This window comes from Corynebacterium sp. KPL4072 (assembly GCF_037908395.1).
Lineage (GTDB): Bacteria > Actinomycetota > Actinomycetes > Mycobacteriales > Mycobacteriaceae > Corynebacterium > Corynebacterium kefirresidentii.
This window is the reverse complement of record NZ_JBBMGE010000001.1, coordinates 230,686-287,872: the sequence shown is the minus strand read 5'-3', so window position 1 is coordinate 287,872 and position 57,187 is coordinate 230,686. Positions and strand designations below refer to the sequence as shown.

Below are 57,187 nucleotides of genomic sequence, written 5' to 3'. Positions count from 1 at the left end.
TCTTGCGCAGCGTGCGCAGGCCCAACGGCAGCCAGGTATAAACGCCCGGCGCAACGCGGCGGACATAGCCGGCGCGCACGAGCAGCTTATGGCTGGGGACCTCAGCATCAGCCGGGTCCTCACGAAGGGTACGGAGAAATAGTTCAGAAAGGCGGGTAATCATGCACAAAAATATACCTCGCTACCCTGTATATATGCTCATTATCCTCCCTCCTTCAGAAACTAAGGACCACGGCGGCACAGGCCACGCGCTTGATTTCGCGCAGCTTTCCTTTCCGGGACTAAACGAAACCCGGCGCGAAATTGCAGCTGAGCTGCAGTCTCTTTCGGTAGATGAGGCAATGAAGGTGCTGAAACTCTCAGAAAAGCTGCGCGGTGAAGCCGAGTCCAACCAGGGGCTTTTTACCACCCCCACCATGCCGGCCGTGTTGCGTTATACTGGCGTGCTTTTTGATGCCCTAGACGCTCCCACCCTCCCCACATGGGATCGCCTTGCCATTGGCGACGCCCTTTTTGGCATCCTCCGCGCCAGCGATCCCATCCCTCATTACCGGCTTTCGGGCGGGACAAAACTTAGCGGCCGCACCATGAAATCGCACTGGGGCAAGCAGATTACGCAGGCTCTCGAGGGGGTAGACGAGCTTATTGTTGATCTGCGCTCGGGTACGTACCAACAATTGGGCCGGGTGAAAGACGCGGTAACGGTGCGGGTAGAAAGCGTGCAAGAAGATGGCTCGCGCAAGGTAGTCAGCCACTTTAATAAGCACTACAAGGGCCTCCTCGCCCGCGAGCTAGCGCTCTCTCCTGCCGATGCCTATAGCGCCGCCGACGTTGCTGCTATCGCGCGCGCCGCAGGTATGACCGTTGAAGAACCGCGGCCGGGTTCGTGCGAGCTCACGCTCCTGGTCAGGCGCTGAGCCGACCACCGTTTGCCCAGCGCGGTCTGTTTAGCGCAACTGCGGGTTATATAGCAGGCTATTGCGTTGCACCGAGCACTCCGTCGCCACGCGTATTGAGCCGGAAACATGTCCGGATTCGCGCAGGGGGTAAAGCTGGCCTACTACCCTATCGCGCAGGTCCCAGGGCGAAATGGTGTTGAGGTAGATCTTGGTACCGCCTTCGAATCCAGCGAGCGTAGAAATACGTAACTTGATAAGAATGCGCCATGGTTGGGCAACATCGACGTCTGCGGGCTTGTGGTGCCATTCCTCATTGCAGGGCACCTCGCGGCCTACTGCGGCGTGGGCAGCGTGGACTAGATCGCTCATGGCACGAATTTCTTCTTCCGACTGCAGCCACGGCTCGCAGGTTGCGGACTTGGAGTACACCTCCAATGTGGGATAACGGTGTCCGAAGCCGGCGAAGAGGACAGCACGGTCGTTTTCCGCGATGACGAGATTGCGGCTAGCGGCATAATCCACCGCCCACTCGTTGTACATGTTCATATTGCTGCGCAGCATCTGGACCTCTCGGTGAGAAGCCATACCGCGATCATCAATAGCAACGAGCTGCTTGTGCAGGTGCTCGAAGGAAGCACCGGCTGGCTGCAACCAGTTTTGGAATGCCACCACGTACGGGGCGTAGCGGTTGCGCTCGTAGAGATCCCGCATGGCGTCGATAGTCAGCTGCATAAAGAGCAGGTGTTCTTCAGCGCTTAGCGTGCCCGAAGATGCCAACTGCGAATCATCCTGTGCGCCGCGCTCAAAATGGCGGCCAGCCACGATGACGTCGTGACCGCCGGCGAAGAATCCAGCAGCCTGGTCCACCAGTTCTTCTTCGCTTGTCTCAGGCAAGTGCGCTGCTTTGCGCTTCGTGCGCACTATCTTGAGCACATGTTCCCGGCCGACCGGATCGCTAAGGTAGTTCTCCATGCGCTGGCGGGTTTCGGCATCCATCTCAAAGCCGTAATTGGCATGCCAATAGTCATAAGAGACGATTTCAAACAGATTGGGGATGCGCCGAAAGGCCGGCACTGTGTGATCGTATTCCTGCAAGGGCAATCCACGCACAATCCCGCCGGAAGGCAGAATGCGTGCCTTTTCCGGCGGGGTATCGGTCAAGCGCCCAGAGCAAAAGGCGCAGCGATGGCTAAAGTCTTCCTCTTGCAGTGGCTGCGGGTTAGCTACTGGTACAGACAGCGGGCGGTTGCCGCGGCCTGGCACGGTCCATACCTCGGTTCCCGAGAACGGGTTGACCTGTTTGACCGTGCCATCCCGCATGGTTTGGATGGGCTCAATGCGGGCAAAAAGTGCATCACTCATGCCCACTAGGGTAGTAACGTCTAGTACCTATTTCGCAACAGAGCGACGACGCGCCACCGCACAGGACCCACCAACGGTGAGCACGATCATCACGATTAGAACGACAGCGGCGACAGCTCGAGATTGCTCATCACCACTGCGGTTGGCGCCCATTACTAGCCCCCAAGCGTTGGCATCAGGTAGCACGCGGAGGATAGCCTTAGCCCAAGGAGCGCTAACGGCATCGAGGGCGGTTTCAATGACGAAATACTCTGCCACGAGAATCATCGCTGCGAATGCACCACTGCGCAAAAGGTAGGCCAAGCTGGTAGCTAACAGGATAAAGACAGTCCACTCAACGTAGGCAAGGATGAACCCATTGTTATCCGGCCAATGCATAAAGCTGTCAAAATTGAAATCACCTCCGAAGGCAGTAATCAACAGCGTGGCTACCACCATGCCCAGTGTGGCCGCGAGCAGTAGCGAAAAGGTGATGATGAAAAATTGGCTCAGCACTATACCTACGCGGCGATTTGATGAGAGGTATGACCATGAAACTGTTCCTTTACTTTGGTCGCCGCCTACCATCATGGCGGCAGCAAACACCATCACGACAATGGCGAGTGAACCGGAAATAGACACATCGACAGCCTCGAACTTGCCGTCGACCGTACCATTGAAGTCATTCGCCCAAGCCAACAAGACAGCGCCGGCAGCCATGCCAGCTGAAACTACGGCGAGGTATATCCAAGTAGAGCGGAGCGAAAATAGTTTCCGGGATTCAGAAATCAGAGCGTTCATGTGAATCTATCCTTTGCAGATGGAGCGTGTTGTGCAGGTGAAAAACTATGCAGAGCGGTAGGCCACGTGGTCGGCTGTCGCGCCGAGGTAGGCCTCTTCCAGGGAGGGCTGCTTGCGTTCCAAGCTGGAGATGAGAATGCGGTTATCCAGACAGATGCGGCCGATGTCGGAGCCTTCGAGGCCGCGCACGCGCAGGACCTCACCGTCAAAGGAGGTCTCCGCATCGGTGCCGTGCAACAGCCGCAGGAGTGCATCGGGCTGGTCCACAATCACTTCGAGGCTTGCGCCTCCCGTGCCATTGACAAACTCCTCCACGGTGCCCTCGCCCAGCAACTTGCCCTTGCCGATGACCACGAGGCGGTCTGCGGTGAGCTGCATCTCCGAAAGAAGGTGGGAGGAAACCAACACGGAGCAGCCGGCCTCGGCGAATTCGCGGATGCGGGCACGCATCCAGTGCACGCCTTCGGGGTCGAGGCCGTTGACGGGTTCGTCAAGAAGCAAGTGCTTCGGCTCGCCGATGAGCGCACAAGCAAGGCCCAGGCGCTGCTTCATGCCTAGCGAATAGCCGCCCACGCGCTTGGTGGCTACCTGGGTCAGGCCGACGCGGTCCAGGGTGTCATCCACGTGGTTCATGGACACGCCCTGCAACGCGGCCATGTAGCCCAGGTGAGCACGGGCGCTGCGGCCTGGGTGGAACCAGGTGGCGTCCAACAAGGTGCCCACCGTGGTAGCGGGATTGGACAGCCCGCGGAAGGGCGTGCCATCAAAAGTCGCGGTGCCGGAAGTCGGATTCTCCAACCCCACGCACATGCGCATGGTGGTGGATTTGCCAGAACCATTCGGTCCGAGGAAGCCGGTGACTTGACCGTCTGGGACCTCAAAGGAGAGGTCATCTACTGCTTTAAAGGAACGGAAATTCTTGGAAAGGTGTGAAACTTTGAGCATGGTTTCCATCGTGCCGCCTGACCAGCACGAAGTAACCATCCTCGGGAGTGATTTAGCGGGTCATACCTAGGGATGAGACAGCAGCTCCTCCACCGAGACCACGCCATGAGTTAGGGCATACAGCACGGCATGCACACGGTCGCGCGAGCTGGTCTTAGTAAGAATATGGCGCACGTGGGTCTTGACCGTGGCCATGGACACGAACTCGCACTCCGCGATTTCGGTATTCGAATACCCCAGTGCCATCAGCTTGAGGACGTCCAGCTCGCGTGGCGTGAGATCTTCGGCCGGAGGGGCGGTAGCTGCTGCCGCAACAGGGGTGGCATGTAAATCGGGCTGTGCTGCAGACTGTTCGCTGCGCAGTTGCTGCAGCACCTGGGCGGTAATGCGCGGTGAAAGGACGGCCTCGCCGGAATGTACGGTACGAATAGCGGCGAGGAGTTCCTCCGGTTCGACGTCTTTGAGCAGGAATCCAGAGGCCCCAGCGGAAATTGCTCCGTGGACAAAATTCTGGTCATCGAAGGTGGTTAACATAATGACCTGGGTGTCCGGGAATTCCGGCAGCAGCCTTTCTGTGGCGGCGATGCCATTGACGCGGGCCATCTGGACATCCATAAGCACAATATCGGCAGGTTGCGCGCGGGCGAGGTCGAGGACTTCATCGCCATCGGAGGCCTGCCAGGCAACGTCCAAATCCTCTTGGGAGCCAAGGAGCATGGCGAACCCGGCGCGCACGAGGGGCTGATCATCGACTAGGCCGATACGGATGGGGCCAGCGGGCGCACCTGTTGGCTGCTCAGGGTTAGTCATTGGGTACCTCCACGGTAATAAAGAAGTGTCCATCCTCGGTGCGGGTAGCAACGCTGCCGCCATAGGCCTTGACACGCTCGCTCATTCCAATAAGTCCGTAGCCGGGCTTGTGATTATCCGGCATGCGTGCGGCCGGATTTTCGGCACTCAATACTAGGCCGTTTCCAGTAGAGCGGAAACGCAGTACTCCCCTTTTATCACGCGAATGCTTGATCATATTGGTCAAAAGTTCTTGCACCACGCGGTAGACGGTGAATTGGTAGAGTTCGTCGCTTTCGGTCGGCAGGTCCTCCAGCCCGTGCACGGTGATATCGAAACCGGTCCGGCGCGCTTCCGAGATGAGACCGGCAATATCGCTCGCGCCGGGCGCCTTGGTATCGGCGCGGGAATCACCATCTCGCAGCACGGAGAGCAAACCGCGCATCTGTTTGAGGGAATCGCGGGAGGTAGAGGCGATGGTCTCCAAGGCTTCTGTGGCCGCTGCGGGATTTTTGGCGGCGGCGAACCGGGCGCCGTCGGCAAGGGCAATAACGCCCGCTAAATTATGCGCCACGATGTCATGCATCTCGCGGGCAATGCGGTTGCGCTCTACCGCGCCGGCCATCTCCGCACGTTCAATCAGCAGCTGCTGGTCGTCGCGCTTTTTGCGGTCATTGGTGCCCAGCAAGAAGAAAAATCCCATGACCGGCCACGCGATGATAACGACGAAGCCGAAAGCAGGCAGAGGGCCGATGCTGTTGGCATCTTCCAGACCAAAGTCGATGCCATCCATGAGTCTCCGCCCATAAAGGTCCGCTGCAGTGGCCGCCAAGGTGCCTAAGGCAATCCACCCTATCCAGAACCGTTGTAAGCGCTTGGGTGAATGTGCACCTATAAGAAATACGCAGTATGCAACTGGGAAGAAGTGAGCGTTACCCATGGCAGCCAGCGGGGTAAAGATACACACCGTTAGTATTACTGCGATGAAGCCAATGGCGTACTCCTTGAGCTTGGGGTGCAGCCATAATGCTAGTGGAATACCGACTGCATAAAGCACGAGGACCAACATTTGGAAAGGCGAGGATCCATCAATAACACCTTCTGCCACCCGCACCGAAGAAGTCCAGAAAAACAGCGGAATGAGAATTCTCCACGGTGGGCCTACCCACGCGCGAAGTGCATCGGGCCATAGCTTCTTCATGACCTTATAGGCTAGCGCAGGCTTTAGGCTATAGTCCTCATCCCTGGGGCTGACTAGACTGGCGGGCATGCAGCACGAGTTCTTTGAGGTTGATGTTTTTGCCACGGGTGCCTTTAGCGGCAACGCCCTAGCGGTGATAGCCGGCGCCGATGGGCTTAGCGCCCAGCAGATGCAAGCAATCGCGAACTGGACCAACTTTTCTGAGACCACCTTCTTGCTCGAACCTCACGACGCCCGCGCGGACTACCGCGTGCGCATTTTCACCCCGTACGAAGAGTTTGATTTTGCCGGCCACCCCACGCTGGGTAGCGCTGCCGCGTGGCGGGCGCTGGGCAATAGCCCGCAGTCGGAGGGAACTATCGTCCAAGAATGCGGCGTGGGCTTGGTAACCGTCCGCCAAGAGGGCGAAGTCTTTTCCTTTGCTACCCCGCCGCTGCGCCGCGAAGAACCGCTGAGCTCGGCGGAGCTAGAGGAGGCCTGCGCTGGGTTGGGGCTAGATAGCGCGGATATTGTGGACCATGGCTGGGTGGACAATGGCCCGGGCTGGCGCCTGCTTCAATTGCGCGATGCCGCGGCGGTGCGCGCGGTGAAGCCCCAGGTTGAGCGCCCCAAGGTCGGTGTTGTGGGCCTTAATCCCAACGCCGCAAAGGGCGAGTCGGCCTATGAGGTTCGGGCCTTTACCACGCAATTCGAAGACCCAGTCACCGGTTCTTTCAATGGCGGCGCCGCGCAGTTTATGCGCTCGCGAAACCTGGTGCCAACGCGTTATACCGCAACACAAGGCAGCCAGATAGGCCGAGCGGGCGAAGTATTTATCAACGATGACGGCACGGATATCTGGGTAGGCGGGCGCGCCCATATTCGCGTGCGCGGAACACTGGAGGTTTAAATGCAGCTACACCACGATTTTGCCCAACGCCTTCCCCACTTGGTTCGCCCTACCGAGGGCGAAGAGCAGCCGAACCCAGAGATGGTCATCCTAAACGAGGAACTGGCCAGGCAGTTGGGCTTTGACCCGGACTGGCTGCGCTCCTCCGAGGGAATCGAGTTCCTCACGGGTCGCGCGGGCGGACACGCCATGGCCTATTCTGGCTTCCAATTCGGTGCGTTTAATCCGCAGATGGGAGACGGCCGCGCCATGCTTTTAGGCGAGGTGGAAAATGACGGCCAGCTGTGGGATCTCCATGCCAAGGGAACTGGGCTGACCCCCTTTTCCCGCCCAGGCTCTGATGGCCGCGGAACGCTTTCTTCCATGCTGCGCGAATACCTAGTTTCCGAAGCCATGCATGCCTTGGGCGTGCCCACCACCCGAGCACTAGCGGTAATCTCCACCGGCCGGCCCATCCAGCGCGGCCACGTACAGCCCGCCGGAATTGTGGTGCGCGTGGCTGCGAGCCATATCCGGGTGGGCACCTTCCACCTAGCCGCGCAGACGGATTACACACGTCAGCTGGCCGACTACGCCATCGCCCGCCATTATCCCGGTTGCGACTACCGGGACTTTTTCCTCCAGCTGATGGATGCACAAATTCGCACTGTATCCCAGTGGATGCGCTTAGGCTTCATCCATGGCGTGATGAATACGGATAACACCACCATCTCCGGCGAGACGATTGACTATGGACCGTGTGCCTTCATGGAGTCCTATTCCCCGAGCACGGTATTTTCCAGCATCGATACCCAAGGCCGCTATGCCTTTGGCAATCAACCCTCCATCCTGGGATGGAATCTAGCGCGCTTGGCGGAGTCCCTCCTGCCGCTCTTTGACTTGGATTTGAATAAGGCCATGGATTTTGCTCAAGAGACAATAAATGGCTTTGCAGATCGCTTCGAGGCCCAGCGCAAGGCAGACATGGTAGCAGCATTGGATGCCTCTCCAGACATCCTCTCTGCTTATTCCGCTGCTATGCAGCTCAACGGCCCAGATATTACGCTGGCCCACCGCGCTCTTGCCGACGCCGCCGCGGGCCACCCCACCCCCGCCCGTGAGCTTTTGCCCGAGGGAGACTTTTTGGATGAGTACCTAGCGTCCTCGCCCGATCCCTCCCGCGTCAATAGCGCGATGCCGCGGGTTATCCCGCGCAACCTCGCGGTGGAAGCTGCCCTTAACGCTGCAGAACGCGGGGACATGAGCCCCTATCAAGAACTCCTCCACGCGGTAACCCACCCGTGGGAGCCCAACCCCTCATTCGAATCGCCGGACCCCAATGGCTTGGAGGGATACCTCACCTACTGTGGCACCTAGCTGCTGTTCACCGAGCCCAGACCGAATAACCCCCTGTACCGTCTCGGTGCGGTACAGGGGGTTATCTAGGAAGAAGCTGGTTCTAGCGGTCTAGCTTCAAGGTCTTCTGGGTGTACTCCCACATCTCGTCATAGAGCTTTTCATCGTTGCGCAGCTTGATGCCATAAGACGGAACCATCTCGCGGATCTTATCCGCCCAATCGATCATGTGCTCGCCGAAGCAACGCTCCAGCAGCTCCAACATGACGGCAGGGGTAATGGATGCGCCCGGGGATGCACCGAGCAGGCCGGCGATATTGCCCTCCTGGTTATTGACCAGGGTGGTACCGAACTCGAGGGAGCCGAACTGCGGGGCACCTGCAGGCTTGATCACCTGGACGCGCTGGCCGGCGATGACGGTCTCCCAGTCGCTTTCCTTTGCCTCCGGGACGTACTCGCGCAGGGTCTCAACGCGGTCGGAGAAGTTCTTGCGTACCTCGTCTACCAAGTACTTGGTCAGGCCGAACTCCTGGACGGCAACGCCAAGGTAAGAAGTGATGTTATCCGGGCGGATGGACTTAAATAGGTCCAGGTAGCTGCCCTTCTTCAGGAACTTCGGGCTCCAGCCGCCGTAGGGGCCGAATAGCAGGCCCTTCTCGCCGTCGATAACGCGGGTATCCAGGTGAGGCACGGACATTGGCGGGGCGCCCACAGCAGCCTTACCGTAGACCTTCGCCTGGTGCTGCTCGATAAGCTCCGGGTTCTTGGAACGCAGCCACAGACCGGATACTGGGAAGCCTGCGTAACCGGCAACTTCCTTCACCTTGGCCTTGCGCAGCAGATCCAAGGCATAACCGCCAGCACCCACGAAGACGAACTTAGCCTTGACTACCGTGATGTCACCGGTGTGCTTGTTCTTGGAATAGACCTTCCAGGAAGAGCCATCGCGCTTGATGTCGATGACCTCATGTCCGTAGCGGATCTCGGTGCCGGAGGCCTTAGCCGCGGTCAGGAACTGCTTGGTCAGCGCGCCGAAGTTAACGTCAGTGCCGGCATCGGTCCAGGAGATGGCTACCTTATTGGAGAAATCACGGCCCTGCGCCATCAGGGGCAGCTTCTCCGCAAAGACAGAATCATCAGCGGAGAACTGCATGCCTGGGAACATGTGCTTCTCGCTCAAAACGTCATAGCGACGCTTAAGGTAGTCAACCTGGATTTCGCCCTGTGCGAAGGACACGTGCGGAACTGGGTTAATAAATTCGCTCGGGTCGGTCAGAATACCGTTGTTGAGCTGGTGAGACCAGAACTGGCGAGACTTCTGGAACTTCTCATTAATCCCCAGAGCCTTGGAGATATCAATGCGACCATTCTTCTCCGGGGTGTAGTTCAGCTCGCACAGTGCGGAGTGGCCGGTACCGGCGTTATTCCACGGGGAGGAGGACTCCAATGCGGGGCCGTCGAGACGCTCAAAGACCATCTGGGTCCAGCTAGGCTCCAGCTCGCGGATCATTGCGCCCAAGGTGGCGCTCATGATGCCGGCACCAATAAGTGCTACGTCGACCTCGTCTACAACCTGTGCTGTCTTCTTAGCGGAGGACACTCTGTTATTACCTCTTCAAATAGAAAATAGATATCCATCGGCGCGGTCTACGCCTTGACTTATAGCGCTTAGCGCCCCGCGCCACCATCGTTGCACTAAGACAACCTGGCAGTGCGTCACGCATTAAGGCCTTACTCTACGCTTTTCTTATCCAATTTGGGGTTTCTCCCCCAGACCAGTGGCAAAAATGTGGGAATTTCCGCCCCCACTATCTACACCCCAGCACCAGCACCATAAATCCTTTATTACACCTAGAATCGAGGCATGGTTACACACTCCCCGGTATGGGGCCCAGACAAACTCGGCCCCGACTATGAAGCTGCCACCATTGACTTGGGCGCAGACCCCGACGGCGAGGGCAACGTGGTCACCACGCTGGTGCACTACGCGCCCCAGCAGGCGGGCGATGCGGCACGCGAACCATCCGCTGCCTCATCGCGCCCGGCATTGGTGTGGCTACACGGTATGACCGACTATTTCTTCCACACCCACGTAGCCGAGCACTTTGCCGCCCAAGGTTATGACTTTTACGCTGTCGATCTGCACAAGTGTGGTCGCTCGCGCCGCTCCGGCCAGTCATGGCACTATGTATCGGACTTGGCGTTCTACTTTGCTGACCTCACCGCTGCACTCGATGCCATCCCTAATGATGAGGTTATCTTCATCGCTCACTCCACCGGTGGCCTCATCGCCCCGCTATGGATGGATCATCTGCGCCGAACCGACTACGAACGCCACCAGCGCTTGAAGGGGCTCATCCTCAATAGCCCGTGGCTCGACATGATGGGCGTACCCGGCCAGGTTCTTACCCCGCTCAAACCGCTGTTGTACGCACTTGGCCGCATCGTCCCCAGGACTCCCCTGCCCGGTGGCAACTTCACCGCCTACGGCGAGTCTGTTCACCAAGATTTCTACGGCGAGTGGGAATTTGACCTCCGCTTTAAGCCACTGGCTGGCCATAAGAAGTATGTTGGCTGGCTAGCCGCAGTATTCCATGGCTTTGATGCCATCCATAGCGGTCGTATCGATGCCGGCGTACCAATTTTGACGCTGCAGTCCACTCGCACTCAACTGGGCCGGCCTTATTCCGATAGCGCGAACCACGCGGATGTCATCATCGACGTTGCCCAAACGCGCCGCTGGGCAAAGGAACTAAGCGCTCACTACACCTTGCACCCCATCAAGGGCGCTAGGCACGATGTTTTTCTATCCCTTCCGGATCCGCTGCAAGAGGCCTTCAACGCCTGCGATGAGTGGTTGCCCACCGTCTTAGATTCCGCTAAACCCGTCCAGTAATTTACTCCCTATATATAAGGAATAAACGTGACTTCTTCACACCAGAACCGTACGCCCGCGGCCGAGGAACATTTTGACCTCATCATCATCGGCACCGGCTCCGGAAACTCCATCCCTAGCCCGGAGTTTGATGACCAAAAGATCGCCATCATTGAAAAGGGTACTTTTGGCGGTACCTGCCTCAACGTGGGCTGCATTCCCACTAAAATGTATGTCTATGCCGCCGATATCGCCTTGGCCGCGCGCGAGGCCGGCCGTCTAGGCCTAGATGCTCAGGTCAATAGCGTGGATTGGGATTCCATCGTGGACCGCGTCTTCACCAACCGCATCGACCAGATTGCCAAGGGCGGCGAGCAGTACCGCCGCGGGGAGGAAACCCCAAATATCACCGTATTTGACGAGCACGCCCGCTTTATTGGCCCGAAGACTATTCAGACCGGCGAACATGTTATCACTGGCGAGCAAATCGTCATCGCGGCCGGCTCCCGCCCGGTCATTCCAGAGGTCTATGCCAAGTCTGGCGTGAAGTACTACACCAATGAAGACATCATGCGCATGGACCATCAGCCACAAAGCCTCATTGTGGTGGGCGGTGGCTATATCGCCATGGAGTTTGCCCATGTCTTTGACGGGCTCGGCACGGAGGTCACCGTGGTCAATCGCTCCGAGACTTTGCTGCGCCACCTTGATGATGATCTATCTAGTCGCTTCAATCAGATTGCTCGCGACCGCTTCGACGTCCGCATTGCCAATGGCACCCAGCTCGAGAAGACCGACAAGGGAGTGCGGTTGGAGCTAGATGATGGCACCTCTATTGAGGCAGAGGCCATTCTGGTTGCCACTGGGCGCACCCCCAATGGCGATCAGATGGATGTGGATAAGGCAGGCATTGAGCTGCTTGCCGACGGCCGCGTAAAAACCGATGAGTTCGGCCGCACCACTGCCGAGGGCGTATGGGCGCTTGGCGACGTCTCTTCGCCGTACATGCTCAAGCACGTAGCCAATGCCGAGATGCGCTCCGTACAGCACAACCTGCTGCACCCAGAAGACCTCCGCCCGCTCCCCCATGACAATGTCCCTGCCGCCGTCTTTACCCACCCGCAGATCGCAACGGTGGGCCGGACCGAAAAGCAGGCTCGCGAGGAAGGCTTCGATGTCACCGTCAAGGTGCAGAACTTTGGCGATGTTGCCTACGGCTGGGCCATGGAAGATAAAACCGGTATATGCAAGCTAGTGGCAGACCGCGCTACCGGGCAGCTTCTCGGAGCTCACTTGATGGGACCGCAGGCTTCTACCCTCATCCAGCAATTGATTACCGCGATGGCCTACTCGTTGGACATGCGGGAGTTCACCCGCAACCAATATTGGATTCACCCCGCGCTACCAGAAGTAGTGGAAAACGCCCTTTTGGGACTGGAGTGGCAAAAGTAAATTGTTACGTGACCTTTCTCACACATACCCAGATTTTTCCCAGCTTCCAGGGCATATTCCCATTTCACGCCAAGGAAGTCACATTCGTGACTGCAGGAAATTCACCACCTTTTAGGGACACACATTAATTTAATGGATGAAATTCCGGTCTTTGACGCGCAAAAGGACAAGGGTTTTACTAGATTCACTGGGGGCACCGGCTCGAGCCAATACGAACACGGCTACCGCGTGTTTCTGTATGTTCCCTGCACATTCAATAACACTTTGGTTTCCCAGTGTGGAAGCCTTGCAAGTACGACTTTTAAGGAATTTTGATATGCGTATCCGCAATGCAGCTATCGCTGGCGCAACCGCTCTCGCCGTTGCTTTCGGCGGCACCACCGTTGCCGTAGCAGCAGAGGGCCCCTCCTCCGCTGAGGCTACCCAGACCACCACCGCTAACGAGGGCTCCTCCCATCAGGCTTCCTCTAACGAGAGCCAGAGCTTCCCTAACAAGGTTGACCAGGACCTCCAGCTTGAAGGCGAGAAGCCAGCTGACGGCACCAAGATCTTCGGCTCTTCCAAGGACTTCTCCGAGCAGCCGGTATGGGCTAAGGTTCTGTACTCCCTGACCATCCTGGGTGGCATCGGTGCAGTTCTGGGCGGCGTCATCGGACCAGTCGTCAACTTCATCAACCACGGCCCTTCCTTCTAAGCAACAGCCCTACGGCTTCATCACAACTTCCGAAAGGTAAATTTCACAATGCGTAACTTCCGCACTGCAGCCGTTGCTGCTGCTACCGCTGCTACCGTCGCTTTCGGCGGCGTCGCTGTCGCTTCCGCTGAGGACACCACCAACGATCGTGCTTCCTTGGGCGAGAACCTGTCCTCCGTCATCAAGGACACCAAGGATGACAACGGCGAGTACGAGACCTTGTCCTCCAAGATCGGTGCTAACGCTGACAAGGATCAGCAGGTAACCGGCCACGCCCTCCTCGGCGAAGAGAAGGACAAGGACAACCCTCGCTGGGGCGAGATCTGGCGCGACGGCACCGTTGCTCTGGGCATCACCTCCATTGTCGGCGCAATCATCGGCGCTTACAACTACGCCGTTTACACCGGCATCGTCCCGCAGCACATCTTGGACCCAATCTTCCGCCGCTAATTATTAGCCGCAGATTGGCTCTAGATAGCTAGGGCTTGCAGGGGCCCCGTTTTAAGAACGGGGCCCCTTTGCTATGTGCAGCTACGTGCTGAGTGCTGATGCCTTGCGCGGGACGTCGGCAAGCAAAGTACGCAAAAGGCCGCCTCCACTTCCCCGCTTGGGGTCGTGGAGGCGGCCTTCGTTAGCGAAGCTTAGTCCTCATCGGGGATGGTAAGGATTTCGTTGCCGTCCTCAGTAATGACGAGGGTGTGCTCAAACTGGGCGGTGAACTTGCCGTCCGTGTTTTGGACGGTCCAGTCATCATCCCAGATCTCGTAATCCAGCGAGCCAAGATTAATCATCGGCTCGACGGTAAGCGTCATACCCGGCTCGAGGATATCGCGGTAGACGGTCGAGTCATGGTGCAAGACAACTAGGCCGTTGTGGAAAGTCGGGCCGACGCCGTGGCCGGTAAAGTCGCGCACGACGTTATAGCCAAATCGCTTGGCATAAGACTCGATAACTCGACCGATGACGTTAATCTCACGGCCAGGCTTTGCAGCCTTAATGCCGCGCATCGTGGCCTCTTTCGTGCGCTCTACCAGCAGGCGGTGCTCCTCGGAGACATCGCCGGCAAGGAAGGTAGCGTTATTATCGCCGTGCACCCCGTTCTTATAAGCGGTGATATCGATATTGACGATGTCGCCATCTTCAATCACGGTGGTGTCTGGGATGCCGTGGCAGACAATCTCATTAAGGGATACGCAGCTGGACTTAGGGAAGCCACGGTACCCCAGCGTAGAAGGGTAAGCGCCGTGGTCACACATGTATTCGTGTGCCACGCGGTCTACATAATCAGTAGTTACCCCCGGCTTAACGGCCTTTCCAGCCTCCTTGAGGGCGTTGGCCGCAATCTTGCAGGCCTCGCGCATCTTCTCAATGACCTCTGGGGACTGGACATAGGGCTCGCCAATGCCCTCTTGTACCTCATCCTTCCACACGTACTCTGGGCGCTCAATGCTTTCCGGAACGGTGAGGATCGGAGTGGGCTTGCCTGGCTTTAGCTTTCCTCGATTACTCATGGTTTCCCATGGTAGTCCTCTCCACCGCGAACGCGGGAGCCGGGGTCCTGCGGCGGGGTTGCAGACGCAGCGCGGCGACTATCCCTCGGCCGGCGGCGCTGCCCCTTCGTGCGGACCGGAGCGGTAGGCATCGACCTTCTGCAAGAAATTGCTGGTGATATTGACCGAGGCATCGGAGCCGCCACCCAAAACCACGAGGGTGGCAAAGGCAATATCATCTTCTTCCCGGTAGCCGGTAAACCAGGCGTGCGAGCCTTCATTGATTTCCGCCTCACCGGTCTTGCCATAAATGGTGCCGTCAGCAGCCATGCTGCGCGCGGTACCGCTGGTGACCACTTGGCGCATCATGGCACGGACATTGTCCAGCACGAGCTTGGGAATCTGCTGCGGTTTATCGGATGCTTTGGTCTTGTGCCCCTCGATAAGCGTCGGTGTAGGCGTTTTGCCGTTGGCAACCGTGGCAGAAACAAGGGCCATGCCAAAAGGACTTGCCAAGTCGTAGCCCTGACCATATCCGGATTCAGTGCGTTCCAATGGCTCCTTTCCGTCTGGAATAGAGCCAGTGATGGTCGTCAACCCGGGGATGTCGTACTCAACGCCGAAGCCAAACTTCTTGCCCATATCCTTCAACTCACCAGGCTTGAGCTTGGTGGAGATATCCGCAAAGGTGGTGTTACAGGACTGCGCGAAGGCTTGGCTAAGCGGAACACTGCCCAAAGAAAAGGAATTGTAGTTGGTCACTACGCGGCCATAGATATCCATAGTGCCCGGGCACGGAACGATGGTATCGGTATTTAGGCCCTGTTTGTCCACGCCAGCCGCAGCGGTGAGAATTTTGAAAACAGAACCGGGTGGGTACTGGCCTTGGAGGGCGACGTCGCCGTCCTCATCAGCCTTCTCGGTTTGCGCTACGGCCAAAATATCGCCATTGGAAGGTCGGATGGCTACGAGCATTGCCTGCGAATCGGCACGCTCGTTTACCGCTTCTTGCGCGGCGCGCTGCACATCGTAATCGAGACCAACCTTGATCGATGGCGCAGCATTGGGATCATGCTTTTCGACGTCCGAGAGTGCCGCACCATTTTCATTGACCACAGAAATGGACCAGCCAGTTTGACCATCGACCTCGTCTTGGACCGCAGAACGCACGCGCGACATGAGATCGGGCGCAAGACCGCGGTCGCGGGTAACCAAGGCTGGCTCCTCGTTGAGGCGCACGCCGTCCATGCCCTCCACCTTGGGACGCACAGCCTTGGCTTGGTCTTCTGTGAACATAGTTACGGAGAAAGAACCATCCGCATCCTCTAATTTCTTGGCCAAATCCTTGGCATCAATCTCCGCAATTGAATCGTCCTGGCGATGGGCGGCTGCCAACGCGCCGCTAATCTTTGCCGCGGTAGGGCGCACATCCTCTAAGGAGCTGGTATCTACCACCAGACGATAGTTCAGCCCTGGGCTCATCAATTCCACTCCATTGGAAGAGACCACGCTGGCACGCTTTGCCTCCAATGCGCGCAGTTCCAAGTGCTGGTTTGCGCCCAAGTCTGGGTGGATAAGGCTCGGCTTCCAGCGCACCGTCCACTCATCCTCGGTCTTAGTAAGCGTCATCTGCGTGTCATAGCTCAAGGTGCGTTCCTTGGGCAGATCCCAGGTGACCTTGTAGTTCGCCGTAGCGAGGTTCTCGTCTTGATCGACACCTTCTAGCTCAATATCGAGCCCCTCGGCCTGCAGGCCGGAGTAGGTGGCGTCGAGGGCAGCGGTGGCGTCAGAGGGGGAATCGGTAAGCGCGGCCAAACCGTCGTTATTGCGAGATTCCATCCCTTCGAGGAATTCCTCCGCCACCGGTTCTGCAGATACCGGCTTCGGGGTACAAGCAACCACGCTGGTGGAAGCGAGCGTGATAGTTGCAACCAGCGCGACCAACTTCTTCATGTCTTGGCACTCTAGCAGCGCAAGAGCTAAAAAAGACTGCCCCACACCGAAGTGCGGGGCAGTCTACTTAATGTGGGTGGATTACTGGGTTACGCGAACCTCAGCCTTAGCGCCTTCCACGGCCTCCATGCCCTGCTCATCGGCAATGCGCATGGCTTCTTCAATGAGGGTTTCTACAATCTTGTCTTCCGGCACGGTGCGAACGACCTCGCCCTTGACAAAGATCTGGCCCTTACCATTGCCGGAAGCAACGCCGAGGTCAGCATCGCGTGCCTCGCCCGGGCCGTTGACAACGCAACCCATAACGGCAACGCGCAGCGGGAACTCCATGCCCTCCAAGCCAGCGGTAACTTCCTCTGCCAGCTTGTAGACGTCCACCTGAGCGCGGCCGCAGGAAGGGCAGGACACGATCTCCAACTTGCGCGGGCGCAAATTGAGCGACTGCAAGATCTGGTCGCCTACCTTGATCTCCTCTACTGGCGGCGCGGACAAGGACACGCGAATGGTATCGCCAATGCCCTCTGCCAGTAGCGCGCCGAAGGCAACCGAGGACTTGATGGTTCCCATGAACTTCGGGCCTGCCTCGGTCACACCCAAGTGCAACGGATAGTCAGTCTTTTCCGCCAGCTGGCGGTACGCCTCCACCATCAGGACAGGGTCGGAGTGCTTGACGGAAATAGCGATATCGCCGTAGCCGTGCTCCTCAAACAGGCCAGCTTCCCAAATGGCGGACTCGACGAGTGCCTCCGGGGTGGCTTTGCCGTACTTTTCCAGCAGGCGCTTATCCAAAGAACCACCATTAACGCCGATGCGGATAGGAATGCCGGCATCGCCTGCAGCCTTAGCAACTTCCTTCACGCGACCGTCGAACTCGCGGATATTGCCCGGGTTAACACGGATGGCGGCACAGCCGGCATCGATGGCTTGGAAGATGTACTTAGGCTGGAAGTGGATATCCGCAATCACCGGGATGGGCGACTTCTTAGCAATGGCCGGAAGTGCTTCCGCATCGATGGGCTTAGGACAAGCCACACGCACGATATCGCAGCCGGAAGCGGTCAGCTGCGCAATCTGCTGCAGTGTGCCATTGATGTCGTGCGTCTTCGTATTGGTCATCGACTGCACCGAAATTGGTGAGTCAGAGCCGACACCGACCGGGCCCACCTGCAACTGCCGAGTCTTACGGCGCGGGTGCAGTACTGGTGGCGGGCCGTCTGGGATTCCTAGACCGATGGGGGTCGACATGAATTCTCCTTGTTGAAGCACAGAAATTTATAAGGTGGGTGATTAACGCCCCCACTCTAGCACTGCTTGCTTTATGCCTGAAGTGCGCGCTGTGGGGACACGGCTGCTAACCAAATAGCCGGATAGGGTTAACTACATCGGCGACGATAACGATGACGCCGACGCCCATCAGCAGTGCGGCCATCACATAGGTCACCGGCATCAACTTGGTGTAATCGGCCGGGCCCAAGGCCGGCTTGCCCGCGAGCTTGCGGATGCCATCGCGCAGCTTTTCATAGATGATGACGGCGATATGCCCGCCGTCGAAAGGCGGCAGCGGAACTAGGTTAAATAGAGCGAGGAAGAAGTTCAGCGTTGCCAGCATCATAAAGAACATCGACCACAGGGAACGCTCCGCCAATTCGCCGCCCACACGGGAAGCGCCGACAACGGACATCGGGCCGTCAGCTTCGCGTTCGTGACCAAAGATGGAGGCCACCACGCCCGGCACCTTGCCAGGAAATTGCTTGAGGCCATCTACCGTTGCTTCCAACGAGTAGGTACTAAACCGCCACGTTGCTGGTAGCGCGTCAACAGGGCCGTGCTTTTCGACGACGTCGATAAGCTGATTGCTCAACCCGATAGAGCCGGCATCTATAAGTTCTCCGTCCTTATTGAGCCGCTTAACGGTATCCAGGTGGACTGGGATGTCTTTATCTTTTCCATCGCGCTCAACTGTCAGCGTGATGGTGTCACCAGGACGCTGCATTACCTCATCGCGCAGCTGGGTAAAAGAGTCTATCTTCTGGCCCTCGAAGGCGACGATGATATCGCCCTCCCGCACACCGGCCTTTCCGGCGGGGCCTGGACCCGTACACTTTTCCAGCTCTTGGTTCGGCTTCTGATTGGCCGAGCAGGTCACCTCGCCTACGCGGGGGCGCACATCGGCATCCGGGTTGGGCAGGCCAGCCGTCATCGCGACAAAATAGAGAATGACAAAGCCCAAAATCAGGTTGACGACAATACCGCCGGCCATCACAATAATGCGCTGCCACCATGGCTTTTTATACATGGCGTGGGGTTCTTCGTCCTCGGTGAGGAATTCATCCTGGGCAGTCATTCCGGCGATATCGCAAAAGCCGCCCACAGGGAAGGCCGCCAGCCCGTATTCAGTGTGCCCCTGCCGGAAGGAAAATACGCGCGGACCAAAACCGATAAAGTAGCGGCGCACGCGCATACCAAAGGCACGCGCGCTAAGCATATGGCCTGCTTCATGCAGCGCTACGGTAAGCCCGATGCCAAGGGCGAAAAACACAATGCCCAGCAAATTTGCCATGGTGTGAAAAGCTTTCTAATCAGCCAGCGAATCAATCAGCGCGTTCGCGCGCCTGCGCGCCTCGCCTTCTACTGCGAGGATTTCATCGAGGCTAGAGACTACACCAGCAAACTCAGAAGCGGAATCAAGGACCTTGCCCACTACGTCCACGATTTCTGGAAAATGGATACGCCTGGATAAAAATGCGGCCGCCGCTTCCTCATTGGCCGCGTTATAAATGACCCCCGTTCCCTCGGCCGCGGCGCGCCGGGCGAGATCGACGGCGGGAAAGGCGGCATCGTCAAGCGGCTCAAAGCGCCACTCATGCGCCTGCGCAAAATCTAAGGAAGGCTGCGCACCCGGCACGCGGTGCGGCCAATTCAGCGCCAGCGAAATCGGCAGCTTCATCGACGGCGGCGAAACTTGGGCGATGGTGCAGCCATCTTTGAAAGTAGCCATAGAGTGAATAATGGACTGTGGATGCACGGTGACATCGATACGCTCAGGGTCGATGTCAAAGAGCAGCGTCGCCTCAATGAGCTCCAGACCTTTATTCATGAGCGTTGCTGAATTGAGGGTATTCATCTGGCCCATAGACCAGGTCGGGTGCTGCGCCGCCTGCTCTGGGGTCACGTCCCACATCTCTTCGCGCGACCAACCACGGAAGGGACCGCCTGAGGCGGTAAGAACAAGCTTATCCAGCTCCCCTTCCTCGCCGGCGCGCAGACACTGCGCCATGGCGGAATGTTCCGAATCGACGGGAATGATTTGACCAGGGCGCGCGGCCTGGGTGACGAGCGTGCCACCGGCGACGAGGGATTCCTTATTGGCCAAGGCCAAGTACTCCCCCATCTCCAGCGTCGCTAGAGTGGCTTTAAGGCCGAGGGATCCCACTAGAGCATTGAGCACAGTATCGGCCGGAGTCGAACGCACTAGGTTCTCTGCAGCATCGGCGCCACTTAATACCGAACCGCCTAAGGCAGCGGAAACCTCGGCAGCAGCATCCTCTTTAGCCACTGCAACGTGGTCAAACGAAAGGTTGAGGCGACGAGCCTGTTCAATGATGAGCTGCGGGTTGGAGCCGCCCGCCGCGATTCCCACTACCTCGAATTTATCGGGATTATCCGCAATAACTTCCAGAGCCTGCGTGCCGATTGAACCGGTGGAACCAAGAATGAGTATTCGCTGTGTAGTCACCCTTCCACCCTAGCGCCCATCACCACGGGGCGGGCATGGCAGGTAACCAGTACTGCGGCGGGGGTGTTTAATCGCCATCTAAGGCGCGATGATTTAGAATGTGTAGCAGACAAATGGCATTGGTGTGCCCGCACGCCCATCGCGCAGACGGGCATACGCAGAAGCGAAGGAGAGCAAGTGTCTTCCCACAAGCCGGTACCGCAGGTATATGACGGTGTTTCTACTGAGGACGTCCCATCCGCAGGATTCGGTTGGTCCCGCATCAGCCGCTCGGGCGTGCAGATCGCCGGTTGGATTTCCGTTCTCTTCTTGATCGCCTACCACTTTGGTAATCACAAGGGCCACGTTGAGACTGTCTGGCTCGTCGTACTGACTGTCCTGCTGGTAATCGGCCTGCTCATTCATGCTTTCCAGCCTAAGCTGCACCAGGTGCGCACCGTGACCGCCCGCAACCAGCCGGTGGGCCACCAGGAGCCAGACTGGGTCTACGACCAAAAGACCAACACCGGTGTGTACGCCGAGCTGAGCGATTCCCAGCTGCGCGCGCTGAATATCGAGCCTTCCCGCGTTTCTCACCTGCGCGTTGAGCCAGGCACTAACAACGCCACCCCGGTTTCCTCCAGCAAGCACGCGCTCTAAGCTTTCAGCACACTTTAGCTACCGCCGCCCTTCCCCGCGAAGGTCGGCGGTTTCTTTTTGCCTCCGCTTGCCGACGCCTCTCCCCTTACTCAGCGCTCACTCTGCTGGGTGCTGCCCTGCCCACACCCACCCTTAGCAAGAGCGCGGTGTGGGCGATACTTGCTAAGAAGCGCCCGAGTTTTAAGACACCCAGTGGCCCACCTTGGCGTAGATCTCGGGCAGGGTGTTATCGACGCGCTTGCCACTGACCCGCAGTGCGAGGACATAACACGCAACAGGCACGGCTATGACGAGTACAAACCCCAGCGCGACCAGCACCATGTTCGAGCCGTAGCCGATAGCCATTGGGATGACGCCTGGGATGATGGGCGTCCAGCCAATAAACAAACTCAAAATAGCGCTTAAGAAGGCGCTAGCCGAGTAGCCGGATTTATCCGCCCACATATTCCCGCCAGGCCGCGCGGTGGCAAAGGGATTAAAGGTGGTGAGCAGCAATGACAATCCGGCGGAAGAAATGAAGATTCCCAGGGCAGCAACCTCCAAACAGGCAGTGAGAGCTTTATCCGCACTTAGCGCAAAAAGCAGCATCGCCGTGAGCACAACAATTATGGCTGAAAGCACCACGTGCGCCCAGTGCCGCGCGTAGAGCAGCGTGCGCGGACGAACTGGGGCGGCCATCTTTACCCACAGGCTTGGACCGTCATAACCAAAATCATTGGTGGCGACGATTCCGCCTATCAGCCCGAGGAATAACAAACCTACTGAAGATAAATCGGAGTCAGTAGCAAAGCCCTGGATAATCAAGACGACTGCCAGAATTGGCTGCACGATAATGCTGCCAATAAGGCGGGAGTCACGGAAAATATAGCGCAGCGAGCGCGTAAATTCCATGGCAGCAGGGCTGCTATAGGAAAAGGAACCAAGGGAAAAGCGGCTTATCCCCTTGGACTTCTCACGGTGATTGCGTGCCGACGGGGAAACCGTACGGTGCTCGAATTGCCGCCGCAGCAATTGATGCCACGCCCACACAGCTACGCCCAGCGTTACTACGGCGATGAGAAATTGTGCGCAGGCTTCCACCATTTCGCCCTGAGCAAGCGCAAGCGCCCAACCCACCGGTGCTCCAACAGGCGTCCACGCTAATCCTTCACCTACCGTTCCCAAAGGGAAGTCAGAGCCCGCGAGGGAAGAAAGTTTAGTCGAGCCGAAGATAAGCACGAACACCGCCACCGAGCCCAAGGCCTTAAGCTTCGTGGAACTAAGCTCCGCGACAGTTGACCCGACATGAACCGCAAGATCCACCAGCACCAGCGTCAGTACAAGGGCGAAAAGCATTCCTAGACAGAAAGGCAAGATGAACAATGCCTTCCCGTTTGCCGCCAGGATCACGCTTCCGGCCACCGCATAAGCAATGGACAGCAAGACTGAGACCGGGGCACGCAGATTAAGCACCGAGGCGATAGCGAGTGCCGGTGTGATGTCTTTCAGCCGCAGCGGAAACGCGGAAAGCTCGCGGGCAGATAGCTGGTTCTCTCCGCTGGGCATGATGAGGGTGATAACGATGAAAGCCAGCGTGCCAAGACCAGGGGCCACGGTTAAGGCTTGCACGTTCCCAGTTCCGGTGGAAATATCTGCCGCAGCAAGAGCGGCGAGCGATGCTAGCCCGATGAGTCCATAGAGCAAAAGGCAGATCGGGATCATAACCGCTGCAGCATTCGCTTTAAGGCTTCGCACCCATAGTGTGCGGTGCAGCTTGAGAAGCGTCGAAGTCATTGCGTCTACAACTCCCCTTCCCCGCGCTGCGTTGTGCTGCCTTCGCTGCGCAACCACTCGAAAGAGTCCGCATCAAATTCACTTCCGCCGGCGAAGTGAATGAAGGCATCCGTCAGGCTGCCGCCTTGGCGCACATCTTCCACGTGGCCGGCGGAGAGCACCTGGCCACCGGCGATGATGGCTACGTGATCGCATAAGCCTTCCACTAATTGCATAACATGTGAAGACAGGATTACTGTGCCTCCGCGGGCGACATAGGCGCGCAGGATCTCTTGAATAAGCTGCCCCGAAACGGGATCCACTGCCTCTAGGGGCTCATCTAGTATCACGACCTCTGGGTTATGCAGGAGCGCGCCCGCCAGAAGTATCTTTTTAGTCATGCCGGCGGAGTAGTCCGCGATGGGTTTATCGGCGGCGTCGGCAAGCTGCAAGGCATCCAAAAGCTGTGCGCTGCGGTGCTCGACTTCGGCTTGATTCATGCGGCGCAATGCGCCGAGATAGAACAAGTACTCTGGGCCCGATAAACGGTCGAAGACCGGAGCGCCGTCGACAAGCAGGCCCATGGCCGCCTTGGCTGGCAGTGGCTCCTGCCAGGTATTGTGCCCGGCGATAAAGGCCTCGCCGCTATTTGGGCGCAGGAGGCCACACGCCATGGTCAACATGGTGGTTTTGCCCGCGCCATTGGGGCCAACGATGCCATAAATAGAGCCCCGCGGGATGTCGAGGCTCAAATTCGACACCACGGGGCGTCCAGCGAAAATTTTGTTCAGACCGCGCACGGCAAAGGCCTGCGTGGTCGGATCATCTGCAAGTGGCGGATAATTCGGAACAATCATGTCCGCCAATCTTATCAGTTAGGCTGACTTATCTTCCCGCTCATCCGCTGCAAGCTGACCACAAGCCGCCGCAATCTCATCGCCCTTTGTATCGCGCACCGTGCAGGGAACGCCTTGGGCTTGCACGCGACGCACGAACTCGTCCTGGCGGTCTTGCGGGGCCGCATCCCACTCTGAGCCCGGCGTGGGGTTCAGCGGAATAACATTAACGTGGACCTTGGAGCCCAACTTCTGATGCAGCTTGCGCCCCAGCATATCGGCGCGGAAATCCTGGTCATTCTTATCGCGAATCAGGGCGTACTCAATGGACACGCGGCGGGCGGACTTATCCGCATAGTAGCGCGCGGCATCCAGCACCTCATCAACAGACCACCGGTTGTTGACGGGCACTAGACCGTCACGCAGCTCATCGTCCGGAGTGTGCAAGGAAACGGCCAGAGTGCAGGCCAAGTCTTCGTCCGCAAGCTTGCGAATTGCCGGAGCCAAGCCCACGGTGGAAACGGTCACGTTGCGCTGGGAAAGGCCAAAACCCGTACCATCCTGGCCAGAAATCTGACGTACGGCCTGGACCACGCGCTTATAGTTGGCCAGCGGCTCACCCATGCCCATGAAGACAACGTTGGACAAACGCCCACCTTCTGCAGCCATGGCGGCCGCAGCGTGGCGGAATTGCTCGACAATCTCGCCCGTGGACAAGTTACGATCAAGGCCGCCCTGGCCAGTAGCGCAGAACGGGCAGGCCATGCCGCACCCTGCCTGGGAAGAAATACACAAAGTAGCGCGACCTGGGTAGCGCATCAGCACTGATTCCAGTAGCGTGCCGTCGTGCAACCGCCACAGGGACTTAGTGGTCTCGCCGTCGTCCGTGGAGGTGGTCCGGATGGGTTTCATCAGCTCAGGGAAGAAGGCTTCCTTGACTGCTTCGCGCTTGCCGGCGGGGATATCGGTCATATCCTCGACGTTGTCGGTGTAGTGCTCGTAATAGTGCTTAGCCAGCTGCTTCGCACGGAATTTAGGTAGGCCAATTTCTGCGAGCTTGTCAATGCGCTCGTCTTCGGTCAGGTCCGCAAAATGCTTAGGAGGCAATCCGCGGCGCGGGGCGGAAAAGTTAAGTTTCACTGGTTGAGCCATAATATTGCCCATCTTTCCACGGTCTGCGTGGGATTTTCCAATTGGAGGCCGTGCCAAGTGGCATAATCGACAGGATTAAAGAAATAATGGATACATGACAAATCCAAATTATCCTGCAGATGATTTTTCTTCTTCCGACGCAGACCTCTCCTCGGCGGAGCTGAACGCTTCTGAACCGGAGACTAGTTCTGACCTAGAACCAGCCGTTTCTGACTCTACTTCTCACTCCACCCAGCCCTCTGGCAAGGCGAAGGGATCTTTCGCGGCCAGCACGTGGATGGCGCTTATCGTAGGATTCCTGCTGCTGATTGTCCTCATTGTGTTCATCATGCAAAACCAGCACGAGGTTCCCATGAACTTCCTGGGCTGGTCTGGCGAGTTCCCCGCCGGAATTGCTTTCCTCATTTTTGCTATCGGCGGCGCACTCATCATGGCGCTAGTCGGTGGCTGGCGCATGTTTGAGTTGCGTCGCCAGCTACGCAAGCAAGCGCAGCAGGTATAAATCTATATAAAAGCCGCCTCTCCCCTGTTCTGCCGTCTTTTTCGGGCAGTTTATACGGGAGAGGCGGCTTTTGTTTGTCTGATGTTCCTATGGTGTAAACGTAGACAGGAAGCTAATCGCTACCCAGGTGACCATGGCAGAAGGTAGCATGCCATCCAAACGGTCCATGAGGCCGCCGTGGCCGGGCAATAATGCCGACATGTCTTTAATACCCAGCTCGCGCTTAAATTGGGATTCCACCAAGTCTCCCAAGGTGGCACAGATAACTAGACCGAGCCCCATCAGGCCACCCACCCAGGCATCGTGATGGAGCAGAAATTTCACCGTGAGCGCACCGGTCACCACGCCGAAGATGATGGACCCACAAAACCCCTCCCACGATTTTTTAGGGCTCACCGCAGGTGCCATGGGGTGCGAACCAAACATCACGCCCGCAACATATCCGCCGGTATCGGAAGCCACAACGCACAGCATAAAGACGACGATGGAGGCAGCCCCACTGGAAAATGGAGTCGACACTAGCGACAACATAGCTGCGAAGGTGGCAAAAAGGGGAATCCACGTCAGCACAAAAATACCGACGGACATATCACGCAGGTAGTTGATAGGCGGACGATGACGGCCATTATGGAAAAGGCGGCCAAACATAAGTGCCAGCACCGCAGTGACATAGACCGCTACCAGGCCTGGCGCACCCAGGGGCCATGAGATCCACACCATGGCTTGGCCCAGAATAATAAGCAGCGTACGCGGAACATAGTAGGAATGCTCCCGCAGGCGGCTGAGGACCTCCCACATCGCAACGCCTACTGCAAGCGCTACGACCGCATACCAAGCCAGCGGACCAGCCCACACGGCAAGCACCACAAGAACGCCGAGCCCCACGCCAACACCGATAGCGGCCGGCAAGTCGCGGCCTGCACCATTCTTTGGCTGTGGCAATCGGCGGTTTATGGCGTCACTCACCGTGACCGGCTCCTTTCGCTGTCTTGTGTGATTCCCCGGCTAACATGCTCAGTTCCGCCGGCTCTGCCCCGTTTGTGGGAGCGGCGGGCCTTGGAACAGAAAAAACGCCGCCGGCCGAGGAGACAGGCACGGCGGCAACAAAGCGGAGGTCCTAGACCTCCATCAGCTCGTTTTCCTTATTCTCTACCAAGCTGTCTACCTGCTCGATGTAGCCGGAGGTAATCTTTTCCATTTCCTTTTCTGCTGCGATGACTTCGTCCTCGCCGGCATCGCCGTCCTTTTGCAGCTTCTTCAACTGCTCCATGGCCTTGCGGCGAATATTACGGATAGCGATCTTGCCATCCTCACCCTTGCTCTTAGCCAGCTTCACCATTTCTTTACGGCGTTCCTCCGTCAACTGCGGGACAGTCACGCGCAGAACCTGACCATCGTTGGTGGGATTGACGCCCAAATCCGAGTTGCGGATGGAATTTTCAATCTCATGGATCATGGACTGCTCATAAGGCTTGATGAGCAGCATGCGCGGCTCTGGTACGGATATGGTAGCCATTTGGGTAATCGGGGTGGGAACACCGTAGTATTCGGCTACCAAGCCGTTGAACATGGCGGGGTTCGCGCGGCCGGTACGAATGGTCACCAGCTGCTCGCGGGTGTGCTCGACGGAAGCGGTCATGTGCTCTTCTGCTTCGAGCTGAATCTCATCGATCATGAGGCTAAATCATCCTTAAACGAATAGGGGTGGCTGTATAAAAAGGTAGCAGGTTCGCAGCCGCTACAGTATTAGGACTGCACCAGCGTGCCGATAACTTCACCGCCAGCTGCGCGGGCAATATTGCCCTCCTCCAGCAGGTTAAAGACCAAAATCGGCATATCATTGTCCATGCACAGGCTAAAGGCCGTTGCATCTGCCACCTTTAGGCCCTTTTCAATGACCTCACGCGGGGTAATTTCGGAGTACAACTCTGCATCCGGATTGGTGCGCGGGTCATCCGAGTAGACGCCGTCGACTGCCTTAGCCAGGAACAGAACCTCGGCGCCAATTTCCAAGGCGCGCTGCGCGGCGGTGGTATCCGTGGAGAAGTACGGCATACCCATGCCAGCGCCGAAGATAACTACGCGACCCTTTTCCAAATGGCGGTCCGCACGCAGCGGCAGGTACGGCTCAGCAATCTGCGCCATGTTGATGGAGGTCTGTACGCGGCAATCAACACCTTGCTGCTTGAGGAAATCCTGCAGTGCGAGGGAATTCATTACCGTGCCGAGCATGCCCATGTAATCCGAGCGTGCCCGGTCCATACCGCGCTGGGATAGCTCCGCGCCGCGGAAGAAGTTTCCGCCGCCAATCACCACTGCAATCTCGATTCCTTGGCGGGAGACCTCGGCGATTTGGCGGGCAACGTTTTCAACCACATCCGGATCGATACCGACCTTACCGCCGCCGAACATCTCACCGCCCAGCTTCAGCATTACTCGCTTATATCCGGTTCGCTTAATATCTGCAGCAGTCACGCCTACTTCGTCTCCTTAACGCGGGGCAGTTTCAATCTCCGCCCCATCTTACCCATATATCTTTCGCATCCTCACACCACCTGCCGATGCAGCCCGGTGGGTTTAAGCTAGGCACCAAAAAGGCACCTAGAGAAAAGAGAACCTCGCGCCGGTCACCCCATTAGCGCACAACAAAGCCCACAAAGGACGGTCCTTTGTGGGCTAGGTTTTAAAAGCGAGAGCGTGCTTAAGCGCCAACCTCGTAGCGAACGAAGCCAGTGATGGTGGTGCCAGCCTCTTCCGCAACCTGCTTTACGGTCTTCTTGTTATCAGACAAGGAAGCCTGCTCCAGCAGAACGATGGACTTGAAGAAGCCGTTCAGGCGGCCTTCCACGATCTTCGGCAGGGCTGCCTCCGGCTTGCCCTCCTCACGAGTAGTGGCCTCAGCGATCTCGCGCTCCTTTTCGACGATCTCTGCAGGAACGTCTTCGCGGGTGAGGTACTCAGCGTTCATTGCAGCAATCTGCAGGGCGGCAGCGTGAGCGCCTTCCTCGTTGCCCTCGTAGGAAACCAGAACGCCCACTGCCGGCGGCAGATCAGCGGAACGCTGGTGCAGGTAAACAGCAATGTTGTCACCCTCTACGGTAACTGCACGGCGTGCCTGCAGCTTCTCACCGGTCTTAGCGGACTCCTCGTCCACTACCTCGGAAACCTTCTTGCCGTCGATCTCAATGTTGTTGAGATCGTCTGCGGAGTTTGCCTTGGCCTCAGCGGCAGCGTCAGCAATCTTGGCTGCGAAGGTCTTGAAAGCCTCGTTCTTAGCAACGAAGTCGGTCTCACAGTTGATCTCGACCATAGTGTTGCCAGAAACAGCAATCAGGCCTTCGGTTGCCTCGCGGTCAGCGCGCTTGGAGACGTTCTTAGCGCCCTTGATGCGCAGGTACTCAACGGCCTTATCGTAGTCGCCGTTGGACTCTTCCAGAGCCTTCTTGCAATCGAGCATGCCGGAGCCGGTAGCTTCGCGCAGTGCCTTGACGTCTGCAGCAGTGTAGTTCGCCATAGTTGGGGCGATCCTCCTTGAAAATCAAACAGTGTTCGTTCAAACAGCGTAGTCGACGCGGTGAAATCGCGCCGCTTTAGGGTGGCAGAAACCACCCCTTTTCTCACCTATGCATGAAGGTGGAGCTGGCTTCAGCAGCACCCAGCATAGATAAAACCAACCCCCGCCGCCGTTTGAGCACGGTGGCGGGGGTTGGTAAACAGCCTTGGGCAGGTATTACTCCCTTGCTGCCCCACACCAAAAGTGCGTGGGGTATTCAGTTAAACGCAGGTAAGGAAGGTTCCTACCAAGAAAGTACGATTACTTCTCGGCCTTGTCTGCGGATGCTTCCTCAGACTTTTCTGCGGAAGCCGGATCGGAAGCTGCGGCAGCCGCCTCAGCGTCACGCTTTTCCTTTTCAGCAGAGTCGCCGGCAGCTTCCTTGGCTGCAGCCAGCTGACGCTCCTCACGAGCCTTCTTGCCTTCCTCTACAGCGGAGGCAACGATGCCGGAGAGCAGCTTGGTGGAACGGATGGCGTCGTCGTTGCCCGGAATCGGGAAGTCAACGTCGTCCGGGTCGCAGTTGGTGTCCAAGATGGCAACAACTGGGATGTTCAGCTTGTGAGCTTCCTTGACCGCGATGTGCTCCTTGTTGGTATCAACAATCCACAGAGCGGACGGGGTCTTAGCCATATCGGAGATGCCGCCCAGAACGCGCTCGAGCTTGGCGCGCTCACGGTTGAGCATGAGAACTTCCTTCTTGGTGCGGCCCTTGTAGCCGTCCTCACGCTCGTCCATTGCCTGAAGCTCCTTCATGCGCTTCAGACGCTTGGACACGGTCTGGAAGTTGGTGAGCATGCCGCCCAACCAGCGGTGGTTTACGTAAGGCATACCGACGCGGGTTGCTTCCTCAGCAACTGCTTCCTGAGCCTGCTTCTTGGTACCAACGAACAGGATGGTGCCGCCGTGTGCAACGGTTTCCTTGACGAACTCATAAGCCTCGTCAATGTAGGTCAGCGTCTGCTGCAGGTCGATGATGTAGATGCCGTTACGGTCAGTGAAGATGAAACGACGCATCTTCGGATTCCAGCGACGGGTCTGGTGGCCAAAGTGCACACCAGCGTCGAGGAGCTCGCGCATGGTTACAACTGCCATGATTCGCTCGCTTTCTTTTATCTTGTCTTTCGGTTTTCCAATTGTGCGGTGTTTTATTCCGCACCCTAGCAACGAAGGCCCCGCTGACACCTTGTTTCCAAGGACCACGTCAGCCGCCAGGCTGTCTCTTCCTTCCAGCAGGAAGCGACAACTTCGCCGCGCGTAGTCAATGCCTCCACACGGTGGACACACTGCTGCCTCAAAGAATAATCCCTCTACGCTGGTTTTTCCAAACCGAATACAACTTATTCACACTAGGGTCGAAGCTGCTAAGCATCATGCGCCACATTCACCCCAATTGGACCATCCGCTACTCGTAATCCACAGCCCCACAGGCAAGGGCTTTCTGACAGCTCACCTCTGGTTAATGCTTTTCCCATGAGCCATTTTTCTGTGTCTTTTTCAAAGCTCGCTTTCCGACGCCCCACCTTCACCACCACTGCCTTCCTCGTCGTTTCTTCCCTCCTACTACTGTGCTGCCCACCGGCCACGTCCTACGTTGATCCTGCCTCGGGTAAGCCAAACCCGGCGCGGGTTTTGCGCGGGTTTGAAGCTCCCGAGCAAAAGTGGAGTCCCGGCCACCGCGGTGTAGACATGGCCCTTGCCGTGGGTTCTCCGGTGGTAGCCGCTGAAGATGGCGTTGTCGCGTTTGTCGGCACGGTGGCAGGAAAGCCGGTTGTTTCCATCACCCATGCGGACGGGGTAAGGACGACTTATCAGCCCGTACACGGCGCCGTAAAACAAGGCCAAGAGGTTCGCGAAGGACAAGTCATTGGCCGCTTGGGCAATCCCGTCGATGGCTATCCCGGCCTGCACTGGGGCGCCCTCATTGCAAAAGATACCTATATCGATCCTTTAACCTTGCTGGATATGCCAGTGATACGCCTCAAACCGCTTTAAGCTCGAGGATGCGCCTGGTTATATACGCGTTGCAATCTTTGCGCAGATACGTGGGTATAGATCTGCGTGGTATTAAGCGAGGAATGCCCCAATAGTTCTTGCACAACGCGCAAATCTGCCCCGCCTTCTAGGAGGTGGGTGGCAGCCGAGTGCCGCACTCCGTGCGGGGTAAGCCCTTGTGCACCGCTAACTTTGGCGGCCCTATCCACAATGCGCCGCACCTGGCGCTGATCAATGCGACCTCCCCTGCTGCCTACGAATACGGCTTTAGTTCCTTCCTCAGCGAGTTGTCCACGGCCCTTTTCTATCCACTGCCGCAAGGCGTCGTCCGCCGCATGACCAAAAGGCACCACGCGCTGCTTATCTCCCTTACCGGTTACGTGCAAGGTGCCGCGATGAAAATCAATATCGCTCAGGTCTAGGCGCACCAGCTCCGCCACGCGCATCCCTGAGGCATACAGCAACTCCAAGATGGCACTATCGCGCAGGAAGTGAGCTTCGTCTGCAGAAACCGCATTGCCCATGAGCTCACCGGCCTGCTCGGGGGATAGAACCGTCGGTAGGTGGCGGCCTACCTTGGGCGTGACTAGCCGTGCGGCTACATCTCGCTCGAGGTGCCCTTCGCGCACTGCCCAAGTGGAAAATCCTTTGACCGCTGCGGTGCGCCGCGCCAAGGTGGAGCGCGACTTTCCTTCCGCTACGGCCTCTGCCAGCCATTGGCGCAGGTTGTTGAGGTTAAATTCCGCAAAGGTAGGAACGCTGCGAGCAAGGTCGCGCAGATCTGAGCGATACCCACGTACCGTTGCCTCCGCACGGCCTTTCACGTGCAGTTGGAAATCCGCGAAGTCTTCGATAACCTCAGCCATCTGCTCCTGAATATCCGGCGCCTTCGCGGAAACTCCATCTTCACTCATGTCACAGCAGTGTACTCGCCTTTCACTGGGGCTATCTATTCCGTTTCCCGGCGCGCCCAGGTATTGCCGTGGCGGACAACGACACACATCTTCTCTAACGCCAATAAAAGGTGAACTGTCAACGGCAGACGAAATCCCGCTTCGCGGGCAATGTCCTCTGCCGTAGCTTTTTCTTGGCCTGGCGGCGGTGTTGCATCAAAGACTCGCAACTCATTGCGGGAGAGACGTTGTGTCATTGTTGCCGCAAAATTGATTTCATATTGTGCACCTGGATCTACTTCCCCGGCGCGGCTGACTAAGGCGCGAATTTCATCGGCGCTGGTGACCAACTGTGCACGGCCTTCCTGAATGCGCTGGTGACAGCCCAACGAGCCGCTAGTGGTTATCGGCCCCGGTACAGCCATGGCCACGCGTCCTAGCGCTTCTGCCCAGTTGAGAGTATTAAGTGCGCCGGATCGAAAAGCCGCCTCCATAACTACGGTGCCGTGACTGAGTGCTGCAACTAAACGATTGCGCGTTAGGAACCGGTGTCGCTTCGGTGCGGTTTCCGGTGCGAATTCAGAAATAACGCACCCGTTATCCGCGATCTTGGCAAATAGATTGGCATTGCGAGCCGGATAGTCCCTATCGATGCCGCACGCCGCTATAGCTACCGTGTGCCCGTTGTTGTGCAAAGCAGTTTCATGCGCCACGGTATCAACGCCTAGGGCGCCGCCAGATATAGGAGTCCATTCGTGTTGAACCAATCCGGACACTACGTTTTGGGTTGCCTGCCAGCCATAGCGAGAAATGGCGCGAGTGCCAACAATCGCTACAGCCTGAGCAACCTCCTGCTTCACAGGGGCGCCACGCACCCAGAGGCTGTGCGGCGGCAGTGCTTGGTCATCAAAGGTAGCTGGGGCTTCCCCGCTGTTTTGATAAAAGCCGAATGCGGAATCAAACTCCTCCGTTGGCCATTCTGGGCTTTCTGCCGTGATGAGCCGAGCCCCAACGCGTTCGGCTGCTGCCATATCCTCCGCTTGACGCAGCCAATCATAACGGGAGGCCGTGCGCGCAAGCAGCGGTCCTATCCAATCGGCACGATGGTAAATTCCATGGGCGATTTCCTCAGCCGGATACTGCGTAAGCAGGGCCTGCAAAGCAGCGGAAGGGCCTTCTACCACGCGGTTGAGGTATACCCAGGTGGCATAAGGGGTGGAGAGATCTAATTCGCTCATGCCGCGAGCCTTCCCACGTTGATGGAGCCACGCAGGTCGAGTGCGCGTCCCACCTCATCCAAGTCCGGCTGCATCTTCCCTGCTAAATCAGCTAAGGTCCACGAAAGCCTGAGCACACGGTCCACCCCGCGCTGGGAAATTTCGCCTTCCGCCAGGTAGGCGGACAACATGACCATTGCAGCATCCGCAGCCGGCCGCTTTCGGCGCAAGTAGGACGAAGGAACCTCGCCATTGGTCCGCGCGGAAATGCCATCCGCCCACCACCGCGCAGCGGCACGCTCGCGGGCAGCGGCAACTCGCTCGGCAATGACTGCGGAGTCTTCTTCGCCCTCCGCGTTAATCGTCGCCGCCTGCCCACTTAAGGTGACCACCATATCTAGACGGTCCCGGAGCGGACCGGAGAGGTTGGACAGATAGTTCATGCGCTCGTGGGGGTTACACCTGCACTGCGAAGGATCTTCTGCCGAGCACCTACACGGGTTTGCTGCCATGACCAGTTGGAAGCGAGCAGGATAGATAACTTCTCGGCGCGAGCGCGCAAGCCGTACTTGCCCTTCTTCCAACGGGGCACGCAGGCCATCGAGTACCGGTGCGGCAACCTCGCTGACCTCGTCGAGGAAGAGCACACCATTGTGAGCCAGGCTTACCGCTCCTGGGCGCGGATGCCCGGATCCGCCACCCAGCAGCGCGGCCCGAGTAACCGAGGCATGCGGGGCGATAAACGGAGCATGCTCAATGACCTCACCTGGCGTTCCGGTAAGCGAATGAATCGCGGTGGTCTCTACCTGCTGATCCGGGGTAAGTGTAGGCAGGATGGTGGGCAGACGGGAGGCAATCATGGATTTTCCCGCCCCTGGAGGACCGATCATCATAAAGTGGTGCCCGCCGGCCGCAGCAACCTCGGCGGCCCATTTTGCATTCGCTTGGCCCGCGATATCGCAAAAATCCGGGCGTGCTGCAGCTGCGGGCGCGGGGTCGGGCGATCCAGGAAAACTCGCCGCCTGCGGTAACCCACGGTTTCCACACGCCCAGCTAAAAGCCTCTTTCAAAGATGCTGCGACGAGTACGTCCAAATCCGGCACCAAGGTTGCCTCGGCTGCGTTACCCGGCGGCACGATAAGAGTTGATATTCCCTGCTCCCTTGCGGCTAGGAGGGCCGGAATAATACCTGCGACGGGCCGAACGGATCCGTCGAGACCGAGCTCTCCCAAAACCAAGGTGCGCTGCAGCCGCCTCGCGGGCGAAGGCGAATTGCCAAAGCGCGGAAAGTCACCTTCTGCCTGCGCCGCCAGGATCGCGAGCGCTATGGGTAAGTCAAAGTGGGAACCGGATTTGGGAAGCGACGCTGGAGACATCGAGACGACCACTTTGGTCTTGGGCCAAGGAAGGTGGGAGTTAAAGGCTGCAGTCTTGATCCTATCCCGCGATTCAGAGATCGCGGTATCCGTCTGACCCACAACATGTATCCCTGGCAGGCCGTGGCCAACGTTCGCTTCTACATCGACTAACTGTGCTAGAACTCCGTTGAGGGACATCGTCAAGCAATTACCTAGAGCCATCTTCAACCCCTTTGAAGTGTTCTAGCGCAAATCCCTGCCCGCGCTCCAACAACGTTATAACGTCGAATCGCACCGAAGACAGTGGCTTTCCATCGAGCCACTGCGCTGCAGCCTTGCGAAGGCGCGCTAGCTTCTGCGGGGTTACGGCTTCTGCCACCCCGAAGCTGGCAGTGGCACGCGTTTTAACCTCAACAAAGACGATGGTTCCGTCCGCCTCGCGCGCGATGAGGTCAATTTCTCCTACCCTATAAGAGACATTAGCGGCAATAATTTCGGCCCCGCGTTCACGGAGGTAGCGCGCGGCGAAGGCCTCTCCCCTTTTCCCTAAGACTTGCTTATGGCGAGGCTTCTTCGTGGCTAGGTGGTGTTCTGAACTAAATTGCATTGCAGTTTATCCTTGTGCGTCGTGAAATTCATCGGCCTGCACAGAACACCGCAGCTAGCATGGGGTGCACAAGGTGTACAAAACGGAAAGTGCCCCGGCTGTGGATAACTAGGGTTCGAGGCACTGTTATCCACAGGCAGGGCACAACGCTTGTAGTGCCGAGTTGACAAAATTACTCCGGCATCATGAATTCCGGCTTATCCAGCTCTTCGATATTGACGTCCTTGTAGGTAATGACGCGAACATAGCGCACAAAGCGGGCGGAGCGGTACATATCCCATACCCAAGCATCGGACATGCGCACCTCGTAGTACACATCAGGTCCAGAGGTATGCGGAATGAGCTCTACCGCATTAGCCAGGTAAAAGCGCCGCTCAGTTTCAACGACATAGGAAAACTGACTGACAACGTCTCGGTACTCGCGGTAGAGGGACAGCTCTACCTCAGCCTCGTAGTTATCGAGTTCCTCTGCACTCACGGTGGACCTCCAGGTTGTGGGTTAGCTCGCTTAAGCTTAGCGCGCAGGAGGCTAGATTCTAGCTAGGCACGCGCGGCGAACTCCGCATGAGCGCGGCGGACATTGTCATAGCTCATCCGGTGTTCCGGGCACGCTCCCAGCGCCGAAATTGCAGCCTCGTGTGCCTTAGTCCCATAGCCTTTGTGCTTGGCCAATTCATAGCCGGGATAGCGCGCATCAAGGTCGCGCATCACGTGGTCGCGACTCACTTTTGCCAAGACACTTGCCGCGGCGATACACCGCGCGGCTGCATCGCCGCCGATGATGGGCAGCTGGGGTTGGGTAAGGCCGGGGATAAAGAGGGCGTCGCTAAGCACATAGCCTGGGCGGATATCCAGGCGTGCTACCGCCCTGCGCATACCGGAAATATTAGCGTGCTGGATGCCGCGCTTATCGATGTCCCCCGCGCTAATGTGCACCACAGACCAGTCCACAGCCTTGTCCTTAATGAGTGGAAAGAGCCGCTCGCGCTGCCGGGGAGTCAGTTTTTTGGAATCGCTAAGCTCCGCCAGCTCCTTGATCGGGCGATTAGGCATAATGCAGGCCGCGATGGTGATTGGCCCGCAACACGCGCCGCGCCCGGCCTCATCCACTCCAGCCACCGGCCCGAGCCCAGCCTTGCTCAACGCCAGCTCATAGGTGCGTCGTTGCTTAAGCCGCCGCATGCGAAATCTCTGGGTGTTCCACCCCACCCCACCGCGACAGAGGCAAGATGACAGCCTCAACTCGGCCGCGAATATTGTCCACTGGCACGGTGCCTTGTAGGTTATCGCCCAAGTGCGCACGCGAATCGAGGGAGTTGGTGCGATTATCTCCCATTACCCAGAGATGCCCCTCCGGGACGGTGACGGGGCCAAAGTACTCGCCGCCACACTCCTGGGAGCCAACACCGGGGTCTACGGGAATCTCCGGTGGATCAAGCACGAATGATTGATCAATCGGCTGACCATCCACCATCACCGAAGGATCACCAGCCTCACAGCTCACCGTTTGTCCGCCGGTAGCAATTACCCGCTTGACGAGGATATTTTCCCCGTTGGGCAAAAGCCCAACTGCCGCCAAAGCATTCTGCGCACCTCGCACAATAATATTGCGCGAGCGTGTGACCTGAAACTCGTTATTCCACGACTCCGGCCCTTCGAAGACAACCACCTCCCCAGGTTGTGGGTCTGTGAAGTAATAGCTGACCTTCTGCACTGCGATGCGATCGTTTTCGCAGCCGGGACAACCATGCAGGGTAGGTTCCATCGACGCAGAAGGAATGACATACATCCGTCCCACCAATGCTTGTAAGAGCACCAGCAGGACAAAACCTGCCACCACGGGGAAGAAAAAATCCCGGGTGCGCAGGCGTTGGGAAGAAGGTTTATTCCTGGATGTCCGGGTCATCGATGCCACCGATGCGGGTAAACGGCCAGAAGACGAACTTCACCTTGCCGCGGACATTTTCCACCGGTACTGTGCCGTGGAATTTATCGGTCATGTGATAGCGAGAATCTGCCGAGGCCGTGCGATTATCACCCATGACCCAGATATTGCCCTCCGGTACTTCCACGGGACCAAAGTACGGGCCTCCACAAGCTTCCGAGCCTGTCGACTTATCTACCGGGTACGTTGGCGGGTCTTGCACGTAGTCTTGCTCGATGGGCTTGCCATCAACCATGACTGCAGGATCGCCCTCCTGGCAAGACACTGTCTGCCCACCGGTAGCAATCACGCGCTTAACCAGGGTATTTTCATCGGGCGGCGCCAAGGATACAAAGCTCAATGCATCCTGCACCCCGTGGATTACCGGGTTGGACGAGCGCGGCGAGACATAGCTGGAATTCCAGTCCTCGGTGCCTTTGAAGACGACAACATCGCCTGGTTCTGGCTCTCCATCGCCGTAATAGGAGATCTTTTCCGTAAAGATACGGTCATTCGTACAGCCCTCGCAGCCATGCAGTGTCGGCTCCATCGAGCCGGAAGGGATCACATACTGCCGTCCGATAAAGTTCTGGAAAAGGCCCACGATAACAAGGACCGTTGCCACGACCAGAAGGGTTTCCAGCAGCCACGGCATGTCTTTTTTCTTGGTTGCCCCTTCGCCTTGCGGGGAAGCGTTCCCCTCTACGGGGTTGGCCCCCTCACCTTCAGGCGACTGTTCCTGCGAGATGCTGTCTTTATTCACGCGCTAAATCCTAGCAACCTCACGTCCCGGTTCCCGCCTTATCCCCCTCGCGGCTGGAGAATTCACAGGCAACTATCCGGTTAAAGCCTGCCGGCTGACACCAGGAAATAGCTGGCAATAGGCACAAAAATCCCCCTTGCACCCACAAGGGTGCAAGGGGGATGGTGGCGCGCAGCGCACTAATACTAGCGACGCTCCTTGATGCGAGCCTTCTTACCGCGCAGATCGCGCAGGTAGTACAGCTTCGCACGGCGAACGCGGCCGCGGCGGGAGACCTTGATGGACTCCAGGTTCGGGGAGTGAACCGGGAAGGTACGCTCAACGCCGATACCGAAGGAGACCTTACGGACGGTGAAGGTCTCACGGATGCCGGAACCCTGACGACGGATGCAGATGCCCTTGAACAGCTGTGCACGCTCGTTGTTACCCTCGATAACCTTTACGTTAACGTCGAGGGTATCGCCTGGGCGAAAGGACGGGATATCGTCGCGCAGCTGTGCTGCATCGACCTTGTCAATAATGTTGGACATGCCAATATTCCTTTTCAGTTTGGGACAGAGGACCCTAGCGGCGCTAAGCCTAACCGGTTCGTGCCCGTTACATAGAACGTCCACCTATTTTTCCATATGTACCTGCAGGAACCAAATTTCCTTCCCGGCACTTCTTTCTCTCCCCCGCCCAAGCTACGCCGCCGCAGCTTAGGAGGGAAACTGCTAAGCGGCCGCCCCCACCACCGCTAGGTGAAGTTTGCGCAGGTGATTGGATGGGTTCCACCTCGCCCGCATCATGGTTCCGACAACATCGTGGCAGAATCCTCCCTCCGGACTGCAAAAGCTCCCACCGTACGCAACGATGGGAGCTAAAGCAGCAGGCAAAACACTAGACCACGGCGGTTAGAAGCCTGCCTTCTTCAGGGCATCGGCCATGGCGCCACCACCGCCGGAGCCACCTCGACCGCCAGTGCGGCCGCGCGAGCCACCCCGGGAACCGCGCCCGGATTTGTGTCCGGAGCGCTTCCCTTCTCCCCTGGCGGCAGAGTTTGCGGCATGTTGCGCATCGCCACGGCGCTTGGGAGCCTGCTGCCCCGGTTCATCATCGAGGCGCAAAGACAAGCCGATGCGCTGCCGCTCGACGTCGACCTCCATGACTTTTACCTTGACCACTTGGCCAGAGCGCACGACCTCGTGCGGATCAGAGACGAACTTGTGGCTCATGGCAGAAACATGGACGAGGCCGTCCTGATGTACTCCAACGTCCACAAAAGCGCCAAAGGCCGCCACGTTGGTAACTGTGCCCTCAAGGATCATTCCCGGGGTGAGATCGGAGACCTTATGTACCCCCTCTTTGAAGGTTGCGGTCTTAAATTCCGGACGCGGGTCGCGGCCGGGTTTATCCAGCTCAGCGATGATATCGGTCACCGTAGGGATACCAAAGGTCTCATCTGCAAAATCTGCTGGCGCAAGCTTGGAAAGTACGCGGGTATTGCCAATAAGCTCGGAAATGCCCAGACCGGTCTTTTCCGCAATGCGGGAGACAACTGGATAAGCCTCAGGGTGCACGGCGGAGGCATCCAACGGATCGGTGCCGCCATTGATGCGAAGAAAGCCGGCTGACTGCTCAAACGCCTTAGGTCCGAGACGCGGCACCTTCTTCAGTTCCTTGCGGGAAGCAAAGGACCCGTTTTCATTGCGATAGGCCACAATATTGGCAGCGATGGTGGAATTAACTCCAGCCACCCGCTCCAGCAGCGGGACGGAAGCAGTGTTGAGATCTACGCCCACGCCGTTCACGGCACTTTCCACCACACCATCAAGGGTGCGAGCGAGCGCGGTCTGGTTAACATCGTGCTGATACTGCCCCACCCCAATAGCCTTCGGATCGATCTTTACCAGCTCCGCCAGAGGATCCTGCAAACGACGAGCGATGGAGACTGCACCACGCAGCGAGACATCCATATCGGGGAATTCCGCCGCCGCCAGCTGCGAGGCAGAATACACCGAAGCGCCGGACTCTGAGACTACGACGGGCGTGGGACGCTGGCGTCCGGCCTGCTTGATGAGGTCCGCAATCTCCTGGGCGAGCTTCTCGGTCTCACGGGAGGCAGTACCATTTCCGATGGCCAAAAGGTCCACCGAATGCTTGGCGCACAAGGTAGACAAGGTCTGTAACGCCTGGCTCCACTGATTCTGCGGCTGGTGCGGGTAGACAATAGTGGTATCGAGCACTTTGCCGGTTTTGTCTACAACCGCACACTTGACGCCATTGCGGTATCCCGGATCCAGGCCAATGGTGGCACGCTGACCTGCCGGCGCAGCAAGTAGCACATCCCGCAAATTGGTGGCAAAAATCTTGAGCGCACCTTCCTCTGCCACTTCTTTCAGGCGCATACGTACATCCAGGCTGGAGGAAATATAAAGCTTGGTGCGCCAGCCCCAATGGACGGCGTCAGCAAGCCACTTGGAGGAGCGATCCAGTTCAAAGCGGGAGGCAATAACGTCCTCATAGTCCGCGTCATCGCCAGCATCAAGCTGCAATTGCAATACGCCTTCATTCTCGCCCCGCAGGAGCGCCAAAATGCGGTGCGAGGGCAATGTGTGGAAAGACTCGTTGAAGGAGAAATAATCCTTAAACTTCGCCCCTTCTGCTTCCTTGCCTTCAATGACGTGCGCGCCCATAACACCCTTAGTAAACATGCGCTCTCGCACCTCACCCACCAGGTCAGCGTCCAGTGCGAAGCGATCCACCAGGATGGCGCGGGCGCCGTCGAGGGCTTTCTTTGTATCTTCAAAGCCCTCGCAAAGGAAGGCCTGCGCTAGATCTTCTGGGGTGGCGTGAGGATCCGCGATGAGCTTATCGGTCAGCTCTTCTAGGCCGGCCTCGCGGGCAATATCCGCCTTAGTTTTACGGCGCTTCTTATACGGCAGGTACAGGTCCTCCAGGCGCGCCTTGGTTTCGCAGGCAAGGATTTGTTTCTTCAGGGCGCCGCTAAGCTTGCCCTGCTCCTCAATCGCCGCAAGGATGGTCTCCTTACGCTCCTGCAATTCCTTCAGGTAATTCGCACGCTCCTCAATAGTGCGCAGCTGGGAGTCATCCAGCCCGCTGGTGGCCTCCTTGCGGTAGCGGGCAATAAAAGGCACGGTATTGCCCTCCGCAAGGAGCTGCAACGCGGTGGAAATCTGTGTTTCCTTCACGTTGAGCTCGGCGGCGATGGTTGCCGCAATATTCACGTGGTCTCCTCACTCTTTTCTCGAGGTTTGGGATTAGACCCACCCAATTTACCGCACGGCCCTTACACCGCCTTCGCTTGCCGACGCCCCCTCAACGCAAAAACCTCCTTTCCAGCAAGGAAAGGAGGAAGGTGCGGCGCGTGCCTAGTGGATAACCACGCGGGCGTTCTTGCCGCCGGTGCAAGTAACTCGGGCGGAGCTACCGGAGCAGTACATGGTGTAGGTACCACCGGTGCTCGGCGAATAGACACTCAAGGTGACGTTGGTGCCGCCGCCTGCAACCCAGTTATTCATAAAAGCGGTGTAGACGTTGCGAGCAAAAGGACTGGTAGTCGGGCCAGTCGCATAATAGTTAGGGTAATCACCCCAGGAATGTCCATTGCTGGAACCAACGGAATCGACCTGTGCCGGTGCTGGTGCCGGGGCTTCCTTGGTCTCGGTCACCGTGACCGGGCTGGAGTCCTCATCCTCTGCAGAATCCTTGGAGGAACCGGATTTCTTGTCGGATCCTGTCCCGGATCCGGATCCGCTACTCGCATCCGATTGCTGGAATTCGTTATTACCTGCAGCGCTCTCCGTAGAATCGCTCTGGTTATTGGTCACGAACATAATGACCATGGCAGCCACCGCGATTACCGCCACAATGGCTGCGATAATCGCAGCGATCGTGGCACCGCTGACGCCGCCATTGTTCTGCGGCTGGGGATAATACTGTTGGTTGTACTGGGGCGGCTGTTGATTATTTCCATCGTAATTATTGCCATTGGGAGCCGTCATAATTAAGGAACCACCTTGGGAATAGAAAATTGGAGGCAATGTCCCCCTTACTATAACCCCAAACGGCCTAAGCGCTGCAGATTTAGCGTGAAAATGCGGCGATTAATTTTCTCGTCGGCGCCTATTGCGCAGCTTCCGCTCGCCATACCGCTGGGGTACCAAGCCCCATCTCTGTAAAACCGATTTCCGCGCTCCCCAACCACAGCGCTTCCGGGGGCAAACATTCCGCCACAGTGGGGGCCACGGTGGCTAAGGGGAGTGCGGTCTCACCGTTAACTATAAGCCGCCACACCGGAATTCCCTGCGGTCGCTGACCAAACCTGAAACGGTATTCCTGCGCTAACGGGCTGCTCTCCGGGCATGACTCCGCTACCTGAATGACGAAAATGCTAGCTGGATGAAAGCCCTGAGCACGTAGCCTGTCAGGCAGTCCTGCGAGGCAATCCTCATTCTCTCGAGTTCCTAGAAGCACGGAAAGATCAGCACTAACCTCCATTAGCCTTCACCCTTAGCCTTAGCTTCCTGCTCCAACTGCGCAATGAAAGCCCTATCATCCTTGTCTAGCTCGGCTACTTCCAGCAGCTCGGGACGGCGCTGCCAAGTGCGCAATAATGCTTGTTCGCGCCGCCACTTATCCACCAAGGCGTGGTTTCCCGAGGTCAAAACGTCCGGTACGGCCAGACCCCGCCACTCTCGCGGCTTGGTATAGCTCGGGCCCTCTAGGAGACCATCAGAAAAAGAATCCTCTTCATGGGAGCGCTTATTGCCCAGCACGCCTGGAATGAGTCGCACGACGGCCTCTGCAATTACCAGCGTCGCTACTTCCCCACCGATCAGCACATAATCACCGATGGATACCTCGCGGACGCGGTAGCGACGCGCGGCATCATCCACCACGCGCTGATCGATTCCCTCATAACGCCCGCAAGCAAAGACGATGTGCTCCTCATTCGACCACGCACGCGCATCTGCTTGACTAAACGGTTTTCCCGTTGGGGTAGGCACAATGAGCAGTGGGAGGTCACTATCCTCCTCGGGCTGGGCGTCGACCGCATAGGCGTGCGCCTCTACTCCTTCAAGCTCATCGTGGCGGGGACGGTTCAAGTGCGGAAGGGCCGATTCTAGGTTCGGTGCACTTTCCTGAGCAGCAACACTATCGAGTGCCGGCCCCCATACTTCCGGCTTCATAACCATGCCAGGGCCACCGCCGACCGGCGAATCATCGACAGACTTATGCGCATCAGTCGCCCACTGCCGCAGATCATGTACGCCTACTTCAAGGCGACCTTGTTCAATGGCTTTTCCTAAAAGTGCATGCCGCAACGGCTCCAAGTACTCCGGAAAGATGGTGACAACATCAAGCCTCATAGGTCCAGCAATCCTTCCGGCGGGTCAATGGTGCACGTCCCTGCTGCAAGGTCCACGTCAGGAACAATGGCATGCACGAAAGGAATGAGTGCTTCCTTGCCAGTGTCGAGATTTACCTCTAGCAAATCTTGGCTTCCACCGTGGATGACCGACGTAACCTCACCAATGTTTTTGCCCGCCAGAAGTACGCGTAGTCCTTCCAGCTCATGGTCATAAAAACCGCCATCATCGCTATCGAGCGGCGCGGCGAAAAACTTCGTGCCGCGCAGGCTATCCGCCACATTGCGGTCTTTTACTTCTTCGAAGGTAACGAGCAGCCTTCCCTTGTGAGTGCGGACTGCCTTGATAGTTAGCGTGTGCTCTTTTTTGCCCTGCGTGCCATGGAGCGCTTCCCCCACCGCAAAGCGCACCTCCGGTTCGTCAGTAGTGGCCTCGATTACTACTTCACCCTTCACGCCGTGCGATTTAATCACGCGACCAATCATCAATTCCATAGCGGAAATTCTACAGCACGAGCCTTTTCCCTTGTCAGTGATGGGTTTTCAGCTACTTCGAAAAAGTTCCAGTTTTTGGGGCTCATTGTCGTTAAAGTAGGCACATGAGCGATTTACCTACCAATTCCCCGGATACTTTTGGCACGGCTTCCCATCTGGGCACTGCTTCCGCTATGACTACACTTAATTTGCTCGATATCGCACCGGATACGGATCCGCAGCGGCCCCGCCCAGGCGTACAGCGCGTCTTGAGCACCGATGGCGCTAATCTCATTCTCTTTAGCTTTGCACCAGGACAGTCCCTACCGGACCACAAGGCCGCTCATCCCATTACCGTGCAGACGCTCCGCGGGCAGCTCAACTTCACCTATGGTGAAGAAACCGTCACCCTTACGCCGGGCACGATCGTGCATCTTCCTGCATATGAGGTGCATAAAGTCGAGGCTGCAGCTGCGGATTCCGGTACCTCTACCCCCGCAATTTTGTTGCTCACTATGCTGACAAAATAGTTTATAGGAACATAAGTTTCGGTGATAAAATGACTCTCATGGAATCGCATAATAAGCCTTACCATCATGGAAACCTCCACGATGAGCTGCTCCGCATCGCAGTCCAGCTAGGCAAGCGAAGCGGCCCCAATGCCATCACGGTCCGTGCCGTTACCCGCGAAGCCGGAGTATCCCCTACCTCCGCCTACCGCCACTTCAAGGATCAAGAAGAACTACACGATAAGGTAGCAGAGCTTGCCACCGACGAACTGGTCCGGCGCCTGCATGAGACTACTAAAGCTGCCGGGCACTTGGATTTTCCAGAGCACTTGGTGCAAATCGGTTACGCTTACCTCGAGTTTGCCTTGGATGAGACCAATTTCTTCCGTTGCATGTTGGAATGGAAGGCGCTGCGCTTCATGCTCGGTGTGGATCCACACACCGAAGATGATCCGAAGATGGATCACCTTCAGCAGATTCGCGATTTCTTCGCCCTTCTCGCCCGCCACGCGCAAGCTTTGGACAATACTACTGACCCCACATATTTCATGCAGAACGCCCTTTTGGCATGGTCTACCATCCATGGCTTTACCGTTCTTGCCGTCAACGGCCCCATGTCACAGCTACCACGCGAGCAAATCCTAGAACTTTTTGCTCCGGTTGTTGCCGGCGGCCTGCGTGGCATGGACTTTAAAGATCCGTCTAATGTCTACAGTCGCTATGCCGACTACAAGCCACAGAGCTAAGGGAAACATTCACCCTCCCCCACCCGTTGTAGCTTGCTGGGTTTCACCGTGCTTTTCTAAAAAGATGACCGCGCACGCAACTCCACCAAGGACATACGTGCGCGGTCATCTTTTTGGGCCGGTTGATTTCATCCACACAGCACAAAAGCCCCACCTACACGACTTGCACAGTGGTGTAGGCAGGGCCCGAAGGTAGAAGCGCTGTGCGCTGAGCAAAGGAAGGCAGATTACTCTGCAGACTCCTCGGAAGCTTCCTCAGCCTTCTCCTCGGCCTCGGCATCAGCTTCGCCGGCAGCAGCAGCGGCAGCCTCTGCAGCAGCAGCTTCCTCAGCGGCCTTCTTCTCAGCCTCTTCCTTGGCCTTCTTCTTCTTTTCGGTGATAGCCTCGATGGTCGGGCCGTTGTTAGCCTCAGCCAGTGCCTCGTTGAAGATCTCCAGCTTGGACTTCTTCTCCTCAGCAACCTTCAGGGTGCCTTCTGCACCAGGCAGGCCCTTGTGCTTCTGCCAGTCACCGGTGACCTTCAACAGAGCAAGAACCGGCTCGGTTGGCTGTGCGCCGACGGACAGCCAGTGCTGCGCACGCTCAGAATCGATCTGGATGAGGGAAGGCTCTTCCTTCGGGTGGTAGATACCAATGTTCTCGATTACCTTGCCGTTACGACGGGTGCGGGCATCAGCAATAACAACGCGGTACTCAGCAGCGCGGACCTTGCCCAAACGCTGCAGCTTAATCTTGACAGCCATGACGGCTCCTTTTCTAGTCACTGGGCAGTACAGACGCGCACCAGGTAGTGCGCCGGTTCAACCCTTGGATTTAATCTGCGTGTGACATACCGGCCGACCGTAGACGGGAACGGTGCTACGCAGAATATTACGTTCTGTGGACTACCTAGCCCGGAGTATCCGAGTAGATAACCTGAAGTATTTTAGCGCGAGTATCTGCAATTTTAAAAATCACGACGCCACTCACGCAGGTTCGTTATGCCATCGATACTAAAGCAGAGTAGCCTTAAGGGCCGAATATAGACATTTGGTTTCATATGTATGGCGCGCCTTCTGCCTCACTGTAAAGGCGTTGACGCACGAAAAGACAGTTTATGACTAAAGAATCACCGCGAAATTTCCGGTACCGCTATGACCTTGATGGTCTTCGCGGTATTGCCATCGGCCTAGTAGTTATCTACCACGTCTTCGTTGGACGCGTCTCCGGCGGCGTGGACGTATTCTTGCTGCTATCCGGCTACTTCTTCTTGGGCTCCCAGCTGCGCTACGCCAGCAAGCCCAACGCTTCTTTAAACCCTTGGTGGCCCATCTGGCGCACCCTGCGACGTTTGGTACCCAGCTTAGTTTTGGTCATTGGCGTGACCTACATTCTGGTGCGCATTTTCACCCCACAGCTCATGCGCACCGAGCTCACCCAGCAGATCACAGCCACCATGCTGTACTACCAGAACTGGGAGCTAGCGGAACAAAACGCCGACTACACGGCGGCCGCAGCGGATACCTCCCCGCTGCAGCACATGTGGTCCATGGCCGTACAGGGCCAGTTCTACATCATGGGCATTGCCTTTGCGACCATCTTGGCAGCCATCATGAAGTTCCGGCCGAAGCACCAACCACTGGGCAAGCGCAGCTTCCCCACAGTCAACCAGATTGCGGGCCCGATCCTCATTGTGGCCACCATTGCCTCCTTCGCCTATGCTTCACGCCACGGCCTCTACGGCACCCCGGAGAACTACTACTCCACCTGGTCACGCGCTTGGGAGTTGACCTTGGGTGCTGTCCTAGCCATCTACGGTTCCGCCTGGAAGATTCCGCCCCGCCTTTATGACCTCTTTACGGGTTTGGGCCTTGTGATGCTCATCTTTACCGGTGCCATCATCGCCGATACCACCGCGTATCCTGGCCCGCTTTCGCTCTTGCCGCTGGGCGGCGCCGTGCTCATCATCTTGGGTGGCGGTGGCAAGATTTCCAAGGCCATGGCCTCCAAACAGGCCCGCTGGCTGGGCGATGTAGCCTATCCGCTCTACCTATGGCACTGGCCTCTGCTTATCCTGTCCACCTCTTATTTGGGTCAAGAAACCCCATCGTGGTGGCTGGGCGTTATCATTATCGCCATTTCACTGGTGCTGGCGGACCTCACGCACCGCTTTTTGGAGCGGCCACTGCGCCAGCATCGCAAGCGCCCCACCGCCGAGGATCTGCCGGTACGCAAGGGCCTATCGACATTGCGGAAGCCGGCAGGCGCTGCTCGCGGCGTCGGTGGTGTCGTGGTTGCTGCGGCCGTTGTCGGCCTTCTGGCCATTCAGCCGCTGTGGATGCGCACGCTTGATGATGCCGACGCAGAACTTCTGAATCCTTCCCTCTACCCCGGTGCGACGACGTTCATCAATCACCTCACCCCACCGGATAATGTAGAGATTAAGCCTGACCCAATTCTGGCCGGCGGCATCCAGCCACCAGTGGCTGCTAATTGGTGCTTTGTTCCGGATAGCCAGCCCGCTGATTTCTTCTTCGAAACCCGCAAAGACGGCAAAACTCCGTGCATTTTCGGTGACACAAACGCAGAAAAGGAAGTCTATTTGGTTGGCGGCTCCCACGCGGAACAGTATTCTTCCGCGCTTGACCGCCTGGGCAAAGAAATGGGCTTTAAATTGGTTCCGTTGCTACGCCAAGGTTGCCCCATCGAGCTGGGTGACGATGTCACCGTGACCCCTGAGTGCGCCGAATGGGGCAAACTAGTGATGGATCGCATCGAAGAAGCAAACCCAGCCTTGGTGATTTCAAATACCACGCGCCCGCAAAATGAGTACGGCACGGGCCCCGATGCTGTTCCCGCTGGATACCAGGCATTTTGGGATGAATTAGCCGAGCGCGATATCCCCTTCTTGGGCTTCCGCGATAACCCGTGGGGCTTCGATGAGGAAGGCCGTCCGCGCGAGTTCGATGAGTGCTATGTAGCCACCGAAGATGCCTATGGTTGCGGCATGCGCTTTGAGCAGGTCTACCAGCCCTATGACCCCGGTGCAGTAGTGCTCTCGAAGTACCAGAATATGCTCTCGGTAGATACCGCCCCGTGGTTCTGCGATGACAATGGTGACTGCCCAGTCATCATCGGCAATACGATGGTCTACCGCGACATGCACCACATCACCAATGCCTTCGCGGAATCGGCTATGCCCATGATTCGCGAGGCCCTGAAGCCATTCCTCAACGGGGAAAAGGTCCAACAGCAAGCCCCTGATATCCCCCCGGAGCAGGCCGCAGCAGCTGTGGAGCCGGCACCCGCCGCACCTACCGACGCCGGCAAGCCACATGCCAACCCAGTCCCCTACCCCAACACTGTGCGCGACGACGCCGTCTAGGCCATAGCGCGCGAACACGCGCCAACGCCTACGAGCACGGGCGCTGGGGATAAGGCACCCAACTGCCTGCATAGAACGAAGGAGGCTCCCACAATAACGTGGGAGCCTCCTTTGCTATGTCTTAAGACTGAGGCAGACTATTTTTTGCCCTTGCCAAAGTCCAAGTTGTTGAGATCAATATTTTCCATTCCCTTCGGCATCTTTGGCATGCCCGGCATTCCCGGCATGCCACCGCCGCCGCCCATTTGCTGCTGGAGTTTTTGCAGTTCTTCCATGGACGGCATGCCGCCACCACCTGGCATTCCGCCCATGCCCGGCATTCCGCCCGGCATCTTCGGGCCGCGGTTTCCACCGCCGCCCTTGCCCTTCTTGCGCTTGCCGTTTTTACCCTTGCGGCCCTTCGGCTTCTTCTTGGTAGCAGAGCGGCCACCCATACCACCCATGCCGAATTGGCCAGCCATCTTAGACATCATCTTCTTAGCTTGGTTGAAGCGCTCGATGAGCTGGTTGACCTCAGAAACGCTCACGCCAGAGCCATTAGCAATACGCTTGCGGCGCGAAGCATTGAGGATCTTCGGATTCTCACGCTCCTGCGGAGTCATACCACGGATGATGGCCTGGATGCGGTCCAGCTGCTTTTCATCTACCATGGCAGCCATCTCATTCATCTGCTTGCCGCCGGGCATCATCTTCAGCAGGTTGCCGATGGGCCCCATCTTGCGGATCATCAGCATCTGCTCAAGGAAGTCATTCAGCGTCAGCTCGCCAGAACCAAGCTTGGAGGCGGCCTCCTCGGCCTTCTGATGATCCAAGGTGGCCTCGGCCTGCTCGATGAGGGAAAGCAAGTCACCCATGCCCAAAATGCGGCTGGACATGCGCTCGGGGTGGAAGACATCGAAATCATCGAGCTTCTCACCGGTAGAGGCATACATAATGGGCTTGCCGGTGACCTCACGAATAGACAGGGCCGCGCCACCGCGGGCGTCACCGTCCAACTTGGTGAGAACCACACCGGTAAAGTCCACGCCATCGCGGAAAGCCTCGGCAGTCTGCACGGCATCTTGGCCGATCATGGAGTCGATGACAAAGAGGACTTCGTCTGGGTTCACGGCATCGCGGATATTGCGCGCCTGCGTCATCAGTGTCTCATCAATGCCCAAGCGGCCGGCGGTATCGATGATGACCACATCGTGCTGTTTCTGTTTGGCCTCAGCAATACCGCGCTTGGCGACGTCCACCGGATCACCGTGGGAGGTACCCATTTCATGCTCATTGGAGTCCAGGGAGGTACCCGGATCTGGCGCGAAGGTCGGCACCTCGGCGCGCTCGCCGACGATCTGTAGCTGCTGCACCGCACCCGGGCGCTGCAAGTCACAAGCCACCAGCATCGGGGTATGCCCTTGCTTGGCCAGGTGCTTGGCCAGCTTGCCGGCCAACGTGGTCTTACCGGCACCCTGCAAACCGGCGAGCATGATCACTGTCGGCGGGTTCTTCGCTAGGTTCAGGCGGCGAGTTTCACCGCCGAGGATCTCAATGAGCTCTTCATTGACGATCTTGACTACCTGTTGGGCTGGGTTGAGCGCCTCAGAGACTTCCGCGCCACGGGCACGTTCCTTGATGCGCTTGATAAAGCCACGGACGACGGTCAAAGACACGTCAGCTTCCAGCAGCGCGAGGCGGATCTCGCGGGCGGTGGCATTAATGTCAGCCTCGGTCAGTTTGCCCTTACCGCGCAGGCCCGCCAGGGCTGACTGTAGGCGGTCTGATAGTGAGTCAAACACTACGGATGCGCTCCCTTAATTTAGATCGATCTAAAGTTCAACTATTTAATCTTAGTCCCTTGCCAGGGCCCTGGTCACATTCCCCACCACCGTAGCGCGGGAAGCCTGCCCGGCAAGGAAGACATTGACGATCATTGTCGCGCCCATAATCTCATGGCGCAGCCACACAAAGTCTGGCAATGCCTCTATCAAGTGCCCCAAAGCGCCAATGCGCTCGACGGTACGGATCACCAAGATGCCGCCCACATCAAAAGCCGCGGTGGTTACTTCTCCCTCGATATCTGGCAGCTCCGTATAGGTACGGGAGTTATAAGACTGGATAAACCTTATCTCCTGGGCCGCTTCCTTTAGGGTCTGTTGTACGGTGCGGATGAAAAACTCCGCCTTATAAGTACCGTCATCCTCTTTGACGATATTGGCCCGCACGATGGTCCACCCCAAAGCGGACAGCAAGGCAAAAATGCGCTTGAGCTCCCCTTTGGAGGAGCCACACCAGGACACAGTAACTTCTTGGTCTTCCCAATCCACCGTAAGCGCAACGCCCTCAGTAGATAGCGGCACGTGCACCGCGGGGCGCTGAAGGACGCCTGGTTTGAGTGCTTCCAGAGCGCGCGAGACGATAAACTTCTGCGCTTGCTCTACCCGCGGTGTCCAGACGCTAGGCCCTGTCGATTGTGCATCAGCCTTAGCCAATACCGCCAGCAGCGAAATAATCAGCGGATCGTAATGCGCTGCGGCCAACAATGCGTCGCGAGCGGCATCGGAGAACGGGTCCATTGTCGCAGCTAGCCGCGCTAAGGTGGTATGCTCTGCCACCAGAATTTGAGCACGCGACCTATCGGCCACGCTCAACCGCATGCGGGCTGCCTGGCGAGCTATCATTTCCGCGCCTACCTGAGCGTGGGGGCGCTCGTAGCCCTTACCAATGTCATGGTAAAGCGCGGCCAGCAATAATAGATCAGGGCGAGCTACCGAGGTGCGCACCTCCGCGCACCGAGTAACCGTCGCAATGAGATGATGGTCCACCGCTCTGACGTGGCTGCGCTCGCGCGGCAACAAACCGCGCACATGCCCCCATTCCGGCACTAGACGTTCCCACAGGCCATAGCGGTCCAAATCCTGAATAACCCGCGGCGTATATTGCGGGGACGACAAAATGGCGAAGAAATCATCCACCGCTGCTCGCGGCCAGCGTGGCGGCAGAATCGGCAATTTTTGGAGCTGGTGCCAGGTGGTCTCGGCAACGGCATATCCCGTGCGTGCTGCGGCTGCCGCAACGCGTGTAAGCAACCACGGATCCTCCACATTCGGTTTGCGCGAAAGGTAGATAACGCCGCCCTCTGCCACCACGTCCACATCGAGTGGACGGCGCTGCCCGCGGCCCGCCGCCAGCGCATTTCTCCCCAGCACCCCTCGGGCGGTGGCCAGGCCGCGTTCTACGGCCTTATTAACAGTGGCTGCAGCGCCTACCAAAGCGGCGGTTAAGGCATATCGGTTTTCAAAGCCCAAATCCGCAGCCACGTCCGCGGCGAACTCGGGGTCTAAGATATCGCGGTGGCGTCGGGCTTTGACATGCAGGAGTGTGCGGACGTCGAGAAGCAGCTGCTTTTCGACGTCTAGATCAGGAAAGTCGCACAGGTTACCCAAAGCCATCGCGCGCAGAAGCTGAATATCGCGCAGTCCCCCACGGCCATTTTTCAAGTCTGGATTCGTCATTGCTGCTACCGCGCCCGAGCGCTTCCAGCGAATAATCGCGGTATCCACAAAGTCATCAAAGCCGCGCTGCAGCTGGCGCCGCCACGCTGCGAGCAGCTGTGCCCGCGCCTCATCCACTAATATCTTGCGCCCTGCGACAAAGGCCAAGTCCAACTGTGCAAAGCCAGCAGAAGCATCTTCTGCAGCAATCGCCGCACACTCCTGCGGGGTGCGCAGGGCATAATCTAGGCGATACTTGGCATCCCATACGGGCAACCACAGCTTCTCCACCAGCGCTGGGTCTGGATCGTGGCCCTCCGGATAGATAAGGATGACGTCAATATCCGATTGCGGGGTCATCTCATTGCGGGCGAAGGACCCGGTGGCAGCGAGCGCAGTCCCCGCTGGGAGCTCGAGGCTGCGCAATACACGAAGCGCCGAGGCATGGGCCTCGGCGCGAATCTGTGCGGCGTTAAGCATGCTGGTTTTACAGTGCCGCCTCGCCGTGCTCCCCGGTGCGTACACGAATGGCATCTTCTACTGGGGTTACCCACAGCTTGCCATCGCCGATTTTGCCAGTGTAGGCAGCATCCACAATGGCGTTAATGATGTCTTCAGCGTGGTCATCCGCCGCTACTACTTCCAGCTTGACCTTAGGCACAAAATCGGTGGCGTATTCTGCTCCGCGATATACCTCGCTATGCCCTCGCTGCTGCCCAAAGCCCTGGCTTTCAGTAACAGTGAGACCGCGTACTTCCTGCTGCTCTAGCGCCTGACGGATTTCCGGCAGGGTAAAGGGCTTAACGATGGCCGTGATGAGTTTCATTGTTACTCCTTGTTTTCTCTTCGGGGCGGGCTAGAAGCACCGAATAGTGTGCATCCATTCTAGCCCGAGCACGGCAGTTGCTGTGCACTATATTCGCGTCATGAATCTAGGGCCCGGTGAATGCCACAATCCAGTAAAACCAAAAGGCGGCGAGCTCGTCTGCATTTCCGCCATTGAGCGCTATTGCAGAAAAGACTCGCCGCCAGAAGGCGCTGAGGGTGACTAGATATCGTCTTCCTTGGCTTGCACGGTTTGGACTTTTTTGTGGTTATGCTTGGCGTGTTTGACGTCAGTAACTGTTACTCCGTAGATGGAACGTCCCAGGTAGAAGGAACCTACTGAACCGATAATCCACACACCGAAGCAGGCGATCAGGGCTTGAATGAGCAGCCACAGGGAAAAGCCATCGCGGCCAAAATCTACAACTAGTTTGGCCACGATAATCAGCGGTACCGCAAGACCCACGGTCGGCCCCAGCAGGTTAGCGCGCGTCAATGCGTCGGGCGCCCGCCACAGGGATATAACCGTCGCGACCACCAAAATGGTGGCGATAATAAGTAGCACCGAGGCGATAATCTCAGAAATAGCCATTTTATCGCCTGCCCTTCGAAATAATGCGGGCCATAGATAGCGTGGGCAGCACGCCCGCGGCAATGGCACCGAGGAGTGCAATGTAGTAGGCCATCGGGGCGTTATTGGTCATCGACCATGCCAAGTACATGCAGATCATGCCGTAGAACACGATGTCAGACGTAATTGCGCGAGTGAGCTCATCGCGTGTGCGCAGTGCAAGCAGCACGCCGCACCATGTGGCGATGCCAATGATGAATACGCATACAAATACGACCCAGCCGAACGGGGACAGTGTGGCAAAATCAATCATCGCTCGGTCTCCTTCCTGCGTTTTATGTTCCGGGCATGACGCTTTGGCTTTTCGACGTCCGCTTCGCTTTCTGAAAGCGGAGTGTCCTCCGCCCGCGCCAAGTCAGGCGAGCGCATAAAGCGACCGACAGATTCGAGGGGATACTCGTAGAATGCCTCATCCAATTCCGTCGTCTCTCCTTGGCCTGGGACGCCGTAGTCGATGTCTTTCACCCGTGGGGCAAGGCGTTGCTCCATATCAGCCAAGTCAGCCACGATTGCCGCCGGGTCAGATCCCTGAACTGCCTGCACCAGCACGATGCGCGGCAGCCCCTTGCGGGGTGGCTCGCGCAAACCCAACGAAAGCGTTCCTGGCGTTGCGGTGATGGAAGAAGTAAACCAGAAGATCTCCCATGCGCCAGTCACACGCAGTGGATAACGAATGATAACCGGGTGGTATTCGTTATCTGGCTTAAAGGCCGCCATCGCCAGGCTAATGCCGGCCACAAAGATTTCCTTAATGAGCCACAATGCATACACCACTGCGTTCATTTAACGGCCCTCCTGAATTTCATCGATATTGGGAACTGCAATCGGCTCGTCTCCCAAGACGGTTTCAGTATAAGCGGTGGTATCAAGCAGCTGCTCCGAGGCGCTATCCACAACGTCCAGAACGATTCCAGAGAAAATGAACATGCACAGCGAACCAAGGATGAGTGCGGCAGAGGGGGCCATGAGCTTTTTGCGGATGATCAGTTCATCCGGAACCTTTTCTTCCGGCAAGCCCTTGCCCCAGAAAACCTTGCGCCATACCCGCAGCATGGCCAAGAAGGCGGCAAAGGAGGCAATGATAATAGCCGCGATAGCGATCCACGCCCACGCGCCTCCTACCCGGGCAATCTCGAAGACGATCATCAGCTTGCCCCACATTCCGGAGAACGGCGGGAAACCTACGACGGAGAACGCACCGGCAGCGAAAATCCACGCGATAATGGGGTCCCGACGAGCGAGACCGGACAGCTTGGTTAGCAGGCCCGTGCCGTAGGTTTCCTCAATGGCGCCAGAAGCCAAGATCAGCGAACCAACAGTCAACATGTGGTGAATCGTGTACATAATGCCGGCTGCTAGTGCGCGGCGTGGGTCATCAGAGGTAAAAGCAAGCATTACCAAGATGAAAGGCATGCCGTTGAGCATCTGATAGCCGAGCACGCGGCGAATGGAGTTCTCCGCTAGGCCGCCAAAGGCACCGATCATCATGGAGATGATCATGATCACGATGATCAACACATTCCAGCGCTGATCCAGACCGAATAGCTGCACGTAGAGGCGATAGAGCATGTACACGGCCACCTTGGTGTGCAGGCCGGAAAACAGGCCCATCACCGCAGCTGAGGTCCCCGGGTAAGTGCGAGGCAACCACGATTGCACAGGGAATACGCCGGCCTTGGCGGTGATTGCAATGAGAATCAAACCCGCGGCGACGGTGACGGGCCCGTTACCTGCTGCCGCACCCTTCAATGCGCCAAGGTTAACCGCGCCGGTAACCGAATACATATAACCCACGCCAACGACCAGCAAGGTGGAGGCGAAAAGGTTCACCAAGACGAAGGCACGTCCGGCCGCCAGACGCGACCAAGTACCAGACATGGTGATAAGGCCATAAGACGGCAGAAGCATAACCTCAATAAAGACGAAGAAGTTAAAGAGGTCAGCAGTAAGCAACGCACCGCAGACACCGGTAATCAAAATCAAGGTGAGCGATGGATAAAAGCGAGACTTGGTCTCCCCGCCCGCAATGGCAAACCAGTTGGCGCCAAAAGCGACAATCATCGTGGTGATGATCATCAACGCGGAGAAAGCATCCGCAGCAAACGGGATACCCACATTGCCTTGGTATAGGCCCACTGTGTGGGCAACTACCCCGTTGTTCATGGTGTACATCAGCAGACCCAGGCCAGCGAAGATTCCCATGCCCGGGATGATCAACATGATGGAATCGCGCACCGCACGCCACGGTGCCAGCAGTGCAAAGGCTGCTGCAATCAGCGGGACCGCTGGGAATAGCGGAAGGAGTTGAGCTACAGCATCAGTCATTATTTATCATCCTCCTTCTGTTCAGCTGCCCCGCGCTCTGCTACGGGAGTGTCGTGGTCCACCTGACCGATACGGTCAAGTTGGTTGGTGGATTCTTCCAGAATCTGGCGATTTTGGGCGTCACGGCCCAAGGTTGAAAAGGCATGGTCGATGGTGTTGTCATCAACCGGCTCCACCACATCGGTGTCGTCGTTCTTGCCCATTGCCGCCATCGTCAACAGGATGGTCGAGGTTGCCATGGAAATAACCACCGCGGTCAACACGAAGGCCTGCGGCAGCGGATCTGCCATCTGGTCGTGTGGAACCTGGGAGGGGAAGGACTCGCCGCGGTAGGAGTACACGCCCGTAGCCAGCAGCATTAGGTTAGCTCCGTGTCCGAAGGCCATCATGCCCAACACGATGCGCACCAAACCGCGCTGCTGGATGAGGTAGACGGCACTGCCTATGAGCAAAGCAATAGTCAATGCAAGGATCATTACTTCTCTCCTCCTCGCTTAGGCATGGACCGTTTATTTTTCCTCTTCGTCCTTGCTTCCGATGGCGTCAGCAAAGCCAAAGGATCGGTCGAGGGGTTAATCGGGTCCGGATACGGATCATCGACATCCTCAAGCGAAATGCGCGGCGTGGTTGGCAGCGCGGAATTATCATCATGAATCCACGGCAGGAAGTCACGCTCCGTGCCAGGGCGCAGGTAACCGCCCAGGGCATTAATCGCCATGGTCAACATGCCCAACACCGCTAGGTAGATGCCCAAATCGAAGATGAGCGAGGTAGTCCAGTGCTGACCAAAGGCCTCAGCATGAATAGCCGCGAGGAAGCCACCATTTCCAAGGCCGTGGTGCAAGTAGCCCACGAAGCCTGCAATCAAGGCAGTAATAATGCCGATGCCGGTCAGGTGAATCGGGGTCATGCGGCCAAAGACGATTTCATCAGAGCCTCGGGACAGGTAGATAAGCCCGATTGCGGCGCCCATAATCAACGCTGCCGGGAAGCCACCGCCAGAGGCATTATGCCCGCGGAAGAAAACGATGACAGACATGATTACCAGAAGCGGGATTACCACGTGAACGCCCTTGCGCAGTGGCACAGAGTTCAGCTGTGACTGGCCAAATGGCGCAGGACGTGTACCTGACTTGAACGGGAACCGCGGCAACGTCGTAGTAATGGCTGCGATAACCACTGCTGCCATGCCCAGCACGGAAAGCTCGCCCAAAGTATCAAGCGCACGGAATTCCACGATGATGGTAGCCACAACGTTATCGCCGCCTGTAATATCCGGCGCATTATCGAGATACCACATGGCTAGATCCGAACGCTCGTGTCGGCCCATTAGTCCCCACACGCCCAAGAATGCAGCCACACCGGCTAAAACTGCGATGATAATAGAGCCGGTCTTGCGGGACTTATCCTTCACCGGTTGGAAGGTTTCCGGCAGGTAGCGCAGCACCATCATCATGACGATGACGGATAGGGCTTCCACCATAAACTGAGTCAAAGCTACGTCCGGCGCCCCGAGCAGGAACATCTGCAGGGTTACACCAGTGCCGGCAATGCCGATCATGATGGCACCGGTCAAGCGATTCTGAGTGCGCACCAAACCAAACATGGCCAGCGCGATGATTCCTAATGGCAGCAGATCCCATGGGTTATCCAGACCATCTACCCTCGGCTGCAGCGCTACCCCATCGACGCCCTCGCGGATGAGGGTGGTCGCGGCCAACACGATAACCAAAATGACAATAGGCAGCATGTGGCGGGACGGATTATGCGAATCGGACATCTTGGCCAAGACTCGTCCCAGCCGCGAACAACCCAACTGCAAAGAGTGCAGCAACTCATTGCCGCTGCGCGGCATAAACTCCCTGTCCTCAAAGC

Annotated in this window: 56 protein-coding genes (2 of these 56 running past the window's edge); 13 read left to right on the top strand and 43 right to left on the bottom strand. The window is 57.5% G+C overall.

All coding sequences use genetic code 11. From position 1 onward, the window contains the following. On the bottom strand, positions 1-163 hold the 5' portion of the coding sequence (locus WMP97_RS01340) for a proline--tRNA ligase (RefSeq protein ID WP_023027868.1). It extends 1,607 nt beyond the left edge of the window; the window shows 163 of its 1,770 coding nt (coding positions 1-163); it begins with the start codon at positions 161-163; its stop codon lies beyond the left edge, outside the window. Positions 164-194: 31 nt separating this feature from the next. Between WMP97_RS01340 and yaaA the strand changes: the two genes are divergently transcribed. Then, positions 195-917 (top strand): peroxide stress protein YaaA, encoded by a 723-nt coding sequence (yaaA, locus tag WMP97_RS01335; RefSeq protein WP_023021326.1) that lies wholly within the window; start codon positions 195-197, stop codon positions 915-917. 30 nt (positions 918-947) lie between these two features. Here yaaA and WMP97_RS01330 read toward each other — a convergent pair whose 3' ends face one another. The 5 genes from WMP97_RS01330 to WMP97_RS01310 all read right to left on the bottom strand — a co-directional run bounded on the left by WMP97_RS01330 (position 948) and on the right by WMP97_RS01310 (position 5,976). Further along, positions 948-2,261, bottom strand: a complete 1,314-nt coding sequence (locus WMP97_RS01330; protein WP_023021325.1) for a DUF4921 family protein — start codon at positions 2,259-2,261, stop codon at positions 948-950. A 27-nt stretch (positions 2,262-2,288) separates the two neighbouring features. Beyond that, positions 2,289-3,041 carry an ABC transporter permease gene (locus WMP97_RS01325; RefSeq protein ID WP_023021324.1) on the bottom strand — a complete coding sequence of 251 codons (753 nt, stop codon included), beginning with the start codon at positions 3,039-3,041 and terminating at the stop codon, positions 2,289-2,291. Positions 3,042-3,086: 45 nt separating this feature from the next. After that, positions 3,087-3,986 carry an ABC transporter ATP-binding protein gene (locus WMP97_RS01320; protein WP_034655868.1) on the bottom strand — a complete coding sequence of 300 codons (900 nt, stop codon included), beginning with the start codon at positions 3,984-3,986 and terminating at the stop codon, positions 3,087-3,089. A 66-nt stretch (positions 3,987-4,052) separates the two neighbouring features. Further along, positions 4,053-4,796, bottom strand: a complete 744-nt coding sequence (locus WMP97_RS01315; protein ID WP_023021322.1) for a response regulator — start codon at positions 4,794-4,796, stop codon at positions 4,053-4,055. After that, complete coding sequence (locus WMP97_RS01310) at positions 4,789-5,976, bottom strand: sensor histidine kinase (RefSeq protein WP_023021321.1); 1,188 nt, start codon at positions 5,974-5,976, stop codon at positions 4,789-4,791. The genes WMP97_RS01315 and WMP97_RS01310 overlap by 8 nt, the downstream gene beginning before the upstream one ends. A 67-nt stretch (positions 5,977-6,043) precedes the next feature. Between WMP97_RS01310 and WMP97_RS01305 the strand changes: the two genes are divergently transcribed. Together WMP97_RS01305 and WMP97_RS01300 are read left to right on the top strand one after the other, a co-directional pair. Continuing rightward, positions 6,044-6,865, top strand: a complete 822-nt coding sequence (locus WMP97_RS01305) for a PhzF family phenazine biosynthesis protein (protein WP_248098767.1) — start codon at positions 6,044-6,046, stop codon at positions 6,863-6,865. Beyond that, positions 6,866-8,221: a protein adenylyltransferase SelO gene (locus tag WMP97_RS01300; RefSeq protein WP_248098769.1), complete on the top strand. Its 1,356-nt coding sequence runs from the start codon at positions 6,866-6,868 to the stop codon at positions 8,219-8,221. Positions 8,222-8,303: 82 nt separating this feature from the next. Here WMP97_RS01300 and mqo read toward each other — a convergent pair whose 3' ends face one another. Then, positions 8,304-9,800, bottom strand: a complete 1,497-nt coding sequence (gene mqo / locus WMP97_RS01295; protein ID WP_248098775.1) for a malate dehydrogenase (quinone) — start codon at positions 9,798-9,800, stop codon at positions 8,304-8,306. A 264-nt stretch (positions 9,801-10,064) separates the two neighbouring features. Here mqo and WMP97_RS01290 point away from each other — a divergent pair, with 264 nt between their 5' ends. The 4 genes from WMP97_RS01290 to WMP97_RS01275 all read left to right on the top strand — a co-directional run bounded on the left by WMP97_RS01290 (position 10,065) and on the right by WMP97_RS01275 (position 13,671). Continuing rightward, positions 10,065-11,096 (top strand): alpha/beta hydrolase, encoded by a 1,032-nt coding sequence (locus tag WMP97_RS01290; protein WP_248098782.1) that lies wholly within the window; start codon positions 10,065-10,067, stop codon positions 11,094-11,096. A gap of 27 nt (positions 11,097-11,123) precedes the next feature. After that, a complete protein-coding gene (gene mtr / locus WMP97_RS01285) occupies positions 11,124-12,527 on the top strand; it encodes a mycothione reductase (RefSeq protein ID WP_316328828.1) in 1,404 nt (467 codons plus the stop codon). Between the two features lie 316 nt (positions 12,528-12,843). Then, positions 12,844-13,221, top strand: a complete 378-nt coding sequence (locus WMP97_RS01280; protein ID WP_248098786.1) for a hypothetical protein — start codon at positions 12,844-12,846, stop codon at positions 13,219-13,221. Positions 13,222-13,269: 48 nt separating this feature from the next. Then, complete coding sequence (locus WMP97_RS01275; RefSeq protein ID WP_248098788.1) at positions 13,270-13,671, top strand: hypothetical protein; 402 nt, start codon at positions 13,270-13,272, stop codon at positions 13,669-13,671. A 191-nt stretch (positions 13,672-13,862) separates the two neighbouring features. On the opposite strand, the gene map is transcribed toward WMP97_RS01275, so the two are convergent. From map to dxr, 5 genes are all read right to left on the bottom strand, one after another. Beyond that, positions 13,863-14,732: a type I methionyl aminopeptidase gene (gene map, locus WMP97_RS01270; RefSeq protein ID WP_238799681.1), complete on the bottom strand. Its 870-nt coding sequence runs from the start codon at positions 14,730-14,732 to the stop codon at positions 13,863-13,865. Between the two features lie 78 nt (positions 14,733-14,810). After that, on the bottom strand, positions 14,811-16,664 hold the full coding sequence (locus WMP97_RS01265) for a penicillin-binding transpeptidase domain-containing protein (RefSeq protein WP_248098790.1): 1,854 nt from the start codon (positions 16,662-16,664) through the stop codon (positions 14,811-14,813). Positions 16,665-16,745: 81 nt separating this feature from the next. Continuing rightward, on the bottom strand, positions 16,746-17,909 hold the full coding sequence (gene ispG / locus WMP97_RS01260; protein ID WP_023021310.1) for a flavodoxin-dependent (E)-4-hydroxy-3-methylbut-2-enyl-diphosphate synthase: 1,164 nt from the start codon (positions 17,907-17,909) through the stop codon (positions 16,746-16,748). 106 nt (positions 17,910-18,015) lie between these two features. Next, positions 18,016-19,224 carry a M50 family metallopeptidase gene (locus WMP97_RS01255; protein WP_248098791.1) on the bottom strand — a complete coding sequence of 403 codons (1,209 nt, stop codon included), beginning with the start codon at positions 19,222-19,224 and terminating at the stop codon, positions 18,016-18,018. A gap of 15 nt (positions 19,225-19,239) precedes the next feature. Continuing rightward, positions 19,240-20,400, bottom strand: a complete 1,161-nt coding sequence (dxr, locus tag WMP97_RS01250) for a 1-deoxy-D-xylulose-5-phosphate reductoisomerase (RefSeq protein ID WP_200288927.1) — start codon at positions 20,398-20,400, stop codon at positions 19,240-19,242. Positions 20,401-20,577: 177 nt separating this feature from the next. Between dxr and WMP97_RS01245 the strand changes: the two genes are divergently transcribed. Further along, complete coding sequence (locus WMP97_RS01245) at positions 20,578-21,039, top strand: DUF2631 domain-containing protein (protein WP_023021307.1); 462 nt, start codon at positions 20,578-20,580, stop codon at positions 21,037-21,039. Positions 21,040-21,219: 180 nt separating this feature from the next. Here WMP97_RS01245 and WMP97_RS01240 read toward each other — a convergent pair whose 3' ends face one another. Genes WMP97_RS01240 through rlmN form a run of 3 tightly spaced genes read right to left on the bottom strand, consistent with a single transcriptional unit; the run spans position 21,220 to position 24,791 of the window. After that, complete coding sequence (locus WMP97_RS01240; RefSeq protein WP_340439642.1) at positions 21,220-22,812, bottom strand: hypothetical protein; 1,593 nt, start codon at positions 22,810-22,812, stop codon at positions 21,220-21,222. 5 nt (positions 22,813-22,817) lie between these two features. After that, a complete protein-coding gene (locus WMP97_RS01235) occupies positions 22,818-23,648 on the bottom strand; it encodes an ABC transporter ATP-binding protein (protein ID WP_023021305.1) in 831 nt (276 codons plus the stop codon). Between the two features lie 18 nt (positions 23,649-23,666). Then, positions 23,667-24,791, bottom strand: a complete 1,125-nt coding sequence (rlmN, locus tag WMP97_RS01230; RefSeq protein WP_200288925.1) for a 23S rRNA (adenine(2503)-C(2))-methyltransferase RlmN — start codon at positions 24,789-24,791, stop codon at positions 23,667-23,669. A gap of 82 nt (positions 24,792-24,873) precedes the next feature. Between rlmN and WMP97_RS01225 the strand changes: the two genes are divergently transcribed. Beyond that, the gene (locus tag WMP97_RS01225; RefSeq protein ID WP_200288924.1) at positions 24,874-25,281 is read left to right on the top strand and encodes a LapA family protein; all 408 of its coding nucleotides are present in this window, start codon (positions 24,874-24,876) and stop codon (positions 25,279-25,281) included. An 87-nt stretch (positions 25,282-25,368) separates the two neighbouring features. On the opposite strand, the gene WMP97_RS01220 is transcribed toward WMP97_RS01225, so the two are convergent. The 5 genes from WMP97_RS01220 to rpsB all read right to left on the bottom strand — a co-directional run bounded on the left by WMP97_RS01220 (position 25,369) and on the right by rpsB (position 29,929). Next, positions 25,369-26,247 (bottom strand): phosphatidate cytidylyltransferase, encoded by an 879-nt coding sequence (locus tag WMP97_RS01220; RefSeq protein WP_200288923.1) that lies wholly within the window; start codon positions 26,245-26,247, stop codon positions 25,369-25,371. Positions 26,248-26,398: 151 nt separating this feature from the next. After that, complete coding sequence (gene frr / locus WMP97_RS01215; RefSeq protein ID WP_023021301.1) at positions 26,399-26,956, bottom strand: ribosome recycling factor; 558 nt, start codon at positions 26,954-26,956, stop codon at positions 26,399-26,401. Positions 26,957-27,027: 71 nt separating this feature from the next. Continuing rightward, the gene (pyrH, locus tag WMP97_RS01210; RefSeq protein WP_023027755.1) at positions 27,028-27,714 is read right to left on the bottom strand and encodes a UMP kinase; all 687 of its coding nucleotides are present in this window, start codon (positions 27,712-27,714) and stop codon (positions 27,028-27,030) included. 268 nt (positions 27,715-27,982) lie between these two features. After that, on the bottom strand, positions 27,983-28,795 hold the full coding sequence (tsf, locus tag WMP97_RS01205) for a translation elongation factor Ts (RefSeq protein WP_248098794.1): 813 nt from the start codon (positions 28,793-28,795) through the stop codon (positions 27,983-27,985). A gap of 300 nt (positions 28,796-29,095) precedes the next feature. Then, entirely contained in the window at positions 29,096-29,929 is an 834-nt protein-coding gene (gene rpsB / locus WMP97_RS01200; protein ID WP_005325233.1) for a 30S ribosomal protein S2, read from the bottom strand. 378 nt (positions 29,930-30,307) lie between these two features. Between rpsB and WMP97_RS01195 the strand changes: the two genes are divergently transcribed. Further along, positions 30,308-30,829 (top strand): M23 family metallopeptidase, encoded by a 522-nt coding sequence (locus WMP97_RS01195; protein WP_248098795.1) that lies wholly within the window; start codon positions 30,308-30,310, stop codon positions 30,827-30,829. Here the strand turns inward: WMP97_RS01195 and WMP97_RS01190 are convergent. The 13 genes from WMP97_RS01190 to rimM form a co-directional block, all read right to left on the bottom strand. Beyond that, the gene (locus tag WMP97_RS01190; protein WP_248098796.1) at positions 30,826-31,743 is read right to left on the bottom strand and encodes a tyrosine recombinase XerC; all 918 of its coding nucleotides are present in this window, start codon (positions 31,741-31,743) and stop codon (positions 30,826-30,828) included. The genes WMP97_RS01195 and WMP97_RS01190 overlap by 4 nt on opposite strands. Before the next feature lie 35 nt (positions 31,744-31,778). Then, positions 31,779-32,960: a DNA-processing protein DprA gene (gene dprA, locus WMP97_RS01185; RefSeq protein ID WP_248098797.1), complete on the bottom strand. Its 1,182-nt coding sequence runs from the start codon at positions 32,958-32,960 to the stop codon at positions 31,779-31,781. Further along, entirely contained in the window at positions 32,957-34,519 is a 1,563-nt protein-coding gene (locus WMP97_RS01180; RefSeq protein WP_340439641.1) for a YifB family Mg chelatase-like AAA ATPase, read from the bottom strand. Before WMP97_RS01180 ends, dprA begins: the two co-directional genes overlap by 4 nt. Continuing rightward, positions 34,506-34,904: a YraN family protein gene (locus tag WMP97_RS01175; RefSeq protein ID WP_200288920.1), complete on the bottom strand. Its 399-nt coding sequence runs from the start codon at positions 34,902-34,904 to the stop codon at positions 34,506-34,508. Before WMP97_RS01175 ends, WMP97_RS01180 begins: the two co-directional genes overlap by 14 nt. A 172-nt stretch (positions 34,905-35,076) precedes the next feature. After that, positions 35,077-35,382 carry a DUF2469 domain-containing protein gene (locus tag WMP97_RS01170; RefSeq protein ID WP_005325239.1) on the bottom strand — a complete coding sequence of 102 codons (306 nt, stop codon included), beginning with the start codon at positions 35,380-35,382 and terminating at the stop codon, positions 35,077-35,079. Between the two features lie 62 nt (positions 35,383-35,444). Continuing rightward, entirely contained in the window at positions 35,445-36,086 is a 642-nt protein-coding gene (locus tag WMP97_RS01165; RefSeq protein WP_248098801.1) for a ribonuclease HII, read from the bottom strand. After that, on the bottom strand, positions 36,073-36,810 hold the full coding sequence (lepB, locus tag WMP97_RS01160; RefSeq protein ID WP_200288918.1) for a signal peptidase I: 738 nt from the start codon (positions 36,808-36,810) through the stop codon (positions 36,073-36,075). Before lepB (WMP97_RS01160) ends, WMP97_RS01165 begins: the two co-directional genes overlap by 14 nt. Next, entirely contained in the window at positions 36,788-37,591 is an 804-nt protein-coding gene (gene lepB / locus WMP97_RS01155; RefSeq protein WP_023021292.1) for a signal peptidase I, read from the bottom strand. Before lepB (WMP97_RS01155) ends, lepB (WMP97_RS01160) begins: the two co-directional genes overlap by 23 nt. Before the next feature lie 185 nt (positions 37,592-37,776). Further along, entirely contained in the window at positions 37,777-38,121 is a 345-nt protein-coding gene (gene rplS / locus WMP97_RS01150; RefSeq protein ID WP_005325245.1) for a 50S ribosomal protein L19, read from the bottom strand. A 363-nt stretch (positions 38,122-38,484) separates the two neighbouring features. After that, positions 38,485-40,818 carry a Tex family protein gene (locus WMP97_RS01145; protein ID WP_340439640.1) on the bottom strand — a complete coding sequence of 778 codons (2,334 nt, stop codon included), beginning with the start codon at positions 40,816-40,818 and terminating at the stop codon, positions 38,485-38,487. Positions 40,819-40,962: 144 nt separating this feature from the next. Then, complete coding sequence (locus tag WMP97_RS01140) at positions 40,963-41,595, bottom strand: hypothetical protein (protein WP_284835425.1); 633 nt, start codon at positions 41,593-41,595, stop codon at positions 40,963-40,965. Positions 41,596-42,090: 495 nt separating this feature from the next. Beyond that, positions 42,091-42,963, bottom strand: a complete 873-nt coding sequence (gene trmD / locus WMP97_RS01135; RefSeq protein ID WP_284835426.1) for a tRNA (guanosine(37)-N1)-methyltransferase TrmD — start codon at positions 42,961-42,963, stop codon at positions 42,091-42,093. Beyond that, entirely contained in the window at positions 42,960-43,457 is a 498-nt protein-coding gene (rimM, locus tag WMP97_RS01130; protein ID WP_200288914.1) for a ribosome maturation factor RimM, read from the bottom strand. The genes trmD and rimM overlap by 4 nt, the downstream gene beginning before the upstream one ends. 104 nt (positions 43,458-43,561) lie before the next feature. On the opposite strand from rimM, the gene WMP97_RS01125 reads away from it, so the two are divergent. Both WMP97_RS01125 and WMP97_RS01120 read left to right on the top strand, forming a co-directional pair. Next, positions 43,562-43,966, top strand: coding sequence for a cupin domain-containing protein (locus WMP97_RS01125; RefSeq protein WP_200288913.1), 405 nt, complete (start codon positions 43,562-43,564; stop codon positions 43,964-43,966). A 38-nt stretch (positions 43,967-44,004) separates the two neighbouring features. After that, positions 44,005-44,691, top strand: coding sequence for a TetR/AcrR family transcriptional regulator (locus WMP97_RS01120; RefSeq protein ID WP_234288180.1), 687 nt, complete (start codon positions 44,005-44,007; stop codon positions 44,689-44,691). A 227-nt stretch (positions 44,692-44,918) separates the two neighbouring features. On the opposite strand, the gene rpsP is transcribed toward WMP97_RS01120, so the two are convergent. Further along, the gene (gene rpsP / locus WMP97_RS01115; protein ID WP_005325261.1) at positions 44,919-45,434 is read right to left on the bottom strand and encodes a 30S ribosomal protein S16; all 516 of its coding nucleotides are present in this window, start codon (positions 45,432-45,434) and stop codon (positions 44,919-44,921) included. 353 nt (positions 45,435-45,787) lie between these two features. On the opposite strand from rpsP, the gene WMP97_RS01110 reads away from it, so the two are divergent. Further along, positions 45,788-48,055: an acyltransferase family protein gene (locus tag WMP97_RS01110; protein ID WP_200288911.1), complete on the top strand. Its 2,268-nt coding sequence runs from the start codon at positions 45,788-45,790 to the stop codon at positions 48,053-48,055. 137 nt (positions 48,056-48,192) lie between these two features. Here WMP97_RS01110 and ffh read toward each other — a convergent pair whose 3' ends face one another. The 9 genes from ffh to WMP97_RS01065 all read right to left on the bottom strand — a co-directional run. Beyond that, positions 48,193-49,836, bottom strand: coding sequence for a signal recognition particle protein (gene ffh / locus WMP97_RS01105; protein WP_200288910.1), 1,644 nt, complete (start codon positions 49,834-49,836; stop codon positions 48,193-48,195). Between the two features lie 51 nt (positions 49,837-49,887). Beyond that, positions 49,888-52,011: a [protein-PII] uridylyltransferase gene (locus WMP97_RS01100; RefSeq protein WP_248098806.1), complete on the bottom strand. Its 2,124-nt coding sequence runs from the start codon at positions 52,009-52,011 to the stop codon at positions 49,888-49,890. 7 nt (positions 52,012-52,018) lie between these two features. Continuing rightward, entirely contained in the window at positions 52,019-52,357 is a 339-nt protein-coding gene (locus tag WMP97_RS01095) for a P-II family nitrogen regulator (RefSeq protein WP_200288908.1), read from the bottom strand. A gap of 222 nt (positions 52,358-52,579) precedes the next feature. Then, positions 52,580-52,948: a Na+/H+ antiporter subunit G gene (locus tag WMP97_RS01090; protein ID WP_049361135.1), complete on the bottom strand. Its 369-nt coding sequence runs from the start codon at positions 52,946-52,948 to the stop codon at positions 52,580-52,582. 1 nt (position 52,949) lies between these two features. Next, on the bottom strand, positions 52,950-53,240 hold the full coding sequence (locus WMP97_RS01085) for a hypothetical protein (RefSeq protein ID WP_023021278.1): 291 nt from the start codon (positions 53,238-53,240) through the stop codon (positions 52,950-52,952). Continuing rightward, entirely contained in the window at positions 53,237-53,770 is a 534-nt protein-coding gene (locus tag WMP97_RS01080) for a monovalent cation/H+ antiporter subunit E (RefSeq protein ID WP_023021277.1), read from the bottom strand. Before WMP97_RS01080 ends, WMP97_RS01085 begins: the two co-directional genes overlap by 4 nt. After that, the gene (locus tag WMP97_RS01075) at positions 53,771-55,312 is read right to left on the bottom strand and encodes a monovalent cation/H+ antiporter subunit D family protein (RefSeq protein WP_340439639.1); all 1,542 of its coding nucleotides are present in this window, start codon (positions 55,310-55,312) and stop codon (positions 53,771-53,773) included. It lies immediately after the preceding gene. Next, the gene (locus WMP97_RS01070) at positions 55,312-55,788 is read right to left on the bottom strand and encodes a sodium:proton antiporter (RefSeq protein ID WP_023021275.1); all 477 of its coding nucleotides are present in this window, start codon (positions 55,786-55,788) and stop codon (positions 55,312-55,314) included. The genes WMP97_RS01075 and WMP97_RS01070 overlap by 1 nt, the downstream gene beginning before the upstream one ends. Beyond that, positions 55,788-57,187: the final stretch of a DUF4040 family protein gene (locus tag WMP97_RS01065; RefSeq protein WP_200288904.1), read on the bottom strand. 1,579 nt of this gene lie beyond the right edge of the window; 1,400 of the gene's 2,979 nt are visible here — the last part of the coding sequence; its start codon lies off the right edge, out of view; it ends in the stop codon at positions 55,788-55,790. The genes WMP97_RS01070 and WMP97_RS01065 overlap by 1 nt, the downstream gene beginning before the upstream one ends.

Coding starts and splice junctions, on each gene's coding strand:
- yaaA (WP_023021326.1), top strand. CDS start 195: ATGCTCATTATCCTCCCTCCTTCAGAAACTAAGGACCACGGCGGCACA.
- WMP97_RS01330 (WP_023021325.1), bottom strand. CDS start 2,261: ATGAGTGATGCACTTTTTGCCCGCATTGAGCCCATCCAAACCATGCGG.
- WMP97_RS01325 (WP_023021324.1), bottom strand. CDS start 3,041: ATGAACGCTCTGATTTCTGAATCCCGGAAACTATTTTCGCTCCGCTCT.
- WMP97_RS01320 (WP_034655868.1), bottom strand. CDS start 3,986: ATGCTCAAAGTTTCACACCTTTCCAAGAATTTCCGTTCCTTTAAAGCA.
- WMP97_RS01315 (WP_023021322.1), bottom strand. CDS start 4,796: ATGACTAACCCTGAGCAGCCAACAGGTGCGCCCGCTGGCCCCATCCGT.
- WMP97_RS01310 (WP_023021321.1), bottom strand. CDS start 5,976: ATGAAGAAGCTATGGCCCGATGCACTTCGCGCGTGGGTAGGCCCACCG.
- WMP97_RS01305 (WP_248098767.1), top strand. CDS start 6,044: ATGCAGCACGAGTTCTTTGAGGTTGATGTTTTTGCCACGGGTGCCTTT.
- WMP97_RS01300 (WP_248098769.1), top strand. CDS start 6,866: ATGCAGCTACACCACGATTTTGCCCAACGCCTTCCCCACTTGGTTCGC.
- WMP97_RS01290 (WP_248098782.1), top strand. CDS start 10,065: ATGGTTACACACTCCCCGGTATGGGGCCCAGACAAACTCGGCCCCGAC.
- WMP97_RS01280 (WP_248098786.1), top strand. CDS start 12,844: ATGCGTATCCGCAATGCAGCTATCGCTGGCGCAACCGCTCTCGCCGTT.
- WMP97_RS01275 (WP_248098788.1), top strand. CDS start 13,270: ATGCGTAACTTCCGCACTGCAGCCGTTGCTGCTGCTACCGCTGCTACC.
- map (WP_238799681.1), bottom strand. CDS start 14,732: ATGAGTAATCGAGGAAAGCTAAAGCCAGGCAAGCCCACTCCGATCCTC.
- WMP97_RS01265 (WP_248098790.1), bottom strand. CDS start 16,664: ATGAAGAAGTTGGTCGCGCTGGTTGCAACTATCACGCTCGCTTCCACC.
- ispG (WP_023021310.1), bottom strand. CDS start 17,909: ATGTCGACCCCCATCGGTCTAGGAATCCCAGACGGCCCGCCACCAGTA.
- WMP97_RS01255 (WP_248098791.1), bottom strand. CDS start 19,224: ATGGCAAATTTGCTGGGCATTGTGTTTTTCGCCCTTGGCATCGGGCTT.
- WMP97_RS01240 (WP_340439642.1), bottom strand. CDS start 22,812: ATGACTTCGACGCTTCTCAAGCTGCACCGCACACTATGGGTGCGAAGC.
- WMP97_RS01235 (WP_023021305.1), bottom strand. CDS start 23,648: ATGATTGTTCCGAATTATCCGCCACTTGCAGATGATCCGACCACGCAG.
- rlmN (WP_200288925.1), bottom strand. CDS start 24,791: ATGGGCAATATTATGGCTCAACCAGTGAAACTTAACTTTTCCGCCCCG.
- WMP97_RS01225 (WP_200288924.1), top strand. CDS start 24,874: ATGACAAATCCAAATTATCCTGCAGATGATTTTTCTTCTTCCGACGCA.
- frr (WP_023021301.1), bottom strand. CDS start 26,956: ATGATCGATGAGATTCAGCTCGAAGCAGAAGAGCACATGACCGCTTCC.
- pyrH (WP_023027755.1), bottom strand. CDS start 27,714: ATGCTGAAGCTGGGCGGTGAGATGTTCGGCGGCGGTAAGGTCGGTATC.
- tsf (WP_248098794.1), bottom strand. CDS start 28,795: ATGGCGAACTACACTGCTGCAGACGTCAAGGCACTGCGCGAAGCTACC.
- rpsB (WP_005325233.1), bottom strand. CDS start 29,929: ATGGCAGTTGTAACCATGCGCGAGCTCCTCGACGCTGGTGTGCACTTT.
- WMP97_RS01195 (WP_248098795.1), top strand. CDS start 30,308: ATGAGCCATTTTTCTGTGTCTTTTTCAAAGCTCGCTTTCCGACGCCCC.
- WMP97_RS01190 (WP_248098796.1), bottom strand. CDS start 31,743: ATGAGTGAAGATGGAGTTTCCGCGAAGGCGCCGGATATTCAGGAGCAG.
- dprA (WP_248098797.1), bottom strand. CDS start 32,960: ATGAGCGAATTAGATCTCTCCACCCCTTATGCCACCTGGGTATACCTC.
- WMP97_RS01180 (WP_340439641.1), bottom strand. CDS start 34,519: ATGGCTCTAGGTAATTGCTTGACGATGTCCCTCAACGGAGTTCTAGCA.
- WMP97_RS01175 (WP_200288920.1), bottom strand. CDS start 34,904: ATGCAATTTAGTTCAGAACACCACCTAGCCACGAAGAAGCCTCGCCAT.
- WMP97_RS01165 (WP_248098801.1), bottom strand. CDS start 36,086: ATGCGGCGGCTTAAGCAACGACGCACCTATGAGCTGGCGTTGAGCAAG.
- lepB (WP_200288918.1), bottom strand. CDS start 36,810: ATGACCCGGACATCCAGGAATAAACCTTCTTCCCAACGCCTGCGCACC.
- rplS (WP_005325245.1), bottom strand. CDS start 38,121: ATGTCCAACATTATTGACAAGGTCGATGCAGCACAGCTGCGCGACGAT.
- WMP97_RS01140 (WP_284835425.1), bottom strand. CDS start 41,595: ATGACGGCTCCCAATGGCAATAATTACGATGGAAATAATCAACAGCCG.
- trmD (WP_284835426.1), bottom strand. CDS start 42,963: ATGAGGCTTGATGTTGTCACCATCTTTCCGGAGTACTTGGAGCCGTTG.
- rimM (WP_200288914.1), bottom strand. CDS start 43,457: ATGGAATTGATGATTGGTCGCGTGATTAAATCGCACGGCGTGAAGGGT.
- WMP97_RS01125 (WP_200288913.1), top strand. CDS start 43,562: ATGAGCGATTTACCTACCAATTCCCCGGATACTTTTGGCACGGCTTCC.
- WMP97_RS01120 (WP_234288180.1), top strand. CDS start 44,005: ATGGAATCGCATAATAAGCCTTACCATCATGGAAACCTCCACGATGAG.
- rpsP (WP_005325261.1), bottom strand. CDS start 45,434: ATGGCTGTCAAGATTAAGCTGCAGCGTTTGGGCAAGGTCCGCGCTGCT.
- WMP97_RS01110 (WP_200288911.1), top strand. CDS start 45,788: ATGACTAAAGAATCACCGCGAAATTTCCGGTACCGCTATGACCTTGAT.
- WMP97_RS01100 (WP_248098806.1), bottom strand. CDS start 52,011: ATGCTTAACGCCGCACAGATTCGCGCCGAGGCCCATGCCTCGGCGCTT.
- WMP97_RS01095 (WP_200288908.1), bottom strand. CDS start 52,357: ATGAAACTCATCACGGCCATCGTTAAGCCCTTTACCCTGCCGGAAATC.
- WMP97_RS01090 (WP_049361135.1), bottom strand. CDS start 52,948: ATGGCTATTTCTGAGATTATCGCCTCGGTGCTACTTATTATCGCCACC.
- WMP97_RS01085 (WP_023021278.1), bottom strand. CDS start 53,240: ATGATTGATTTTGCCACACTGTCCCCGTTCGGCTGGGTCGTATTTGTA.
- WMP97_RS01080 (WP_023021277.1), bottom strand. CDS start 53,770: ATGAACGCAGTGGTGTATGCATTGTGGCTCATTAAGGAAATCTTTGTG.
- WMP97_RS01075 (WP_340439639.1), bottom strand. CDS start 55,312: ATGACTGATGCTGTAGCTCAACTCCTTCCGCTATTCCCAGCGGTCCCG.
- WMP97_RS01070 (WP_023021275.1), bottom strand. CDS start 55,788: ATGATCCTTGCATTGACTATTGCTTTGCTCATAGGCAGTGCCGTCTAC.